57 protein-coding genes and 1 other RNA gene (1 of these 58 only partly in view) are annotated in these 55,440 nt (G+C 62.6%); 39 read left to right on the top strand and 19 right to left on the bottom strand.

Going from position 1 to position 55,440, the window contains the following annotated elements; all coding sequences use genetic code 11:
• Positions 1-143: 143 nt before the first annotated feature.
• From B6S08_RS14200 to B6S08_RS14190, 3 genes are all read left to right on the top strand, one after another.
• Positions 144-1,517: an MFS transporter gene (locus B6S08_RS14200; RefSeq protein WP_094201461.1), complete on the top strand. Its 1,374-nt coding sequence runs from the start codon at positions 144-146 to the stop codon at positions 1,515-1,517.
• A gap of 14 nt (positions 1,518-1,531) precedes the next feature.
• The gene (locus B6S08_RS14195; RefSeq protein WP_094201460.1) at positions 1,532-2,113 is read left to right on the top strand and encodes a single-stranded DNA-binding protein; all 582 of its coding nucleotides are present in this window, start codon (positions 1,532-1,534) and stop codon (positions 2,111-2,113) included.
• A gap of 162 nt (positions 2,114-2,275) precedes the next feature.
• Complete coding sequence (locus B6S08_RS14190; protein WP_094201459.1) at positions 2,276-4,186, top strand: EAL domain-containing protein; 1,911 nt, start codon at positions 2,276-2,278, stop codon at positions 4,184-4,186.
• Here the strand turns inward: B6S08_RS14190 and B6S08_RS14185 are convergent.
• Positions 4,150-5,085: a 1-aminocyclopropane-1-carboxylate deaminase/D-cysteine desulfhydrase gene (locus B6S08_RS14185; RefSeq protein ID WP_245849870.1), complete on the bottom strand. Its 936-nt coding sequence runs from the start codon at positions 5,083-5,085 to the stop codon at positions 4,150-4,152. The two genes, B6S08_RS14190 and B6S08_RS14185, sit on opposite strands and share 37 nt — an antisense overlap.
• Before the next feature lie 176 nt (positions 5,086-5,261).
• On the opposite strand from B6S08_RS14185, the gene B6S08_RS14180 reads away from it, so the two are divergent.
• The 8 genes from B6S08_RS14180 (at position 5,262) to tldD (ending at position 15,838) form a co-directional block, all read left to right on the top strand.
• Positions 5,262-6,305: a rod shape-determining protein gene (locus B6S08_RS14180; RefSeq protein WP_094201458.1), complete on the top strand. Its 1,044-nt coding sequence runs from the start codon at positions 5,262-5,264 to the stop codon at positions 6,303-6,305.
• A 34-nt stretch (positions 6,306-6,339) separates the two neighbouring features.
• The gene (gene mreC, locus B6S08_RS14175) at positions 6,340-7,212 is read left to right on the top strand and encodes a rod shape-determining protein MreC (RefSeq protein ID WP_094201485.1); all 873 of its coding nucleotides are present in this window, start codon (positions 6,340-6,342) and stop codon (positions 7,210-7,212) included.
• Positions 7,209-7,697, top strand: a complete 489-nt coding sequence (gene mreD / locus B6S08_RS14170; protein ID WP_094201457.1) for a rod shape-determining protein MreD — start codon at positions 7,209-7,211, stop codon at positions 7,695-7,697. The genes mreC and mreD overlap by 4 nt, the downstream gene beginning before the upstream one ends.
• Before the next feature lie 9 nt (positions 7,698-7,706).
• Positions 7,707-8,282: a Maf family protein gene (locus tag B6S08_RS14165; protein ID WP_094201456.1), complete on the top strand. Its 576-nt coding sequence runs from the start codon at positions 7,707-7,709 to the stop codon at positions 8,280-8,282.
• Between the two features lie 70 nt (positions 8,283-8,352).
• Positions 8,353-9,822, top strand: a complete 1,470-nt coding sequence (gene rng, locus B6S08_RS14160; protein ID WP_094201455.1) for a ribonuclease G — start codon at positions 8,353-8,355, stop codon at positions 9,820-9,822.
• On the top strand, positions 9,822-13,565 hold the full coding sequence (locus tag B6S08_RS14155; protein ID WP_094201454.1) for a YhdP family protein: 3,744 nt from the start codon (positions 9,822-9,824) through the stop codon (positions 13,563-13,565). The genes rng and B6S08_RS14155 overlap by 1 nt, the downstream gene beginning before the upstream one ends.
• Positions 13,566-13,568: 3 nt before the next feature.
• On the top strand, positions 13,569-14,396 hold the full coding sequence (locus B6S08_RS14150) for a carbon-nitrogen hydrolase family protein (protein ID WP_094201453.1): 828 nt from the start codon (positions 13,569-13,571) through the stop codon (positions 14,394-14,396).
• On the top strand, positions 14,393-15,838 hold the full coding sequence (gene tldD / locus B6S08_RS14145; protein WP_094201452.1) for a metalloprotease TldD: 1,446 nt from the start codon (positions 14,393-14,395) through the stop codon (positions 15,836-15,838). Before B6S08_RS14150 ends, tldD begins: the two co-directional genes overlap by 4 nt.
• 62 nt (positions 15,839-15,900) lie before the next feature.
• Here tldD and yjgA read toward each other — a convergent pair whose 3' ends face one another.
• Positions 15,901-16,422, bottom strand: a complete 522-nt coding sequence (gene yjgA / locus B6S08_RS14140; protein ID WP_094201451.1) for a ribosome biogenesis factor YjgA — start codon at positions 16,420-16,422, stop codon at positions 15,901-15,903.
• A gap of 103 nt (positions 16,423-16,525) precedes the next feature.
• Between yjgA and pmbA the strand changes: the two genes are divergently transcribed.
• A complete protein-coding gene (gene pmbA / locus B6S08_RS14135) occupies positions 16,526-17,866 on the top strand; it encodes a metalloprotease PmbA (protein ID WP_094201450.1) in 1,341 nt (446 codons plus the stop codon).
• Between the two features lie 128 nt (positions 17,867-17,994).
• On the opposite strand, the gene mgtE is transcribed toward pmbA, so the two are convergent.
• The 11 genes from mgtE to B6S08_RS14080 are packed head-to-tail and all read right to left on the bottom strand — an operon-like array spanning position 17,995 to position 26,042.
• The gene (gene mgtE / locus B6S08_RS14130; RefSeq protein ID WP_094201449.1) at positions 17,995-19,356 is read right to left on the bottom strand and encodes a magnesium transporter; all 1,362 of its coding nucleotides are present in this window, start codon (positions 19,354-19,356) and stop codon (positions 17,995-17,997) included.
• Positions 19,357-19,373: 17 nt separating this feature from the next.
• Complete coding sequence (locus B6S08_RS14125; RefSeq protein ID WP_094201448.1) at positions 19,374-19,649, bottom strand: HPr family phosphocarrier protein; 276 nt, start codon at positions 19,647-19,649, stop codon at positions 19,374-19,376.
• Positions 19,636-20,502 (bottom strand): RNase adapter RapZ, encoded by an 867-nt coding sequence (gene rapZ, locus B6S08_RS14120; RefSeq protein ID WP_094201447.1) that lies wholly within the window; start codon positions 20,500-20,502, stop codon positions 19,636-19,638. The genes B6S08_RS14125 and rapZ overlap by 14 nt, the downstream gene beginning before the upstream one ends.
• A gap of 10 nt (positions 20,503-20,512) precedes the next feature.
• On the bottom strand, positions 20,513-20,959 hold the full coding sequence (ptsN, locus tag B6S08_RS14115; protein WP_094201446.1) for a PTS IIA-like nitrogen regulatory protein PtsN: 447 nt from the start codon (positions 20,957-20,959) through the stop codon (positions 20,513-20,515).
• Positions 20,960-20,961: 2 nt separating this feature from the next.
• Positions 20,962-21,249 (bottom strand): ribosome hibernation promoting factor, encoded by a 288-nt coding sequence (gene hpf, locus B6S08_RS14110; protein ID WP_094201445.1) that lies wholly within the window; start codon positions 21,247-21,249, stop codon positions 20,962-20,964.
• Positions 21,250-21,273: 24 nt separating this feature from the next.
• Positions 21,274-22,710, bottom strand: a complete 1,437-nt coding sequence (locus B6S08_RS14105) for an RNA polymerase factor sigma-54 (RefSeq protein WP_094201444.1) — start codon at positions 22,708-22,710, stop codon at positions 21,274-21,276.
• Between the two features lie 43 nt (positions 22,711-22,753).
• The gene (gene lptB / locus B6S08_RS14100) at positions 22,754-23,479 is read right to left on the bottom strand and encodes an LPS export ABC transporter ATP-binding protein (RefSeq protein ID WP_094201443.1); all 726 of its coding nucleotides are present in this window, start codon (positions 23,477-23,479) and stop codon (positions 22,754-22,756) included.
• 2 nt (positions 23,480-23,481) lie between these two features.
• On the bottom strand, positions 23,482-24,003 hold the full coding sequence (gene lptA / locus B6S08_RS14095) for a lipopolysaccharide transport periplasmic protein LptA (protein ID WP_094201442.1): 522 nt from the start codon (positions 24,001-24,003) through the stop codon (positions 23,482-23,484).
• Entirely contained in the window at positions 23,972-24,520 is a 549-nt protein-coding gene (lptC, locus tag B6S08_RS14090) for an LPS export ABC transporter periplasmic protein LptC (RefSeq protein ID WP_094201441.1), read from the bottom strand. Before lptC ends, lptA begins: the two co-directional genes overlap by 32 nt.
• Positions 24,517-25,071 carry a 3-deoxy-manno-octulosonate-8-phosphatase KdsC gene (gene kdsC, locus B6S08_RS14085; RefSeq protein WP_211284239.1) on the bottom strand — a complete coding sequence of 185 codons (555 nt, stop codon included), beginning with the start codon at positions 25,069-25,071 and terminating at the stop codon, positions 24,517-24,519. The genes lptC and kdsC overlap by 4 nt, the downstream gene beginning before the upstream one ends.
• On the bottom strand, positions 25,068-26,042 hold the full coding sequence (locus B6S08_RS14080) for a KpsF/GutQ family sugar-phosphate isomerase (protein WP_094201439.1): 975 nt from the start codon (positions 26,040-26,042) through the stop codon (positions 25,068-25,070). Before B6S08_RS14080 ends, kdsC begins: the two co-directional genes overlap by 4 nt.
• Positions 26,043-26,220: 178 nt before the next feature.
• On the opposite strand from B6S08_RS14080, the gene mlaF reads away from it, so the two are divergent.
• Genes mlaF through murA form a run of 7 tightly spaced genes read left to right on the top strand, consistent with a single transcriptional unit; the run spans position 26,221 to position 30,727 of the window.
• Positions 26,221-27,021 (top strand): phospholipid ABC transporter ATP-binding protein MlaF, encoded by an 801-nt coding sequence (gene mlaF / locus B6S08_RS14075; protein WP_094201438.1) that lies wholly within the window; start codon positions 26,221-26,223, stop codon positions 27,019-27,021.
• Positions 27,011-27,790 (top strand): lipid asymmetry maintenance ABC transporter permease subunit MlaE, encoded by a 780-nt coding sequence (gene mlaE / locus B6S08_RS14070; RefSeq protein ID WP_094201437.1) that lies wholly within the window; start codon positions 27,011-27,013, stop codon positions 27,788-27,790. Before mlaF ends, mlaE begins: the two co-directional genes overlap by 11 nt.
• 6 nt (positions 27,791-27,796) lie before the next feature.
• Entirely contained in the window at positions 27,797-28,270 is a 474-nt protein-coding gene (gene mlaD, locus B6S08_RS14065) for an outer membrane lipid asymmetry maintenance protein MlaD (protein WP_094201436.1), read from the top strand.
• Positions 28,271-28,292: 22 nt separating this feature from the next.
• Complete coding sequence (gene mlaC / locus B6S08_RS14060; protein WP_370462319.1) at positions 28,293-28,928, top strand: phospholipid-binding protein MlaC; 636 nt, start codon at positions 28,293-28,295, stop codon at positions 28,926-28,928.
• Positions 28,925-29,209: an STAS domain-containing protein gene (locus B6S08_RS14055; RefSeq protein ID WP_094201435.1), complete on the top strand. Its 285-nt coding sequence runs from the start codon at positions 28,925-28,927 to the stop codon at positions 29,207-29,209. Before mlaC ends, B6S08_RS14055 begins: the two co-directional genes overlap by 4 nt.
• Complete coding sequence (locus tag B6S08_RS14050; RefSeq protein ID WP_094201434.1) at positions 29,196-29,456, top strand: BolA family protein; 261 nt, start codon at positions 29,196-29,198, stop codon at positions 29,454-29,456. Before B6S08_RS14055 ends, B6S08_RS14050 begins: the two co-directional genes overlap by 14 nt.
• An 11-nt stretch (positions 29,457-29,467) precedes the next feature.
• A complete protein-coding gene (murA, locus tag B6S08_RS14045) occupies positions 29,468-30,727 on the top strand; it encodes a UDP-N-acetylglucosamine 1-carboxyvinyltransferase (protein ID WP_094201433.1) in 1,260 nt (419 codons plus the stop codon).
• A 121-nt stretch (positions 30,728-30,848) separates the two neighbouring features.
• On the opposite strand, the gene degS is transcribed toward murA, so the two are convergent.
• Both degS and B6S08_RS14035 read right to left on the bottom strand, forming a co-directional pair.
• Positions 30,849-31,946, bottom strand: a complete 1,098-nt coding sequence (degS, locus tag B6S08_RS14040) for an outer membrane-stress sensor serine endopeptidase DegS (RefSeq protein ID WP_094201432.1) — start codon at positions 31,944-31,946, stop codon at positions 30,849-30,851.
• A 94-nt stretch (positions 31,947-32,040) separates the two neighbouring features.
• The gene (locus B6S08_RS14035; RefSeq protein WP_094201431.1) at positions 32,041-33,393 is read right to left on the bottom strand and encodes a Do family serine endopeptidase; all 1,353 of its coding nucleotides are present in this window, start codon (positions 33,391-33,393) and stop codon (positions 32,041-32,043) included.
• Between the two features lie 210 nt (positions 33,394-33,603).
• Here B6S08_RS14035 and zapE point away from each other — a divergent pair, with 210 nt between their 5' ends.
• The 8 genes from zapE (at position 33,604) to B6S08_RS13995 (ending at position 39,806) form a co-directional block, all read left to right on the top strand.
• A complete protein-coding gene (gene zapE / locus B6S08_RS14030) occupies positions 33,604-34,704 on the top strand; it encodes a cell division protein ZapE (RefSeq protein ID WP_094201430.1) in 1,101 nt (366 codons plus the stop codon).
• 254 nt (positions 34,705-34,958) lie between these two features.
• Entirely contained in the window at positions 34,959-35,387 is a 429-nt protein-coding gene (gene rplM / locus B6S08_RS14025; protein ID WP_094201429.1) for a 50S ribosomal protein L13, read from the top strand.
• A gap of 15 nt (positions 35,388-35,402) precedes the next feature.
• Positions 35,403-35,795: a 30S ribosomal protein S9 gene (gene rpsI, locus B6S08_RS14020; RefSeq protein ID WP_094201428.1), complete on the top strand. Its 393-nt coding sequence runs from the start codon at positions 35,403-35,405 to the stop codon at positions 35,793-35,795.
• A gap of 296 nt (positions 35,796-36,091) precedes the next feature.
• Positions 36,092-36,682, top strand: coding sequence for a ubiquinol-cytochrome c reductase iron-sulfur subunit (petA, locus tag B6S08_RS14015; protein WP_094201427.1), 591 nt, complete (start codon positions 36,092-36,094; stop codon positions 36,680-36,682).
• A 4-nt stretch (positions 36,683-36,686) separates the two neighbouring features.
• Positions 36,687-37,904, top strand: coding sequence for a cytochrome b (locus B6S08_RS14010; protein ID WP_094201426.1), 1,218 nt, complete (start codon positions 36,687-36,689; stop codon positions 37,902-37,904).
• The gene (locus tag B6S08_RS14005) at positions 37,901-38,635 is read left to right on the top strand and encodes a cytochrome c1 (protein ID WP_094201425.1); all 735 of its coding nucleotides are present in this window, start codon (positions 37,901-37,903) and stop codon (positions 38,633-38,635) included. Before B6S08_RS14010 ends, B6S08_RS14005 begins: the two co-directional genes overlap by 4 nt.
• Positions 38,636-38,730: 95 nt before the next feature.
• Entirely contained in the window at positions 38,731-39,360 is a 630-nt protein-coding gene (gene sspA, locus B6S08_RS14000; protein WP_094201424.1) for a stringent starvation protein SspA, read from the top strand.
• Between the two features lie 11 nt (positions 39,361-39,371).
• The gene (locus B6S08_RS13995; protein ID WP_206063684.1) at positions 39,372-39,806 is read left to right on the top strand and encodes a ClpXP protease specificity-enhancing factor; all 435 of its coding nucleotides are present in this window, start codon (positions 39,372-39,374) and stop codon (positions 39,804-39,806) included.
• A gap of 47 nt (positions 39,807-39,853) precedes the next feature.
• Here B6S08_RS13995 and dolP read toward each other — a convergent pair whose 3' ends face one another.
• From dolP to B6S08_RS13975, 4 genes are read right to left on the bottom strand one after another with little or no spacing between them, the layout of a single operon-like run.
• Positions 39,854-40,432 carry a division/outer membrane stress-associated lipid-binding lipoprotein gene (gene dolP / locus B6S08_RS13990; protein WP_094201422.1) on the bottom strand — a complete coding sequence of 193 codons (579 nt, stop codon included), beginning with the start codon at positions 40,430-40,432 and terminating at the stop codon, positions 39,854-39,856.
• Positions 40,433-40,434: 2 nt separating this feature from the next.
• Positions 40,435-41,025: a D-sedoheptulose-7-phosphate isomerase gene (locus tag B6S08_RS13985; RefSeq protein ID WP_014291349.1), complete on the bottom strand. Its 591-nt coding sequence runs from the start codon at positions 41,023-41,025 to the stop codon at positions 40,435-40,437.
• An 8-nt stretch (positions 41,026-41,033) separates the two neighbouring features.
• Entirely contained in the window at positions 41,034-41,402 is a 369-nt protein-coding gene (locus B6S08_RS13980) for a YraN family protein (RefSeq protein WP_094201421.1), read from the bottom strand.
• A complete protein-coding gene (locus B6S08_RS13975) occupies positions 41,371-43,176 on the bottom strand; it encodes a penicillin-binding protein activator (protein WP_240919716.1) in 1,806 nt (601 codons plus the stop codon). The genes B6S08_RS13980 and B6S08_RS13975 overlap by 32 nt, the downstream gene beginning before the upstream one ends.
• An 84-nt stretch (positions 43,177-43,260) precedes the next feature.
• On the opposite strand from B6S08_RS13975, the gene rsmI reads away from it, so the two are divergent.
• The 12 genes from rsmI to murG all read left to right on the top strand — a co-directional run.
• A complete protein-coding gene (gene rsmI / locus B6S08_RS13970) occupies positions 43,261-44,100 on the top strand; it encodes a 16S rRNA (cytidine(1402)-2'-O)-methyltransferase (protein ID WP_094201419.1) in 840 nt (279 codons plus the stop codon).
• Positions 44,101-44,152: 52 nt separating this feature from the next.
• Positions 44,153-44,536: RNase P RNA component class A (gene rnpB, locus B6S08_RS13965), an RNA gene on the top strand.
• Positions 44,537-44,795: 259 nt separating this feature from the next.
• Positions 44,796-45,254 (top strand): division/cell wall cluster transcriptional repressor MraZ, encoded by a 459-nt coding sequence (mraZ, locus tag B6S08_RS13960; RefSeq protein ID WP_094201418.1) that lies wholly within the window; start codon positions 44,796-44,798, stop codon positions 45,252-45,254.
• A 2-nt stretch (positions 45,255-45,256) separates the two neighbouring features.
• The gene (gene rsmH / locus B6S08_RS13955; protein ID WP_094201417.1) at positions 45,257-46,201 is read left to right on the top strand and encodes a 16S rRNA (cytosine(1402)-N(4))-methyltransferase RsmH; all 945 of its coding nucleotides are present in this window, start codon (positions 45,257-45,259) and stop codon (positions 46,199-46,201) included.
• The gene (ftsL, locus tag B6S08_RS13950; RefSeq protein WP_094201416.1) at positions 46,201-46,512 is read left to right on the top strand and encodes a cell division protein FtsL; all 312 of its coding nucleotides are present in this window, start codon (positions 46,201-46,203) and stop codon (positions 46,510-46,512) included. Before rsmH ends, ftsL begins: the two co-directional genes overlap by 1 nt.
• A complete protein-coding gene (locus B6S08_RS13945; protein WP_094201415.1) occupies positions 46,509-48,257 on the top strand; it encodes a penicillin-binding transpeptidase domain-containing protein in 1,749 nt (582 codons plus the stop codon). Before ftsL ends, B6S08_RS13945 begins: the two co-directional genes overlap by 4 nt.
• Positions 48,241-49,713, top strand: coding sequence for a UDP-N-acetylmuramoyl-L-alanyl-D-glutamate--2,6-diaminopimelate ligase (gene murE / locus B6S08_RS13940; protein WP_094201414.1), 1,473 nt, complete (start codon positions 48,241-48,243; stop codon positions 49,711-49,713). The genes B6S08_RS13945 and murE overlap by 17 nt, the downstream gene beginning before the upstream one ends.
• Positions 49,710-51,050: a UDP-N-acetylmuramoyl-tripeptide--D-alanyl-D-alanine ligase gene (locus B6S08_RS13935; protein WP_094201413.1), complete on the top strand. Its 1,341-nt coding sequence runs from the start codon at positions 49,710-49,712 to the stop codon at positions 51,048-51,050. Before murE ends, B6S08_RS13935 begins: the two co-directional genes overlap by 4 nt.
• Positions 51,044-52,126 (top strand): phospho-N-acetylmuramoyl-pentapeptide-transferase, encoded by a 1,083-nt coding sequence (gene mraY, locus B6S08_RS13930; RefSeq protein WP_094201412.1) that lies wholly within the window; start codon positions 51,044-51,046, stop codon positions 52,124-52,126. Before B6S08_RS13935 ends, mraY begins: the two co-directional genes overlap by 7 nt.
• A gap of 4 nt (positions 52,127-52,130) precedes the next feature.
• Entirely contained in the window at positions 52,131-53,429 is a 1,299-nt protein-coding gene (gene murD / locus B6S08_RS13925) for a UDP-N-acetylmuramoyl-L-alanine--D-glutamate ligase (protein ID WP_094201411.1), read from the top strand.
• A complete protein-coding gene (gene ftsW / locus B6S08_RS13920) occupies positions 53,426-54,601 on the top strand; it encodes a cell division protein FtsW (RefSeq protein ID WP_094201410.1) in 1,176 nt (391 codons plus the stop codon). Before murD ends, ftsW begins: the two co-directional genes overlap by 4 nt.
• A protein-coding gene (gene murG / locus B6S08_RS13915) for an undecaprenyldiphospho-muramoylpentapeptide beta-N-acetylglucosaminyltransferase (RefSeq protein WP_094201409.1) crosses the window boundary here: on the top strand, positions 54,598-55,440 show its 5' portion. It continues 225 nt past the right edge of the window; only the first 843 of its 1,068 coding nucleotides appear in the window; it begins with the start codon at positions 54,598-54,600; the stop codon falls past the right edge of the window. Before ftsW ends, murG begins: the two co-directional genes overlap by 4 nt.

Raw genomic sequence — 55,440 nt, 5'->3', positions numbered from 1 at the left:
CTTGACCAAGTTTTAAACCAGACCGGCTAGTATGGCACTGGATGAATAGCCAGCCAAGAGCGCATGCAGGGGGATTAATCTTGACCGTCGCTCCGTGCTAAACTGCCGCTCTTTTGTGAACAATGACGGCGGAACCATCTTTCATGAGCGATCAGCAAGGCTTCAGCCCGCGGGAGCGGCGGGCGTCCTTTACCCTGGCAGGCATCTTTGGCATGCGCATGCTGGGCCTGTTCATGATCATGCCGGTATTTGCCCTCTATGGTGAGAATCTTGTCGGTTTCTCACCGCTATGGGTGGGCATTGCCATCGGTGCCTATGGTTTGACCCAGGCGGTGCTGCAGATTCCCGCCGGCTGGCTGTCGGATCGTATCGGCCGCAAGCCGGTGATCTATGGTGGCCTGGCGCTGTTTGCCGCCGGCTCCGTGGTGGCGGCGTTGTCCGATTCCGTCTATGGCGTGGTTGCCGGACGGGTGCTGCAGGGCAGCGGCGCCATTGCCGGCGCCATACTGGCGCTGGCCGCCGACATCACCCGGGAAGAAAACCGCACCAAGGCCATGGCCATTATCGGGGTATGCATCGGCATGTCCTTTGCCGCCGCCATGGTGGCCGGCCCGTTGCTGGCGGCGCTGTTCGGACTGTCCGGGGTGTTCTGGACCACGGCAGTACTGGCGTTGGTGGGCATGATCATGGTGCGTTTCCTGCTGCCGGAGTCGGTCAGCAAGGGCCAGATTCGGGATGTGACCGCCGCCCCCGAGTTGTTCGGCCGGCTGCTGAAAGACAAGCAGCTGCTGCGCCTGGACGTTGGCATCATGCTGCTGCACATGACCCTGACCGCGGTGTTTGTGGCCTTTCCGCTGTCGCTGGCCAATGCCGGCCTGGTGCCCGAGCATCACTGGTGGCTGTATCTGCCGGCACTGATATTGTCGTTCGTGCTGATCATTCCCTTTCTGATCCTCGGCGCTCGGCGCAACATGAACAAGCTGCTGTTTCAGGCTTCCATTCTGGTGATGATGGTGGCGCTGGTGCTGATGGCCCTGGGCCAGGGCAAGCTGTGGCTGCTGGCGGTGGCCATGGTGCTGTATTTTACCGCGTTTAACTTTATGGAAGCTTCGCTGCCGGCGTTTTTGTCGATGCTGGCGCCGGCGGGTGGCAAGGGCACCGCCATGGGCATTTATTCCACCAGCCAGTTTTTCGGTGCCTTTCTCGGCGGTGTGCTGGGTGGTGCCCTGTTTCAGCAGCTGGGAGGGGCCGGGGTCTTTCTGTTGGTGGCGTTGACCATGGTGTTCTGGTTCTGGCTGTCGGCAGGCATGGCCAATGTCAGCCGAGTGCGGTCTCATATTCTGCCCATCGGTGTTAAGATAGAGTCAGAATCCGCCCGCAGTCAGCTGCTGCAGCGGTTGATGGCGCTACCGGGCGTGCACGAGGCGCTGATCATTCCCGACGAAGGCGCCGCCTACCTCAAGGTAGATGGCAATATTTTTGAACTGGATCAGGCCAAACGCCTGATCAACCTGTGAGTACGGAGCAAGTTATGGCCAATAGAGGCATCAACAAAGTCATCCTGGTCGGGCATCTGGGTCAGGATCCCGAAGTGCGCTATATGCCTAACGGCAACGCCGTCGCCAACATTACCCTGGCCACCAGCGAAACCTGGCGTGACAAGCAGAACGGTGAGCAGCGCGAGCGCACCGAGTGGCACCGAGTGGTGTTTTTCGGCAAGCTGGCCGAGATTGCCGGCGAGTACCTGCGCAAGGGCTCTCAGGTGTATGTGGAAGGCCGCCTGCAAACCCGCAAGTGGCAGGATCAGGGTGGCCAGGACCGTTACACCACCGAAGTGGTGGTGGACATGGGCGGCACCATGCAGATGCTGGGTGGTCGCCCTCAGGGCGGCGGTCAGGGCCAGGGCGGCTGGAGCCAGGGTCAGCAGGGTGGCGGCCAGCAACAGGGCAACTGGGGCCAGCAGCAAGGCGGCGGCCAGTATGGCCAGCAGGGTGGCCAGTCCCAGTACGGCGGCAACAAGCCGCAAGGCCAGCCGCAACCGGCAGCCAAGCCCCAGAGCCAGCCGGTATACAACGAGCCGCCGATGGACTTTGATGACGATATTCCGTTCTGAGGAATCATCGTTTCAGACAAGGCCCCGCTCGGCGGGGCCTTTTGCCGTTTGGGCGCTGGCCAAAAGTAAACAATACTGAACAATAGCGGGCAAGGGTTCGCCCGGCTCTAATATAAATATTAACAGGATGCGCCGGCACTGTGCCGGCGGCAGGGATAGCCCATGAAATTTACCAATCAGTTTATTACCACCATCACCCTCTGTGTGCTGGCGGCCGTACTGATGGTACTGGTTGGCGCCGGCATCAGTTTTTACCAGATGGGGCTGGCTTATCAGCAACGTCAGGTGGACGCCGTGGTGCGCATGGTCGACGAGGCCTGGCAACCTGACAGCGCGGCCCAGCCGGCCATTGAACGATGGCTGCCGGCCCTGATGGATGTGAGCGATCTGATCGAGTTTTCGGTGCATGACGGCGAACAGCTGCGCTGGCGCTACCAGAGTGTGCAGGTACCGCCTGAAACCGAGGTGACTCAGGAATACAGCCGCCCCCTGGGCGGTGACGGGCTACAGGTGAGGCTGGTGCTGCAGCCGCCCTTTTACGATATTGACCACTCCCTGGCCGCGGTCTCCGGGCTAACCGGCGCCATCATGCTGGTGTTCGCCGGTCTGCTGCTGAGCCTGCGCTGGTTTCGTCGCCAGCTGCGCGGTGCCGAGCTGCTCGATCAGCGTGGCCGGCTTATCCTCGACGGCCGGCTCAGCATGTTGCAGCACCATCCGGGAGAGGAATGGCCCCAGGCCGCCAGCCGGGCGCTGGACCGGCTGATGGCCGAGCTGAAGGAGGCGCGCAAGGAGCGTAGCCGTTTCGACACCTTTATTCGCGCCAATGTGTTTGTGGACCGCAAGATCGGCATCGGCAACCGGGTGTTTTTTGACAATCGGCTGGAAGCGGCGCTCAACGACGCCGCCAGCCATTCCGGCGCCCTGTTGTTGGTGGAATTGCAGGATCTGGAGCACATCAACCATCGCCTGGGGTTTGAGCGGGGCGACGAGTTGCTGAGCTCGGCCTCGGTCTATCTGGGCCACCTGATTCGGCGCTACCCCGGCGCCCTGCAGGCCCGCTACACCGGCAACACCTTCGCCCTGTTGTTTCCCAATCTGGTGGAAAGCGAGGCGCTGGACGCCGCCCGCCAGGTGATGAAGCTGCTGCACCGCCTGCACTGGCCCGATGAAATCAGGGAGCCGGCGGTATTTATCGGCGGCGTCTGCTTTGCCTTTGGCGAACAGCTGGATCAGGTGCAGGAAGAAGCCGAGCTGGCCCTGCGCAGCGCCGCCCTGCAGGGCGGCGACGGTTACTTCATGTATTACAAGGGCCTGACCGAAGAGAGCAGCGGCAAGGGCACGGTGCGCTGGCGCACCCTGCTGAGCCGGCTGCTGGAGCAGGACGCCATTTTGCTCGATCGTCAGGGTATCTACCAGGAACGGGGGGGCGAGCCGGAAAGCCAGGAGCTGCTGGCCCGGATTCACGACGAGCGGGGGCGGGAACTGGCGGCGGGACATTTTCTGCCCATGGCGGAAAAATGCGGCCTGCTGCAGGATCTGGATCGCAGCATCTTGTTGCGTGGCCTGACCTTGCTGCAGGAGGGCGATCGCCGGGCCACCCTGGCGATCAACGTGTCGGTGGCCAGCCTGTTGAACCGGGGCTTTCATCGCTGGCTGGTGTTTGAATTGATCCAGCTGCCTCGGGCCTTGCTGGGTGAACTGGTGATCGAACTGTCGGAAGCCGGGGTTAGCCGTCACTTTCTGGATCTGGCCAAGCCGCTACGGGCGCTCAAGGCGCTGGGCTGCCGGCTGGCGGTGGATCACGCCGGCCAGGACGTGGTCAGCACTCAGTACATCAAGGACTACGATCTGGACTACCTCAAGCTGCACCCCAGCCTGGTGCGGGATATACACCGAAAGCCCAATAACCAGATGGCGGTCCGTAGCCTGCTGGGCAACTGCATGGGCAACCGTACCCGTGTGATTGCCGTGGGAGTGGAGGCCGAAGCCGAATGGGAATGCCTGCGCCAGCTGGGGGTGCACGCCGGGCAGGGCTATTACTTCGCCTGCCCCGAGCGCTTTACGCTGGTATAGCTTCTTGCCCCCTGCAGGCCGCCGGTATGAAGAAAGACAAGGTGGCTGCCGGAGGTGTAATGGCCGGCTTCGATGTCCCGGAACAGGCCGAGCATGGCCTTGCCGCTGTATACCGGCTCCAGGGGCAGGTTAAGGGTATGGCTCAGCTCGACGATGGCTCGCCGGTCGGCATCACGGCATTTGGCATAGCCGCCGCCGTGATGATCCAGCCGCAGTTGCCAGCCCGCATCGCCGGCCGCGGGCGGGTGCAGCCCGCACACGGTGTCGGCCAGCCAGCCCTGTCCCTTGAGCACCGCATAACCGGTGATGACGGTGCGCTCCGGGCGCGCCGAAAGCAGCCCCGCCAGGGTGCCACCGCTGGCCACCGGCAGCACCAGCCGATCGCAGGCAGGCAGTTCCCGCCACAGCTCCGCGACCCCGGGCAGGGCCAGGGCGCAGCTGCCCCCTTCGGGGATCAGGTAAAAGCCGGGATAACGGGCGGCCAGCTCGGCCAGAAAGCCTGAGTCGTGACGGCGGCGATAGCCTTGCCGGTCGACGAACTCCAGGGCCATGCCCCAGGCCCGCGCATCGGTCAGGGTGGGATTGGCTGCATATTCTGGCTCGCCCCGCACCACCCCCACTGTGGGTAATCCCAAAGCGTGGCCGGCGGCGGCCAGGGCGTGCAGGTGATTGGACCAGGCGCCGCCAAAGCTGAGCAGGCCGGTCGCCCGTTCCGACAGCGCCTGGCGCAGCACATATTTAAGTTTTCGCCACTTATTGCCGGATATGGAAACATGCAGACGGTCGTCCCGCTGCACGTGCAGTATCAGGCCGTGGCGGGTAAGCAGGGGGTGCTCGACCCGCTGTAGACCGGCGTTTCCTCGAGCGTACAGTCGTTGCCAGTGATGCAGTGAAGGCAAGGCAAAACCAGTGAAAAATAAAGTCCGAAGCCCAAGTGTAAGGAACTTATTGATTTATTGAAACTCGTATCCATTCGTGTTCGGCTCTGCTCGCGGTTCCGCCTTGCCGGGGGCTGAATGCGTTGGTAAAGTTAGCCGAATTTTCCGGTTTCTCAATCCAGGATCCCCTTCAGCATATGTTCAAGAAGCTAAGAGGCATGTTTTCCAACGATCTTTCGATCGATCTGGGAACGGCCAATACCCTTATTTACGTCAAGGATCAGGGCATAGTTCTGAACGAGCCCTCGGTCGTGGCCATTCGCCAGGAAAGAACCGGCTCGGCCCAGAGCGTAGCCGCGGTCGGTCATGCCGCCAAACAGATGCTGGGGCGCACGCCCGGCAACATCGCCGCCATTCGCCCGATGAAGGACGGCGTGATCGCCGATTTCTACGTCACCGAAAAAATGCTGCAGCATTTCATCAAACAGGTGCACGACAACAACTTCTTTCGCCCCAGCCCCCGCGTGCTGGTGTGCGTGCCTTGCGGCTCTACCCAGGTGGAACGCCGGGCCATCAAGGAGTCGGCGCTGGGCGCCGGCGCCCGCGAGGTGTACCTGATCGATGAACCCATGGCCGCGGCCATCGGTGCCGGCCTGCCGGTGTCCGAAGCCACCGGCTCCATGGTGGTGGACATCGGTGGCGGTACCACCGAGGTGGCCATTATCTCCCTGAACGGCGTGGTCTATTCCCAGTCGGTACGGGTGGGGGGCGACCGGTTTGACGAGGCCATCATCAATTATGTGCGTCGCAACTACGGCTCGCTGATCGGCGAAGCCACCGCCGAGCGCATCAAGCACGTGGTCGGCTCCGCCTATCCGGGCGAAGAGGTACTGGAAATCGAAGTGCGCGGCCGCAACCTGGCCGAAGGGGTACCGCGCAGCTTTACCCTCAACTCCAACGAGATCCTGGAAGCCCTGCAAGAGCCGTTGTCGGGCATTGTCAGCGCCGTCATGGTGGCGCTGGAGCAGTCTCCCCCCGAGCTGGCCTCAGACATCTCCGAGCGGGGCATGGTGCTCACCGGCGGTGGCGCCCTGCTGCGCGATCTGGATCGCCTGCTGATGGAAGAAACCGGCATTCCCGTGGTGGTGGCCGATGATCCCATGACCTGTGTGGCCCGTGGCGGCGGCAAGGCTCTGGAGATGATCGACATGCACGGCGGCGACCTCTTCCACTACGACTGATGAACCGGGCCGGGTGACCGGCTCGCTCTTTTTCATGAAGCCCATATTTGGCCGTGGCCCCTCTTTGCCCATTCGCCTGACCCTGGCGGTACTGGCGTGCCTGATGCTGATTATCGCAGACAGCCGCTACCAGTCCTTTGCCGGCATCAAGGTCTATCTCAATTCCCTGGTGAGCCCCCTGCAGTACATGGCCAACAGCCCGCGGCTGTTGCTGGACTCCGCTTCTACCCAGCTGATGTCGCGCCAGGCCCTGCTGAACCAGGCCGAGCGCATGGAGCGGGAGCTGTTTCTGCTGCGTGACGATTTGTTGCGGCTGCGCCATCTGGAGCAGGAGAACCAACGCTTGCGCGAGCTGCTGGGATCACCGGTACAGCGCGACGCCCGCCGCATGGTGGCCGAGATCATGGCGGTGGACACGGATCCGTTTTCCCATCAGGTGGTGATCGACAAGGGCAGCCTGCAGGGGGTGTTTGAAGGCCAGCCGGTGCTCAACGAGCAGGGTGTGGTCGGCCAGATCATCTCGGTGGGCAAGACCACCAGCCGAGTGCTGCTGATCACCGATACCAGCCACGGCATTCCGGTGCGGGTGGCGCGTAACGACATTCGCGCCATCGCCAGCGGCAGTGGTCGGCTGGATCGGCTGGTGCTCGACAACATCACCCGAAATACCGACATTCAGCAGGGTGACGTGCTGCTCAGCTCGGGCCTGGCGGGGCGCTTTCCCGAGGGCTATCCGGTGGGGCGGGTGACCCATGTGGGCCATGAGGAAGGCCAGGCCTTTGCCGATATTCGCATAACCCCCTTTGCCGCCCTGGATAGAGTGCGGTACCTGCTGCTGCTGTGGCCCGAGCCGCGGGTCGCAGAGCCTGAGCCGGCGGTGGCCGAACCCGGAGAACCCACGCCATGAGTGCCTTTCCATTGCGCAGTCGCCTGGGCATCATGGCCAGCCTGGCGCTGGCGCTGATCCTGTCGATTCTGCCGCTGCCGGACATAATAGCGCCCTTTCGCCCCGACTGGCTGTTGGTCACCCTGCTGTACTGGACCATTGCCCTGCCGCACCGGGCCAACGTGGGCACCGCCTTTGTGGCCGGCCTGCTGCTGGATCTGCTGCTGGGCTCGGTGCTGGGGGTGCGCGCCCTGGCGCTGGTGATTCCGGTGTATCTGGCCGCTTCCCAGTTTCAGCGCATGCGCAACTACTCGGTGTGGCAGCAGGCCTTTGTGGTCGGCGGCCTGGCCATGCTCAACAAGCTGCTAATCTTCTGGACCGGCTACCTCAACAGCGCCATTCAGGTGGACTATCACTACTTTTGGTCCATCGTCAGCAGCATGGTGTTCTGGCCCTGGATCTTCCTGTTGCTGCGCAAGTGCCGGCGTCAGTTTGCCCTGACCTGAGGAGTCGTCATGACCATCGCCCTTTACCTGGCTTCCGCCTCGCCCCGTCGCCGCGAGCTGCTGGCGCAGCTGGGGGTACGCTTTGAACTGGTGCGTCCCGAGGTGGAAGAGCGCCAGCGGCCGGACGAAGACGCCGCCGGCTATGTGCAGCGGCTGGCCCGGGACAAGGCCCTGGCCGGTGCCGCGCTGGCGCCCGAGCCGCTGCCGGTGCTGGGCGGTGACACCATAGTGGTGGTGGACGGCGAGGTGCTGGAAAAGCCCCAGTGCGAGGCCCACGGCAAGGCCATGCTGCGCCGGCTGTCGGGCCGCAGCCATCGAGTGATGACCGCCATGGCGCTGGCGTGGGGCGAACACTGCCGGAGTGTGCTGGTGACCACGGAAGTGACCTTCCGCGCCCTGAGCGAGGCCGACATCGACCGCTACTGGCACACTGGCGAGCCCGTTGACAAGGCCGGCGGTTACGGCATTCAGGGACTGGGTGGACGTTTTGTGTCGCGTATTCACGGCAGCTATAGCGCCGTGGTGGGCCTGCCACTGGTGGAAACCGAAGCCTTGTTGCGGGACGCCGGCATCGTAACCGGTTGATTCCGGCTCTTGAAAGCCGCCATTCTGTGATAGTTTAAGGCCATATCACCCCCTCACTGGCGGAGCCCACATGTCTGCAGAACTGATTATCAATATGACCCCGGCTGAGACCCGGGTGGCACTGGTGGAAAACGGTATCCTGCAGGAAGTGCATATCGAACGTCAGGCCCGGCGCGGCATCGTCGGCAATATCTACAAGGGCAAGGTCAGCCGGGTGCTGCCCGGCATGCAGGCGGCCTTTGTGGACATCGGCGGAGAGCGCGCCGCCTTTCTGCATGCCTCCGACATCGTGCCCCATACCGAGTGCGTCGACACCCGTGAGCAGGCCCATTTTCAGGCCGGCAATATCGCCGAACTGGTGCGTCAGGGCCAGGATATCATGGTGCAGGTGGTCAAGGATCCCCTCGGTACCAAAGGAGCTCGCCTCACCACCGACATTACCCTGCCGTCCCGCTATCTGGTGTTCATGCCCGGCAGCGCCTACGTGGGCGTGTCCCAGCGCATCGACTCCGAACAGGAGCGGGAGCGGCTCAAGGCCCTGGCCGCCGAGCATGTGGACGAACAGGGTGGCTTTATCATTCGCACCGCCGCCGAGGGCATCGGCGAGCAGGAGCTGGCCCAGGATGCCGCCTTTCTCAAGCGGCTGTGGCGCAAGATTCAGGAGCGCCGGGGCAAGTACCCGTCCTGCTCCATGCTCTACGAGGATCTGCGGCTGGCGTTTCGCATCGTGCGCGACTTTGTCGGGGCCGAGCTGGATCGTATTCGGGTCGATTCTCGGGAAACCTGCGACGCCCTGCGCACCTTTGTGGATGAGTTCGTGCCCGAGCTGTCCGGGCGCATCGAGTACTACCACGGCGAGTCGCCGATCTTTGATCTGTATGACGTCGAAAACGAGATCCAGCGGGCCCTGGATCGCAAGGTGGAGCTCAAGTCGGGGGGCTATCTGATCATCGATCAGACCGAGGCCATGACCACCATCGATATCAATACCGGCGCCTTTGTCGGGCACCGTAACCTCGAAGAAACCATCTTCAACACCAATATCGAGGCTACCCAGGCCATTGCCCGTCAGCTGCGGCTGCGCAACCTGGGGGGCATTATCATCATCGACTTTATCGACATGTACGATGAGGACCACCGGCGCCGCGTGTTGCACAGTCTGGAGCTGGCCCTGTCCAAAGACAGGGCCAAGACCAACGTCAACGGCTTTTCCCAGCTGGGACTGGTGGAGATGACCCGCAAGCGCACTCGGGAGAGCCTGGAGCATGTGCTCTGCGATGCCTGTCCCGAGTGCAATGGTCGAGCCCGGGTGAAAACCGTGGAAACCGTCAGCTACGAAATCCTGCGAGAGATCCTGCGGGTCAACAAGGCCTACGACGCCGACAAGTTCGTGGTCTATGCCTCCACCGCCGTGGCCGCGGCCCTGCAGGAAGACGAGTCGCACATGCTGGCCGAACTGGAGGTGTTTATCGGCAAGCAGGTCAGGGTCAACAGCGAGCCCCTGTATAACCAGGAGCAGTTTGACGTGGTGATGATGTAGTGCTGAAACGCAGCCTGAGCTGGGCCTGGTTTGGCCTGGCCGGAGCCGCCGTGATGCTGGCCCTGTTGGTCAGCCTGCTGCGCTTCGGCTCGCCCTGGCTGGCGGCCCTGCAACAACAGTGGCTGGACCGGTTGCTGAGCGAACACCAGCTGACCCTGAACATCGGCGGCCTGGGGCTGGGCTGGCAGGACTTCGGTCCCGTACTGGTGCTGGAAGACGTGCGTCTGCAGCGGCCGCAACAGCCGGATCTGATCCTGCGTCGGGCCTCGGTGGACATGCAACTGTGGCAAAGTCTGCGCCAGTGGCGGCCGGTGCTCAACGAGCTCACCCTGGACGGCCTGCGGTTGACCCTGGGACTGAGCGGTGAAGGCGAGGCGCCGCGTACCGATATCACCGCCCTGCGCACTCTGGCACTGCAGGGCGTGGAGCGGCTGAGCCTGGTGGATGCCCAGCTGGTGCTGGCCGCTCCGGGCAAGCCTCTGCTGGAGCTGAATATTCCTGCCCTGCGCTGGCACAACGGCGCCGAGCTGCATCAGGGCGAGGGCCGATTGAGCTTTGGTCCCGGTGCCGGCCAGCAGTTTGTGTTTCAAGGGCGGCTGGAAGGGCCCATCGACCGCCTGAGCGGCGGTATTTATCTGCAGGCCGACCGGGTGGATGCCAGTCCGGTGTTGGCCCGGGTGCGCCCCGAGGACGATAGCGTCTCGGCCGAGCTTTCCTTTGAGGCCTGGCTGGAATGGCGGCAGGGCGAGCTGCAGGCGGCGCTGCTGACCCTGGGGCAGAACCGGGCCGGCTGGGGAGAGGGCCACGAGGTGGTGGTTAAGGGGGGTCGTCTGCAATGGCAACCGACCGCCGCCGGCTGGCAGCTGGCCAGCAGCGATATCGACATCAGCGTGGACGGCGAGGCCTGGGAGCGCTGGCAGGTTCAGCTCGACCGCGACGGGGAGCGGCTCAGCGGTTACCTGGATCGGCTCAGCTTTACCGATCTGGCGTTGCTGGCCCAGTGGGGCGAATACTACTGGCCCACCGCCGCGCGTCAGCTGGCGGGCATTGCCCCCAAGGGCCGGCTGTCGGGGCTGCGTTTTGCCGCCAATGCCGACGGCAGCGACTGGCAGCTGGACGGGGAACTCCACCAGGTCAGCACGCAGGCCTTTGGCTGGGTGCCGCAAACGCAGGGGCTGAATGGCCGCTTTACCCTGGCGGCGGAGCACGGCCGGCTGATCCTGAACCAGCCCGAGGCCGCCGACTGGCACTGGGACAAGGCTTTTCGCGGCCCCTGGCCGATGCGTGCGCTGACCGCCGAGCTGCAGTGGCAAAAACGCGGCCGCGACTGGTGGCTGTGGAGTGACCGGCTGCGGGTGGCCGGCGACGACCTGGATCTTGAAGCCTGGGTCAGCCTGCAGTTGCCGCCGGCAGGGTCGCCCCTGCTCAGCGCCTCGGCCCGAGTGGATCTGCACCGGGCCGGTCGGGCTGGGGTTTATCTGCCCGAGCCGGTAATGGGCACTCGGCTGGTGGACTACCTGCAGGGCGCCATTCGCGGCGGCCATGCCGAACACGCCGAAGTGCTCTGGTACGGTCGCCTCAATCGTTTTCCCTATCGCGACGGGTCGGGCATTTTTCAAGCCCGGGTGCCTCTGCGCGACGCCGAATTCCGTTTTGATCCCCACTGGCAGCCGCTGACTGCCCTGGATCTCGATCTGCTGTTTGAAAACGACGGCCTGTACATGACCGGCCCCAGCGGGCGCCTTGGTCAGGCCCGGGCCGAAAACATCGATGCCCGCATCGTGCCCCTGAACCGCAGCGCCCGCCTCGCGCTGAACGCCGGCATTGAGGGGGACGGCGAGGCGGTGTCCGGTTACCTGCAACAGTCTCCCCTGGCCGGCTCGGTGGGGGCCACCCTGCAGCAGGTGCGGGTGTCGGGCCCGCTGACGGGCCGGCTGGCCCTCGACATTCCCCTGAGCGGCGGCCCGGTGGGGGTAAAGGGCGAGGTGACTTTCAGTGACAATGAGGTCTTGATCACGCCCCTGGCCATGCCCCTGACCGGAGTGCACGGCACCCTCAATTTTGACGAGAAAGAAACCGGGCTGAAGCAGTTGCAAGGCCGCTGGCTGGGCCAGCCGCTGACGGTGGATTATCAGGGCCGGATCACCGAGGCCGGCTATCATGCCGATATCGGTCTGGCCGGCCGCTTGCAGGGCGATGCCCTGGGCCGGGCACACCCCTGGCTGGCGGGGTTGCAGGGCGAGGCCGGCTGGCAGGGCCGAGTGCAGCTGAACATGACCGAAGGGCGGGTGAATTACACCGCCGAGCTGGACTCGAGCCTGGCAGGGCTGGCAAGCCGGCTGCCGCCGCCCCTGGGCAAGGATGCCGGACCGGATCGGCCGTTGCGGCTGTTGCTGTCCGGCGACACGGCCCAGGCCCGTGCGCGGCTTGCCATGGCGCCGGATATCGATGCCGAGCTGCGACTCGGCTTTGCCGCCGACGGTGTGCACGTCAGCCGGCTCTGGCTCGATGCCGGCGGCGCAAAGGCCAGGCTTCCCCGAGCGCCGGTGGATGTGGCGGCACACCTGGCCGAGCTCGGGCTGGACGACTGGCTGGCGCGGCTCGGCGGGGCGTCGTCGAACGAGGCAGGAGCGATAGCGTTGCACTGGCCGGAGCGCTACCGGGCGGACTTGCGTGCCGACAGCGGTGAGCTGTGGCGCCAGCCACTCAGCGATCTGCGGCTGACCTTCAGCCCGGGAGAAGCCGGCCGCCACCGGCTGGCGGTGGCGGCGCAGCAGGCGCAGGGAGAGCTGGCCTGGGGCAATGATGAACCGATCACCGCCAGTTTTGACCGGCTGTGGCTGTCGCCAAGGCCCGGCGGTGAAGGCATCGGTATGGGCCGGTTGTCTCCGGCCCGAGTGCCGGCCCTGGTGTTTCGCTGTGACGACTGCCGCTGGCGCGAGCTGGCCTTGGGTAAGGCAGGGTTCCAGTTGTCACCGCTGCACGCGGAAAACGGCGTGCAGCTCGACGACCTCTGGCTCGACGGTCCCTTGCTGCAGGGCCGGGCGCAAGGGCGTTGGCTGCAGCACGACAGCGGCGACCTTACCCGGCTGCAGTGGCGAGGAGGGGCGCAATCCCTGCAGGCGCTCTGGCAGGCCCTGGATGAACCCTCGCCATTCCGTGACACCCAGGCGCTGCTGGAAGGCGAGCTGAGCTGGCCCGGGCTGCCCTGGCAGCCGGTGACCTCCCGCCTGGATGGCACCGTCAGCGTGGAAACCGGCGCCGGCGTGCTCACCGGGGTGAGCGACAAGGGCGCCGGCCTGCTGTCGGTGCTGAGCATGGACTCGATACTGCGGCGGCTGCGGCTGGATTTTCGCGACGTGTTTGAAGGCGGTTTTTACTTTGACAGTATTCGTGCCACCGGCACCTTTGAGCAGGGCCTGTTGCGCAACGACGACTTTCTGCTGAAAGGGGCCGCCGGCGACATGGCCGGGCAAGGACGGGTGGACCTGGCCGCCGAGCGGCTCGATTACCGTTTTGAATTCACGCCCAACCTGACCGGCAACCTGCCGGTGCTGGCGGCCTTTGCGGTGACGCCGGTGACCGGCCTTTATGTGCTGGCCCTGTCCAAGGTACTGGGGCCTGTGGTAGATGTATTCACGCGTATTCGTTATCGCGTGAGTGGCCCCCTGGCCAGCCCGACGGTCAGTGAACTGGGCCGGGAGCGGGAGCAAATCCGCCTGCCTCAAAACGACAAGGAGTAATAAATGGAACTGGTAGCCCTGCAACTGAACGCGGGTGCCGACTGGCATGGCAACCGGGAACGGATTGAGGCCCTGCTGGCGCGGCTGCCCGACGCCCGTCCGCTGCTGGTGCAACTGCCGGAAAACGCCGTGGTGTTTGGCGGGCGCGAGGCGGTGCTGAGTGTGGCCGAACCGCTTAGTCAGGGGCCGGTGCAGGACTGCCTGGCGCACTGGGCCAAGCGTTTTGGCATCTGGCTGGTGGTGGGCTCCATGCCGACCCGCATTGAGGGCAGCGACAGGCTGCACACCAGTTGCCTAGTTTATGATGAGCAGGGTCAGCAGGTGGCGCATTATCACAAGCTGCACCTGTTCGATGTGGATGTGGCCGACGGCCATGGCCGTTACCGGGAGTCGGACAGCTACCAGCCGGGGAGCGAGTTGGGCGTGGTCGACAGTCCCTTTGGTCGCCTGGGGCTGTCGATCTGTTATGATCTACGTTTTCCCGAGTTGTATCGTGCCCTGCGCGAGCGGGGTGCCGACATTCTGATGGTGCCGGCGGCCTTTACTCGAGTGACCGGCCAGGCGCACTGGCTGCCACTGTTGCAGGCCAGAGCCATTGAAAATCAGTGTTATGTGCTGGCCGCCGGTCAGTGGGGGGAGCATGCGGGAGGTCGCCAGACCTGGGGACATTCGGTGATTCTGGATCCCTGGGGTGAGGTGTGTGCCTGCCTGCCCGAAGGCGAAGGCCTGATTCGGGCCCCCCTTGATCGCCAGCGCCTTGAGAGCGTGCGCCGCCAGATGCCAGTGGCCCAACATGCCCGCCTGCGGGCGGTGTGGAGAGACAAAGAATGAGTATTGAACAGATCAACCAAAGCCTGCTGGTGCCCAACGAGCTGGACATGGCTCTGCTGGACGCCCAGCTGGCGCGGCTCAGCCGCCACCAGATCGACTTTGCCGATCTGTACTTTCAGAACAGCGTGCACGAGTCCTGGGTGCTGGAAGACGGCATCGTCAAGGACGGCAGCTACAACATTGAGCAGGGCGTGGGGGTGCGCGCCGTAAGCGGCGAAAAGACCGGCTTTGCCTATTCCGATGAGCTGACCGCCGCCGCCCTGGATCAGGCGGTAAGCGCCGCCCGGGGCATTGCCGCCCACGGCGGTGACGGTCGCTTCAAGGTGGGCAAGGAGCAGCCGGTGATCGCCCGCTACATGGGGGTTAATCCGCTCGACAGCCTGCCCCGGGAGCAAAAAATTGCCCTGCTGCAGCAGATGGATGCCTTTGCCCGAAGCCTGGATCCGGCGGTAACCCAGGTGATCGCTTCCATCTCCGGTGTTTATGAAGAAGTGCTGGTGCTGGCCACCGACGGTACCCTGGCCACGGACTTGCGCCCCCTGGTGCGCTTGAATTGCTCGGTGCTGGCGGAGCGTAATGGCCGGCGCGAGCGTGGCAGCAGCGGCGGCGGTGGCCGTTTTGGTTACGACTACTTCCTTGAAGAGGTCGACGGCCAACCCAGGGCCATGGGCTATGCTCGGGAAGCGGTGCGTCAGGCCCTGGTAAACTTGGAGGCGGTGGACGCCCCCGCCGGTACCATGCCGGTGGTGCTCGGGGCCGGCTGGCCTGGCGTGCTGTTGCATGAGGCGGTGGGTCATGGCCTGGAAGGGGACTTTAACCGCAAGGGCTCTTCTGCCTATGCCGGCCGCATTGGTGAAAAGGTGGCCTCATCCCTGTGCACCATAGTGGACGACGGCACCCTGGCCGATCGTCGTGGCTCCTTGACCATAGACGACGAGGGTACCCCCAGCGGCTACAACGTGCTGATCGAAAACGGCGTGCTCAAGGGGTATATGCAGGACAAGCTCAACGCCCGGCTGATGGGCATGGCGCCCACCGGCAACGGCCGGCGCGAGTCTTACGCTCACCTGCCGATGCCGCGCATGACCAATACCTATATGCTGGCTGGCGAGACGCCGCCGGAAGAGATCATTCGCAGCGTGAAGAAGGGCATTTACGCTCCCAACTTCGGCGGAGGTCAGGTGGACATTACCTCGGGCCGGTTTGTATTTTCGGCCTCCGAAGCCTACCTCATTGAGGACGGCAAGCTGACCGCGCCGATCAAGGGGGCGACCCTGATCGGCAACGGCCCCGAGGCCATGAGTCAGGTGTCCATGGTGGGCAATGATCTAAGCCTGGATGCTGGTGTCGGCGTGTGCGGCAAGGACGGTCAGAGCGTGCCCGTGGGCGTGGGCCAGCCGACCCTCAAGCTGGATCGCATGACGGTCGGCGGCACCCAGTAAGCAGCCTGTTCCTGAAAACTACAACGCCGGCATGATGCCGGCGTTTTTTATGGTGGGTCGTATTACTGATCCAGGTGTTGCTTCAGATACTGAAACAGCTCCCGGTAGGCCTTGGGCGGCAGGCCGGCGGCCTGCTCCTTGCGACCGGTGCGGGCCAGCTGACGCAGCTTCTGTCGATCCAGTCCGCGATATTCGGCCATCAGGGCATCCACGCCCTTGTCGCCCTCGCGGATCAGGCGGTCCCGCCATTGCTCCAGCTTGTGAAAATGGGCGTTGACCACGGCGTTCTTCTGATCAAAAGCGTTGAGCGCCTCGCGAATGGCGGTGACGTCCCGGCTGCGCATCAGCTTGCCGATAAACTGCAGGTGACGACGCAGGGCCTCGCGCTTGTTGGAAAGCTTGTGCGCCAGCTCGATGGCATCCTTCAGCTCTTCGTCCAGGGGCACCTTGGCCAGATCGCTGGCCTTAAGCCTGACCAGGTCCAGGCCCAGTTGCTGCAGGGCGTGGCTTTCCCGCTTCATTTCGCTTTTACTGACCCACTCGATATCGTCGTCGTGGTCTGAGTGGTCGTCGTGATGGCGCATGGTATGTCTCTTGCAAATCGGTGATGGTGAATATATTACCAGCTTCTCCCAAGGGGCGCAGGGGTCTGTTATGCTAACGGCAAACGGAACCAGCGAATTCACTATGACTCCCGAAGAGATTCAAATCGAACAGCGCCAGCTTGAGATGGCGGTAGAGCAGGCGCTGGAAAGCGCCAAACGCCTGGGTGCCGAGGCGGCGGAGGTGTCCATCAGCAAGCAGACCGGGCTGTCGGTGAACACCCGCAATGCCGAACTGGAGAACATCGAGTTCAACAAGGACGGTGCCCTCGGCATCGCCGTGTACAGAGACGGCCGCAAGGGCTCGGCATCCACCTCGGATCTGCGCCCCGACGCCATTGCCCGCACCGTGGCGGCGGCGCTGGATATTTCCCGCTATACCACCGCCGATCCTCATGCCGGCCTGGCCGATGCCGACCAGCTGGCCTGGAATGCGCCTACCCTTGAGCTGTGCTTTCCCCGTGCCATGGAGCCCGCCGACGGCATCGAGCTGGCACTGCGTTGTGAGCGCGCGGCGCTGGGCCGTGACAAACGCATCAAGCAGTCCGACGGCGCCAGTTTCTCCGCCAATGTCGGCATTCGCGTTTACGGCAACAGCCACGGTTTTGTCAAAGGCTTTGCCGGCTCCCGCTATGGCATGAGCTGTGTGCTCATCGGCGAGCAGGACGGCGACATGCAGCGGGAATACGGCTACACCTCGGCCCGCAGCTTTGACGATCTGTGGGACCCGGAGCGGGTCGCCGACGAGGCGGTCAGCCGCACGCTTGGGCGCCTTGGTGGTCGCAAGATCGGCACCACCCAGGCGCCGGTATTGTTTCATCCGGATGTGGCGGCGGGCCTGTTCGGCCACCTGGTGATGGGCATTAGCGGTGGTAACCTGTATCGCAAGTCCTCCTTTCTGCTCGATGCCTGCGGCGAGCAACTGTTTCCCGATTGGCTCACCATTCACGAGCAGCCCCACCTCAACAAGGGCCTGGCCAGCGCCCCCTTTGACAATGAAGGGGTACGCACCTGCGAGCGCAACATCATCGAAAACGGCGTACTGCAGACCTATCTGCTCACCAGCTACTCGGCGCGCAAGCTGGGCCTGCCGGTAACCGGCCATGCCGGCGGCATTCACAACTGGACGGTGTCAAACAGCGGCCAGAGCCATGATGAGCTGCTGAAGCAAATGGGCACCGGGCTGCTGGTGACCGAGATGATGGGGCAGGGGGTAAACATCGTCACCGGTGACTATTCCCGCGGCGCCGCCGGCTTCTGGGTGGAGAACGGCGAAATCGCCTACCCGGTGGAGGAAATCACCATCGCCGGCAATCTGAAGACCATGTTTGCCGGTATTCAGGCCATTGGTACCGACGTGGAAACCCGCTCCAGCCTGCACACCGGCTCTGTGCTGATCGACAAGATGAAAATCGCGGGGCAGTAAACCTAGCTATAAGCTGCAAGAAGGGCCGCGTATGCGGCCCTTGGTGTTTCTGGCTATTGATATTGATGGCAGGGCGTAGGTTGGGATTCGCTACGCTCATCGCCAACCTACGGTTAGCTGTTGCCTGATCAGTGCAGCAGGATCAGCGTGGCCAGCCCCAGGAAGGACAACAGGCCGACGGTGTCGGTGATGGTGGTCAGGGCCATGGAGCCGGCCAGGGCCGGATCGATATTGAAGCGTTTCATGATAAGCGGAATGCTGGCGCCGGCCAGGCCCGCCACCGACAGGTTGATAAACATGGCGGCGGCAATCACCAGGCCAATTTCCCAGCTGCCTTTCCATAGCGCCACTACCACGGATATCGCCACCGCCCACAGCATGCCGTTAAGCAGACCCACCAACGCCTCCTTGGTCAGTAGCCAGCGGGCGTTGCTGTCGCCGATATGGCCCACCGCCATGCCTCGAATCACCAGCGCCAGGGTCTGGTTGCCGGCAATGCCGCCCATGGACGGCACTATGGTCATCAGAATGGCCAGGGTAGCCAGCTGGGACAGGGTTTCCTCAAACATGTTGGATACGCTGGCGGCCACCAGCGCCGAGCCCAGGTTGATGGTCAGCCAGAAGGAGCGGCGGCGCGCGCTGGTGAGCACGGGGGCAAAGGTGTCCTCGTCGTCGTCCATCTTGGCCATACCCATCATGGAGTGCTCGCCTTCTTCTCGAATGATGTCGACCACGTCGTCGATGGTGATGCGCCCGAGTAGCAGGTTGTTTTCATCCACCACCGGTGCCGACAGCCAGTCATGGCGCTCAAACAGGTTGGCCACCTCGGTGTCGGTCATGGTCAGGGGAATGGCTTCCACCGAGGTGTCCATGGCCTCGGCCACCGTGGTGGTGGGAGACTGTACCACCAGGCTGGCGAGGGAAATGTCTCCCAGCAAACGGTTATGCGGATCCACCACATAGAGGGTGTCGGTGCCTTCCGGCAGCTCGCTGTGCAGGCGCAGGTAGCGCAGCACCACGTCTATGGTGACATCGGGGCGCAGGCTGATGAATTCGGTGTTCATCAGCGAGCCGGCGGTGTCTTCCGGATAGGACAGCGCCAGCTCGGCACGCTGGCGATCCTGCTCGTCCATTTCGGTGAGCACCTGGTTGAACAGCTGCTCGGGCAGATCCCGCAGTACATAGGCCAGATCGTCCGACTCCATGTCCTCCAGGGCGATGGCCAGCTTTTCCGGCTCCATCAGCCGAATGATGCCGTCGCGCACCTCTTCCGACAGCTCTTCCAGGATCTCGCCGTAATCGTCCGGATCGATCAGCTGCCAGAGTACCTTTCGGCTGGGAGCGGGTGAAGATTCCAGCAACCAGGCCACGTCCCCCGGGCGCATCTGCTGCAGCATGCGGCGCACGTGCACAAACATGCCGCTGTTGAGGGCCTGGGTGACCGCCTCGAGGTGGTCCGTGGTGCCGGTTTGATCGGTGGACTCTGTCATGGGGCGGATCCGTCGGGTTATTCCGACTCGTTAAAGCGATCCGCCACCAGCCGGGCCACGGCATTCATGGCGGCTTCCGCTTCCGGGCCCTCGGCCACCACGCGAATGGCGTGTCCCTGGGCCGTTTCCAGCATCAGCAGGCCCATGACGCTGTTGGCGGGGGCCTCTTTCTGCTGGTTGCACACGGTGACTTCGGCGTCGAATTGCTGGGTCAGCTGCACCAGCTGAATGGCGGCCCGGGCGTGCAGCCCTAGCTTGTTGACGATTTGCAGGTCGCGTTCAATTTTCGGCATTGCGCTTTTCCAGAGTACGGTGACGTAGCTGCACGCTTTTGCCCATCTGGCCAAAGACCCGGGCCAGCTGTTCGGCGATGAAGACCGAACGGTGCTGACCGCCGGTGCAGCCGATGGCCACGGTGACATAGCTGCGGTTATTGCGTTCCAGGTGGGGCATCCAGGTGATCAGCAGGTTTTCCAGCTGCCACAGGTATTTCATCACCTCGGGCTGGCTGCTCAGGTAATCGGCCACCGGCTGATCCTGGCCGGTAAAGGGGCGCAGTTCGGCAATCCAGTGGGGGTTGGGCAGAAAACGGGCGTCAAACACGAAGTCGGCGTCCTTGGAAACGCCGTATTTGTAGCCAAAGGACTCGAACACCCAGTTCAATTCCTTTTCTTTCTTGCCGAGGATGCGTTCGCGAATGATTTCGCTGAGATCGTGAATGCTTAAGGACGAGGTATCGATGCGCAGGTCCGCGTCCGACGACAGTGGCGCCAGCAGATGAGTTTCTTCGCGAATGGCCTCGTCCAGGGTCAGGCTGTGGCGGGACAGCGGATGCAGCCGGCGAGTGTCCCCAAAGCGGCGGATCAGCACCGAATTGTCGGCGTCGATAAAGATGCTGGAAGGCTGAACGTCATCCATGGCTCGCACCTCGGCCAGAAAGGCTTCCAGCTGCTCGGCACTGTCGGGCAGGTTGCGTACGTCTATGCTTACCGCCACCGCTCCGGGTTTGTCCCGGCGCAGCCGCACCAGCTCCGGCAGCAGCGCCACCGGCAGGTTGTCGACGCAGTAATGGCCGAGATCTTCAAGTACCCGCAAGGCCACGGTTTTGCCCGAACCGGAACGGCCACTGACGATCACCAGCTGCATCTTGCTATCCTCAGGCTGAAATCATGATTTGATAGAGTTCCTCATCGCTGCCGGCCTGACGTAATTGCCGGCACACCTGCTTGTTACTCAGTTTCTCGGCGATCAGCGACAGGGTCTTGAGGTGTTGCTTGCATTCCTGCTCCGGTACCAGCAGGGCAAACACCAAGCCCACCGGCTGGTTGTCGATGGCGTCGAACTCCACCGGCTCGGCAAAGGTAAGCAGTACGGCAGTCGCCTTGTTGTCATCGCTGATCCGGCCGTGAGGAATGGCGATGCCATTGCCGATGCCGGTACTGCCCATTTTCTCTCGGGCCAGCAGACAGTCAAAAAGCGGCTGGCTGCCGATATTGAGATGTTCGGCAGCCAGCTCGCTGATAATTTCCAGAGCACGTTTTTTGCTCGTGCAGGGGACTGCACTGCGGGTGCAGCCCCTGCTGAGTATGTCGGCGACTTCCATGGTTATTTTTGCTTGAGTTTTTCTTTGTGTTTGATGATTTGACGATCCAGCTTGTCGATGAGGCTGTCGATGGCCGCATACATGTTTTCATGCTGGGAGTTGGCAAACAGCTCGCCGCCGGTGACGTTCAGCTTGGCTTCGGCGATTTGCTGCATTTTTTCCACATTAAGGATGACGTGCGCATTGGTGATGTGATCGAAATGGCGTTCCAGCCGGGTAAACTTGCTGTTCACATAATCACGCAGGGCATCGGTGATCTCGACATGGTGTCCGGTCAGATTTATTTGCATAACGTCTTCCTTCTGTCGTTGCCTTTAAACCAGGCGTTTGCGCTGATTGGAAGGGGGAATGGCCAGTGACTCCCTGTACTTGGCGATGGTTCGCCTGGCCACCTTGATCCCCTGGTCGGCCAGCAGCTGGGCAATTTTGCTGTCGCTCAGCGGCTTGGCCGGGTTTTCGGCCCCGACCAGCTTCTTGATCAGGGCGCGAATTGCCGTGGACGAACACTCACCCCCGTCGTCGGTGCCCACATGACTGAAGAAGAAATACTTGAGTTCAAACACGCCACGGGGGCTGTGCATGAACTTCTGTGTGGTCACCCGGGAGATGGTGGATTCGTGCATCTCCACCGCTTCCGCCACATGGTTCAGCACCATGGGCTTCATGGCCTCTTCTCCATATTCAAAGAATGCCTGTTGTTGTTCAACAATACAATTGGCAACCTTGAGCAGCGTCTCATTTCGGCTTTCAAGGCTCTTGAGAAACCACTTGGCGTCCTGCAGGTGATTGCGAATAAACTGGCCGTCCTCGCTGTTGCGGGGCTTGCTGGCCAGGGCCGCGTAGGTCTGGTTGAGCCGTATCTTGGGCATGGCCTCTGGGTTGAGTTCCACCACCCAGACCCCGCTGCGCTTGGTGACCACCACATCGGGAATGACGTATTCGGAGTTACCCTGAATAATGCTGCTGCCGGGGCGGGGCTCCAGTTGCTGAATCAGCGCCAGCACTTCCCGGAGCTCGTCTTCCTTGAGCTTGGTCTTGCGCTGCAGGCTGCGGTAGTCACGGTTGCCGAGCAGGTCCATGTGCTGGGCCAGCAAGGCGCGGGCTTCACTCAGCCAGGGTGTGTCGGGCGGATACTGCTCCAGCTGAATGCACAGGCACTCCTGCACGCTGCGGGCGGCCACGCCGATGGGGTCGAAGTGCTGAATACGCTTGAGCACTGCTTCCACTTCGTCGGCCTCGATACCGAGCTCCCGGGCCGATACCGCTTCCAGCAGATCGTCGATACCGGCGGTGAGGTAGCCGGCGTCGTCGACGGCATCGATTATGGCCATGGCGATGGCCTGATCGGTGTCACTGAAAGGGGTCAGATTCATCTGCCAGATCAGGTAGTCCTGCAGGCTCTCGGTGGTTTCACCCTGGTAAACGCTGTCTTCCAGCCCTTCCGGCAGGCCGGCGCCGCCGCTGACCGGAGAGGCGGTGTAAACCTCCTCCCAGCTGGTGTCCATGGGCAAGTCTTCGGACAGCTGGTTGCGCTCCATGGCGGTGTCGGCGGCCATCTGCTCTTCGTTGCGGTTGTCGGCCACCTTGACGCTGTCGGCTTCCTCCTGCTCCAGCAGGGGGTTGCTGTCCAGCGCCTGCTGAATTTCCTGCTGCAGCTCCATGCTGGACAGCTGCAACAGGCGAATGGCCTGCTGCAGCTGGGGCGTCATGGTCAGCTGCTGGCCCAGACGTAACTGAAGAGTCGGCTTCATGTATGCAAACGTCCTTCCATATCAACCGCGGGTTGCGGTGCCTTCAGAGGCTGAATTGTTCGCCGAGATAAACCTTTTTGACCTGCTCGTTGGCGAGGATTTCCGTCGGTGTGCCGGCGGCGATGCGGTGCCCATGACTGACAATATAGGCCTTTTCGCACACGTCCAGGGTCTCGCGCACATTGTGATCGGTGATCAGTACGCCCAGTCCTCTGTCCCTGAGGTGCAGAATGATTTTCTTGATGTCTATCACCGAAATGGGATCCACACCGGCAAAGGGTTCGTCGAGCAGAATAAAGCGCGGATCCGCCGCCAGCGCCCGGGCGATCTCAACCCGCCGCCGTTCGCCGCCGGACAGACTCATTCCCAGGCTGTCGCGAATATGGGTAATGTTGAATTCTTCCAGCAGCTGTTCCATTTTCTCGCTGCGGCCGTCGGCATTCAGATCCTTGCGGGTCTGCAGCACCGCCATCAGGTTGTCGGCCACGCTCAGGCGGCGAAAAATCGAGGCCTCCTGGGGCAGGTAGCCAATGCCGGAGCGGGCGCGCACGTGCATGGGCTCGTGACTGATATCCTGGCCGTCGATGGTGATGCTGCCGGCGTCCCGCTGGACCAGGCCCACAATCATGTAAAAGGAGGTGGTCTTGCCGGCACCGTTGGGGCCGAGCAGACCCACGATCTGACCGGTGTTAACGGTCAGGCTGACGTCGGCCACCACTTTGCGGCCCTTGTAGCTTTTCTGCAGGCCGCGCGCTTTCAGTATCGCCATGCTCAGTTCTTGTCCTGCTCGTCGAAATTCTGCACCTGCTCGGGCAGGAAGATGGTGGTGACCCTGTCCTTGCCGCCCTGGCTTTCGGCCTCCATCTGCTCCTTGTCGATAAAGTAGCGAATACGGTAGCCGGTGACGATGTTGTCATCCTGCTTGAGCTTGGCGTCCCGAATCAGGGTGATGGTGCGGGCGCGCATGTCGTAGTGAATTTCCCGCGCCTCGGCATGCACCGGCTTGCCGTTGTTGAGGATCTGCTCGTAGGTGGCCGGACTGCCCTTGGCAGTCATCGACTGCAGGCCCTGTTCATTGCGGATCACCACCAGCTGGTCGGCGCGCACGTCTATGCTGCCCTGCTTGACCACTACCTTGTCGATAAAGGTGACCTTGTCATCGGCCAGCTCTACCAGTTGACGGCCCGCGTCTATGGTCACCGGCTGGCGAAAGTCGCTGTCCCTGGCCTGGGCCTGACCCAGGCCGAGCAGGCCGCCAAGACTAAGGATTGAAATAAGTTGCCCGGGTTTCATTCAGTAATTCCACCGTTTGTTGATCAAGCTCGCCCAGCACACCCAGCCCCTCGGCCTGGTATTGCGGACTTTGCAGCCGCACCTGCCGGTTGGAGCGCAGCTGGTTATTGATAAAGTCCAGTTCCAGATATTCGGTGGTCAGGGTTTCCACCAGGGCATCCGGTTGCAGCCCATTGCCCACGACATTGCCGGTCAGCACGGCATTGTCGCCGGTATTGATGGTGCCGTCATCACCGCGGAGCCGCCACTGGGGCTGGCCATCGGGGGAATAGAGCAAGATAACAGGTTTTTTCATCAGGGTCATGGACAGGGGCTCGTAGTACTCGGCGTACTCCGCCTGCATGCCCCGGTAGGGCAGCCCCAGCCGGTTGTACTGCACGCTGGCCAGGTTGGTGGCGACGAAATCGGGCTGGTAATCCTGCGGGTTTACCGGCGCTTCGGTATCGTTGCGAAACCACTGCCAGCTGGCCAGCGCAATGATGAACAGGGCGCCAAACAGCCAGGTCTGGCGGCTCATACGCTCATGCCCTCGGCCTGCTCCAGCCGGCCGCGGGCCGCCAGCAGCAGATCGCACAGTTCGCGCACCGCACCCCGGCCACCGGCGGTGCGGGTCGTGTAGTCGGCCCGCTGCAGCACCAGCGGGTGGGCATCGGCCACCGCTACCCCCAGGCCGCAGTCCTGCATCACCGGCAGATCCACCACGTCGTCGCCGATATAGGCCACCTGTTCGGGGGTGAGTTCCAGGCGCTCAAGCAGCTCGCCGTAACTGTGCATCTTGTCACTCTGGCCCTGATAGACATGGCGCACGCTCAGTGAAGCCATGCGTTCACTGACGATGCGCGAGCTGCGCCCGGTGATCACCGCCACTTCGATGCCGGCATTGAGCAATGCCTTGATGCCAAAGCCGTCCCGCGTGGAAAAGCCCTTGTATTCCTCGCCGTCGTTACCGAGGTAGATCATGCCATCGGACAAGACGCCGTCCACGTCACAAATCAGCAGGCGAATGTCTTTCAGCCGGCGCCAGACGTCCTTGGTCACGGCGCCATAGAGGGTTTGTACCGTCATCAGATCACTCCCGCGCGTAGTAAATCGTGCATGTTAAAGGCCCCGATCGGGCGCTGGTCATCATCCAGCACCAGCAGGCCGCTGATTTTTTTCTCTTCCATCAGTTTGACCGCTTCCGCCGCCAGCATGCCGGCGGGCACAGTGGTGCAGCTGCGGGTCATGACCTGCGCGATGCGAGTGTTGTGCACGTCAACCTTGTGGTCCAGGGTGCGGCGCAGGTCTCCGTCAGTATAGATGCCGGCCAGCCGGCCTTCGCCATCGACCACGGCGGTAAAGCCCATGCCGCTGCGGCCGATCTCCAGCAGCGCCTCGATGATCAGGGTGTCGAGACCCACTCGGGGCACCCGCTCGTCCTTGTGCATGATATCGGCCACCCGCAGCAGCAGCCGCTTGCCCAGGGCGCCGCCCGGGTGGCTGAGGGCGAAGTCGTCGGCGGTAAAGCCGCGGGCCTCCAGCAGCGCCACCGCCAGGGCGTCACCCATGGCCAGGGTGGCGGTGGTGCTGGCGGTGGGGGCCAGTCCCAGCGGGCAGGCTTCCTGCTCGACCCGAGTGCACAGGTGCACATCCGCTTCCCGGGCCATGGTGGACTCGGGCTTGCCGGTCATGCACACCAGCTTCATGCCCCGGCGCTTGAGCACCGGCAGCAGGGCGATGATTTCCTCGCTTTCACCGGAGTTGGACAGGGCCAGCACCAGGTCCCGGCTGTCGATCATGCCCAGGTCGCCGTGACTGGCTTCGCCCGGGTGCACAAAAAACGCCGGGGTGCCGGTGCTGGCCAGGGTGGCGGCAATCTTGTGGGCGATATGGCCGGACTTGCCCATGCCGGTCACGATGACCTTGCCCTGGCAGTGAAACATCAGCCGGCAGGCATGGTTGAAGGATTCATCCAGATATTGATAAAGGCCGTCGATGGCCGCCTTTTCAATATCGAGAACGCGTTGGGCGGTGCTACGATAATCAAATTCTGCTGACATGGGGTTCTCCGCTTCAGGGGCGGCGCCATTATAGAAAAGCCCGCGCCGAGAAGCGACCGGCATGATGCCTGCAGGGGCAGGATTTGGGTGGACAGGGGGTGGCGCAAATTCACCGTCATGCGGTTGCCGATATTCGGCCGAACCCATACAATCCTTTCTTTTTTACGGGGAAGCGAGTGTGAGCCAGAGCCTTGTCGAGATACGGGATCTTTGCTTCAGCCACGGTGATCGTCCTCTCTATGAGGGCATCAACCTGGAAATTCCGCGTGGAAAGATCACCGCCATCATGGGCCCCAGCGGTATCGGCAAGACCACCTTGCTGCGGCTGATCGGCGGTCAGATCAAGCCCGACAGCGGCGAAGTGCTGTTCGACGGCGAGTCGATTCCGTCCCTGGGGCGCAACCGGCTGTATCAGCTGCGCCGGCGCATGGGCATGCTGTTTCAGAGCGGCGCCCTGTTTACCGGCCTGTCGGTGTTTGACAATGTCGCCTTTCCATTGCGAGAGCACAGCGGCCTGCCGGAAGCCATGATCCATACCCTGGTGATGATGAAGCTGGAAGCGGTGGGGCTGCGTGGCGCCGCTCATCTGCTGCCGTCCGAGCTGTCTGGCGGCATGGCCCGGCGCGCGGCGCTGGCACGCAGCATCGCCCTGGATCCGGAGCTCATCATGTATGACGAGCCCTTTGCCGGCCAGGACCCCATCAGCATGGGGGTGCTGGTCAAGCTGATTTCCGAACTCAACCGGGCCCAGCAACTCACCTCTATTGTGGTGACCCACGACGTCGACGAGGTGATGACCATCGCCGATTACGCCTACATCATCGCCAACAAGAAGGTGATAGCGGCGGGCACGCCCGAGGAGCTGAAACGGCACGAGGATCCCCAGGTGGTGCAGTTTCTGCGCGGCAATGCCGACGGCCCGGTGCCGTTTCATTATCCCGCCCCCGATTACAGGGAGTCACTGACCTATGTTGATTGAGGTGATTGGCCGGCTGGGCCGGCAGGGTGTTTCCGGCCTGACCGCCCTGGGCCGGGCCGGGCTGATGCTGACCCACGCTTTGCTGGGGCGGCCCGAGCCGAAAAAGCATTTTCCGCTGCTGGTGCAGCAGTTGCATGTGGTCGGTGTGCAGTCGGTGCTGATCATTCTGGTGTCGGGGCTGTTTATCGGCATGGTGCTGGCGCTGCAGGGCTACAACGTGCTGGTGGACTTCGGTGCCGAAGGCAGCCTGGGTCCCCTGGTATCGCTGTCGCTGCTGCGGGAGCTGGGCCCGGTGGTGACCGCGCTGTTGTTTGCCGGCAGAGCCGGTTCGGCGCTGACCGCCGAGCTGGGCCTGATGAAGGCCACCGAGCAGCTCTCCAGCCTGGAAATGATGGGGGTGGATCCGCTGCGCCGGGTGGTGGCCCCTCGGTTCTGGGCCGGCTTTATCAGCATGCCGCTGCTGGCGTTTCTGTTCAGCATGGTCGGCATCTGGGGCGCCAAGCTGGTAGGGGTAGACTGGTTGGGCGTGGACGAGGGCGGCTTCTGGTCCGCCATGCAGGCGGCGGTCGACTGGCAACAGGACATCATGCAGGGCTTTGTAAAGAGTCTGGTGTTCGCCCTGGTGGTGACCTGGATTGCCCTGTTTAACGGAGTGGATGCCAGGCCCACGGCGGCCGGCATCAGTCAGGCGACCACCCGTACCGTGGTTCATTCATCTCTGGCGGTGCTGGGGCTCGATTTCGTGCTCACCGCCATCATGTTCGGGTAAGCGATAATGAAATACAGCAAACTGGAATTCAGCGTCGGCTGCTTTATGCTGGCCGGCATCGGCGCCCTGCTGCTGCTGGCGTTCAAGGTGGCCGGGGTGAGTGTCAACGGTCAGGGGGAGACCTATACCCTGTATGCCCGCTTTGACAACATCGGCGGCCTCAAGGTGCGCTCTCCCATCAAGGTGGGCGGCGTGGTGGTAGGGCGGGTGGCCGACATCAGCCTGGATGCCAAGTCCCAGGTGCCCGTGGTGACCCTGGCGGTGAACCGGGAGGCGGGGGAGTTTGCCGAGAGCAGCACCGCCGCCATTCTCACCTCCGGCCTGCTCGGCGAACAATACCTGGGCATTACTCCGGGCTTTGCCGACGAGGACATGGGCATCGGCATGCTGGCGGACGGCGACACCATCGCCGATACGCAATCTGCCCTGGTGTTGGAAGAGTTAATCGGCAAGTTTATTTATTCCATCGGTAAAGACTGAACCGGCATATTCCCGAGGAGGAATCATGAAAAAACAACTGATGTCCTGGCTGCTGGTGCTGGCCGGCCTGTTTGCGCTGCCGGCCATGGCCGCCACCGACCCCTATGTGCTGGTGGATCAGGTGGCCCAGCGCACCTTTGACCGGCTTGAGCAGGAACAGGGCGAAATTTCGTCCAATCCCGAGCACCTGCGCACCATAGTGCGGGAAGAAATGCTGCCGGCGGTGGATGTGCGCTATTCCGCCTACCGGGTGATCGGCAGCCAGCTCAAGCAGACCACCGCCGAGCAGCGTGAGCGGTTTGTTTCCGCCTTTAGCGACTACCTGGTGGTGACCTATGCCGATGCCCTGGCCGCCTACAAGGAGCAGACCGTGAACATCGGCAAGGGCCAGGCCGGCGCCGATGACAAGCAGGCCACGGTGCCGGTGACGGTGCTGGAACCGAACAAGCCCGAAATTCGCCTGGAGTTCAAGCTGCGCAAAAACAGCAATACCGGCGAGTGGAAGGTATTTGACATGATTGCCGAAGGCATCAGTCTGCTCTCTGCCAAGCAGTCGGAGCTGAGCGGCCTGATCCGTCAGAAGGGCATCGATGCGGTAAGCAGCCAGCTGCATGAGCTGACCAGCAAGCCGGTGACCCCGCTGGAAACCGGGCAATGAAACTGACTCGAGCCCTGACCCGCGAGCAGCTGCCCGCCTGGTGGGCCGAACGAAACACGCTGTTTGCCGAGTGTTCGGCCGATCTGAGCGCCGTTGAGCGCATCGACTCGGTGGGGCTGGCGCTGCTGGTGCAGTGGAGCCAGCACCTGGCCGGCCGCGATAAGCGGCTGGCGCTGATCGCGCCGCCCGACAGTTTTTATCCCCTTGCCGATTTATACGGGGTTGCCTCGCTGTTCGAGCTGCCCAAAAACGATTCCCGGAGCCAACATGGATCTGAATAACGAAGTAGAACGCCGCCTGCGCGATGCGCTGGAGCTGGACGAGCTGTATGTGAAAAGCGAAGGTGACCACTTTCAGGTGATCGCCGTGTCCGGCATCTTTGCCGACATGAGCCGGGTCAAGCGTCAGCAGGCGATCAATGGCCCGCTGATGGATCTGATCGCCCAGAACGCCATTCACGCCCTGAGCGTCAAGACCTTTACTCCCGAGCAGTGGGCCCGGGAACGCAAATTTATCATGCCGTCCTGACAGGAGCACGAATGGACAAGTTCAAAATTCAGGGCCCTTGCCGGCTTGCCGGTGAGGTGACCATCTCCGGTGCCAAAAACGCCGCCCTGCCCATATTGTTCGGCACCCTGTTGTGTGACGAGGCGATACACCTTTCCAATGTGCCCCGGTTGAAGGACGTGGATACCACCCTGCAACTGCTAGCGACCATGGGCGTGGACGTCAAGGTCAATGGTGACGTCACCGTGCTCGCCGGCGCCGTTAACAGCCACATTGCCCCCTATGAGCTGGTACGCACCATGCGTGCCTCCATTCTGGCCCTGGGGCCACTGGTGGCCCGTTTCGGCAAGGCCGACGTGTCCCTGCCCGGCGGCTGCGCCATCGGCGCCCGCCCGGTCAACCTGCATATTCACGGCCTGGAGCAAATGGGCGCGAAGATTCGCGTTGAAGACGGCTACATCAAGGCCCGGGTCGACGGCCGCCTGAAGGGCGCCCACATTTTGATGGACATGGTCAGTGTGACCGGTACCGAGAACTTGCTGATGGCGGCGGTGCTGGCGGAAGGGCGCACCATTATCGAAAACGCCGCCCGGGAGCCGGAAGTGGTGGATCTGGCCAACTTCCTCAACGGCCTGGGTGCCAACATTCAGGGCATTGGTCAGGACACCCTGATCATCGACGGCGTCGACGCCCTGCACGGTGGCAGTTACAGCGTGCAGCCGGATCGCATCGAAACTGGTACCTTCCTGGTGGGAGCGGCGGTCACCGGCGGTGACATCACCTGCCGCAACACCGATCCGCATCTGCTGGAAGCGGTACTGGTCAAGCTGCGGGAAGCGGGCGCCCTGGTGGAAACCGGTGCAGACTGGATTCGCCTCGACATGACCGGTCGTACCCTGAAGCCGGTGGACATCAAGACCGCACCCTATCCGGCCTTTCCCACCGACATGCAGGCCCAGTTCACCGTGCTCAATGCGGTGGCCAAGGGCGTGGGCCAGGTGACCGAGACCATCTTTGAAAACCGCTTTATGCACGTGCCCGAGCTCAACCGCATGGGCGCCCATATCGAGCTCAATGGCAACATGGCCATTTGCGGCGACACCGAGCAGCTCACCGGCGCCACCGTGATGGCCACGGATCTGCGCGCTTCTGCCAGCCTGGTGCTGGCCGGTTTCGTGGCGGAAGGCACCACCATAGTGGATCGCATCTACCACATCGACCGCGGCTACGAGGTCATCGAAGCCAAGCTTTCCGCCTTGGGCGGCAATATCGAGCGGATTAAGGGCAACTGAGGCTTCAGGCCATAAGCTGAAAGCTATCGGCCGTTCCAGTGAGACGGCGGGCAAAATGAAAAGGGAAGACATGGATGTGTCTTCCCTTTTTTTATTCGCAAGGCTAGGTTTCTTGTCGCCTTCAGCGCAGGCGCTGAAAGCGGCGATCCTCTTCGATCAGCACCGGCAGGGTAAGGGTTTTTCCATCCCGCAGCAGGGTCACGCGAATCTCGGTGCCGGGCCGGGTTTCCGCCACCATGTCCATGGCGTGGCGCGTATTGCCGATGGGTTTGCCGTCGATGGCCAGCAGCACATCGCCGCTTTCTATGCCGGCCTTGGCGGCCGGGGCGCTCGGGCTGACGTTGTCGACATAAATGCCGGTTCTATCGTTGAGGTTGAGCAGCCGGGCCATGACCGGGGGAATGTCGGCGCCGCCGATGCCCAGATAGCCGCGAATGACCCGGCCGTTGGCGATCAGGGCCTCCATAATGCGTCGGGCCAGTCCGTAGGGAATGGCAAAGCTGATGCCGTAGCTTTCCTGGTGGGCCACGCTCTGAAACGACGCGGTGTTGATGCCCACCATTTCGCCATAGACGTTGACCAGGGCGCCACCGGAGTTGCCGGCGTTAACGGCGGCGTCGGTCTGCAGCAGATCCTGGCGGCCGTTGCTGTCCGGGCCCATGCTCGACAGGCCGGTGCGGCCGGTGGCGCTGATAATGCCCTGAGTGATGGTCTGGCCGACGTTATAGGGATTGCCGATGGCCAGGACGATATCGCCCACCTGCGTATTGAGTTGTTCACTTTGGGGAATCACCGGCAGTCGCTCGGCGGCAATTTTCAGCACCGCCAGATCCGTGGGCACATCAAAGCCGATGACCTCTCCGGCCAGAATGCGGCCGTCCTGCAATGCCACTATGACCTGATCGGCCTCGGCGATGACATGGTAATTGGTGAGCACGTGGCCCGCCGCCGACATAATGACCCCGGAGCCCAGGCCGGTGGCACTCAGCTCCGGGCTGGCGCTGCCCTGCTGAAAGCTGCGCGTGTAAATATTGACCACGGCGGGACCGGCGCGGCTGGCGGCATAGGCAAAGCTGGCCACACCCACCTGGGGCGTGCGCCACCAGTGTTCCAGCGACTGGGTGCGCAGCTGAGGGAACAGCAACAGCAGCAGGGCGGCCATCAGTACCCCGTAGAGGGTGGCCTGAAACAGGTATTTGAGCAGGGTGGCTGGCCGCATGTCGTCAAGTGATGGCTGCAAGGTGCGCCAAGCATAACATAAGCGGCCGGGGATGGGAGTCTGCCGGCGGCAGACTCCCTTTGGTGTCAGGGGGTTATCTCAGCACTAGGTAGATGGAGGAGTTGCCGCGCTGAATGTTGAGCGCCAGCACTTCCGGTTTGGCTTCAATAATCTGGCGCAGTTCACCCAGCTCCTTCACCCGCTTGCGGTTGACGCCGATAATGACGTCACCTTCCTCCAGCCCGGACAGGGCGGCGGGGGAGCGGGGCGCCACCTCGGTCACCCGGACACCGCGCACGCCGCCATCGTTGTTGGCCAGAGACGCGCCCTCCAGGGCCTGATGCAGGGTGTTGGCCGCCACCTGCTGCTCGCTGGCGTGGTCCAGGGTGACCTTGACGGTTTTTTCCCGGCCATCCCGAAACAGTCCCAGCTCCACGGTACGGTCGGCGCCCATGGTGGCGACCTTGGCACGTAATTCGCCAAAGGAGCGAATGGGCTTGCCGTCCAGGCTGATGATGATGTCCCCGGCCTTGAGTCCGGCCTCGGCGGCGGCGGAGTCTTCCAGCACCTGGCTGACAAAGGCGCCATGCTGGCTGCGGTAGCCAAAGGTGCGCGCCAGTTCGGAGGTGAGCTCGCCGCCCATGACGCCCAGCACGCCCCGGCGTACTTCGCCGTATTCCAGGATCTGATCCGCCAGGTTTTTCACCATGTTGGCGGGAATGGCAAAGCCAATGCCGATGTTGCCGCCGCCCGGGCCGAGAATGGCGGTGTTGATGCCCACCAGGTTGCCTTCCAGATCGAGCAGGGCGCCACCGGAGTTGCCGGAGTTGATGGCGGCGTCGGTCTGAATGAAGTTTTCCAGGTTTTCCACGTTCAGGCCGGTGCGCCCCAGTGCACTGATTACGCCTGTGGTCACGGTCTGGCCCAGGCCAAAGGGGTTGCCGATGGCAATGGCGAAATCCCCCACGCGCAGCTTGTCGGAGTCGGCAAAACCGATTTCCACCAGGTTGTCGGCGTCCACCTTGAGCAGGGCGATGTCGGATTCCTTGTCGGAGCCGATCAATTCGGCCTCGTATTCCTGGCCGTCGATCAGGGTGATCAGGATCTTGTCGGCGTCCTCGATGACGTGGTTGTTGGTGATCACATGGCCCTTGTCGGCGTCGATGATGACTCCGGAGCCCAGGGCCTGAAAGGGCCGTTCACGCACCTGCTCGCCGGGCATGTTGGGACCAAAGAAAAAGCGGAACGGCTCGGGCAGCACCTGGCGGCTGACCTTGCTGCCGGATACCGAGATATTGACCACGCCCGGGCTGACCTTTTCCACCACGGGGGCCAGGCTGTTGATCTCGCTGCCGGCGCCAAAGGGCAGGGCGGCCTGGGCGGCGGGCAGGGTGGCCAGGCCAAGGCTCAGGGCCAGGGCGGAAAGCAGGGGGAGTCGACCTTTCATGCATATGCTCCTCAGTGTAAAACGACAAATGCCGCAAATTGCTTGTTCAGACTGATCGCCGTGAGCGGAGTTCCGTACCGGCGTGTCAAACGGCGCTGTTTTCATTAATTGTGCTTTTTGTGTGGAAGATCAAGCCGCTGCCGCCCACACCTTGCCCGGATCCGGCCCCGGCCATACACTGGTGGCCTTCGCGTTCACTCAGAAACTGTCATGACCCCCAGCAGCAAATACCAGGCGGATCTGACCCGCCCCGACTTTGTGCACGACCCGGCCCAGGCCGAGGCGGTGTCCCATTTGCAGCGTCTTTACGATGAACTTACGGCCCCGCCGGCGGCCACGCCCCGTCCCAGCCTGTGGCAGCGGCTCACCGGCCGCGTCGAGGCGCCGGCGGCAACCATTCGCGGCCTTTATTTCTGGGGCGGCGTGGGTCGGGGCAAAACCTACCTGGTGGATACGTTTTACGACTGCCTGCCCTTTGAACGCAAGCTCAGGGTGCATTTTCATCGTTTTATGGTGCGGGTGCACGACGAGCTGCAAAGCCTGAAGGGCCAGGCCGACCCGCTCAAAATAGTGGCCGAGCGACTGGCACGGGATGCCCGCGTAATCTGTTTTGACGAGTTTTTCGTGTCCGATATTACCGATGCCATGATCCTCGGCACCCTGTTTGAATACCTGTTCGGTCATGGCGTGATCCTGGTGGCCACCTCCAATATTCCTCCCGACCAGCTGTACCGCAACGGCCTGCAGCGGGCCCGTTTTCTGCCCGCCATTGCCCTGATCAAGGCCAACTGTGACATCGTGAATGTGGACTCGGGCACCGATTACCGGTTGCGCACCCTGCAGCAGGCGGAGATTTACCATCATCCCCTCGATGCCCAGGCCAGTGCCAACCTGGAACAGTATTTTGCCCGCTTGTGCAACGAGCCCGGTCGCTGGGGTGCCGACATCGAAGTCAACCACCGTCGATTGAGTACCATCGCCGAGGGTGACGGCGTGCTGTATATCGGTTTTGATGCATTGTGCCGAACGGCCCGCTCCCAGCTTGACTACATTGAGCTGGCCCGCTGCTACCACACGGTATTGCTGGCGGAGGTGCAGCCCATGGACGGCAATACCGATGATGCCGCCCGCCGTTTTATCGCCATGGTGGACGAGTTCTACGAGCGCCACGTTAAACTGATCATCTCGGCGGCGGTGCCCATGACCGACCTGTATGGGGAAGGACGGCTCAATTTCGAGTTTCGGCGCTGCCTCTCGCGGCTGACCGAAATGCAGTCCCATGAATATCTTGCCAGAGAGCACCTTCCTTAGTCACAATATGCGCCCTCCGATCCGAGGCATGGTCGTGAGGAAAGGGCGGGCGAGCCGGCCGGTTTCAACGGGCATTGAAATTAGCAGGTGATTTTTAAGGCAACTTTACCTATAATCGCCCGGCCCACGTTACACAGCCGCCGATAAGGTGGCATCACAGTAAGCAGACAGCTACTCGAAGGGGTAGGGGGTCTGGTCGTGTTTTGCGCATGTGCGCAAGTGTAGGATTCATTTTCAGTAATTTGGGTTCATCCATGAAAACTTTTGTTGCTAAGCCAGAAACCGTCAAGCGTGACTGGTATGTTGTTGATGCAGAGGGCAAAACTCTGGGTCGTCTGGCCACCGAGATCGCCCGCCGCCTGCGCGGTAAGCACAAGCCGGAATTCACTCCTCACGTTGACTGCGGTGACTACATCATCGTTATCAATGCCGAGAAGGTACAGGTTACCGGTAAGAAAGCGTCTGACAAGATTTACTACTCTCACTCCGGCTTCCCGGGTGGCATCAAGTCCATCAGCTTCGAAAAGCTGATCGACCGCAAGCCCGAGATGGTAATCGAGTCTGCCGTACGCGGCATGCTGCCCCGCGGCCCCCTGGGTCGTGCCATGTACCGCAAGATGAAAGTCTATGCGGGCAGCCAGCACAACCATGCTGCGCAACAACCTCAAGTACTTGACATCTAAGGCGGGATTAGGCAAATGGCAGAAACTCAATACTACGGTACCGGCCGTCGCAAAAGCTCCACTGCGCGCGTATTCGTAAAGGCGGGCAGCGGTAACATCGTTATCAACCAGCGTTCACTGGATCAGTACTTCGGTCGTGAAACCGCCCGCATGGTGGTACGTCAGCCGCTGGAACTGACCGAGCTGAGCGAAAAGCTGGACCTGTACATCACCGTATCCGGTGGTGGCATCTCCGGTCAGGCCGGCGCCATCCGTCACGGTATCACCCGTGCACTGATGCAGTATGACGAGACCCTGCGCGGTTCCCTGCGCAAGGCCGGCTTCGTGACTCGTGACGCCCGTCGCGTTGAGCGTAAGAAAGTTGGTCTGCACAAGGCGCGTAAGCGTCCCCAGTTCTCCAAGCGTTAATTGGGACAGCAGTCTTGTATTTCAAAGCCCGGGTTTCCCGGGCTTTTTTATTATGAAAAGCCGCCGTTCACGGATTAATGACTTGTTGGTTATTTGTTGATTTGGAACAAATTCTGCCGCCATATATGCGAGCTGCGGCACTTCGGGTGTCCTTGTAAAAGACACCGCTTTTCATTAGAATTTCCGGGTTTTTTTGTGGCAATTGAAACCATGATATCCGCCGCGATTGTCACACCGCAGTATCAATGCATGGAACGAAAAATAAATGCGCGGAGACCAAATGGGAGAGTTTTTGGATGAGCAATGCGCCAGTTGATACCGGTCGCCGCAGGTTTCTGACCTGGTCAACCGCTGTTGTGGGCGGGGCCGGAGCCGCTTTCGCCGCTGTGCCCTTTATCGCATCGTGGAACCCGAGCGCCAAGGCCAAGGCCGCCGGTGCTCCGGTAGAAGTCGACATCAGTAAAATGGAACCCGGTCAGTTGATTCGGGTGGAATGGCGTGGCAAACCGGTATGGGTTGTGCGCCGCAGTCAGGAAATTCTGGATGGCCTGCCCAAGCATGACAACCAGTTGCGGGATCCTGCATCTGAGCAACCGCAACAGCCCGGTTATGCCCAGAACAGCTACCGCTCCATCAAGCCCGAGGTGTTTGTGGCCGTGGGCCTGTGTACCCACCTGGGTTGCTCGCCCACCTACCTGCCCGATAGCTTCGGTGAGCAGGTACAGGGTGTGAGCTCCGGCTTTTTCTGCCCCTGTCACGGCTCCAAGTTCGATATGGCCGGCCGCGTGTTCCAGGGGGTTCCCGCTCCGCTGAACTTGGTCATTCCCCCTTATTACTATGTCAACGACGCCACCATACTGGTGGGTGAAGACAAGGAAGGAGCCTAACACCATGCTGGGTAAACTCGTAAGCTGGATCGACGAGCGCATTCCGATGACGGCGACCTACAACAAGCATGTAGGTCAGTATCCCGCGCCCAAGAACTTTAACTTCTGGTACTTCTTTGGCTCCCTGGCCATGCTGGTACTGGTGAACCAGATCCTGACCGGTATCTGGCTGACCATGAACTACAATCCGTCCGGTGAAGGCGCCTTTGCCTCCATCGAATACATCATGCGGGACGTGGAATACGGCTGGCTGCTGCGCTACATGCACAGTACCGGTGCCTCCGCCTTCTTCGTGGTGGTCTACCTGCACATGTTCCGTGGCCTGATCTACGGCTCCTACCAGAAGCCCCGTGAACTGCTGTGGCTGTTCGGCATGCTGATCTTCCTGGTGCTGATGGCGGAAGCCTTTATGGGCTACCTGCTGCCCTGGGGCCAGATGTCGTTCTGGGGTGCCCAGGTGATTATCTCGCTGTTCGGGGCCATTCCGGTGATCGGCGATGATCTGACCCTGTGGATTCGGGGTGACTATGTTATCTCCGGGGCCACCCTGACCCGCTTCTTCGCGCTGCACGTGATCGCCCTGCCGCTGGTGCTGGTGATCCTGGTGTTCCTGCACATCGTGGCCCTGCACGAAGTGGGTTCCAACAACCCCGACGGTATCGACATCAAGAAAAACAAGGACGAGAACGGCTGGCCGAAAGACGCCATTCCCTTCCACCCCTACTACACCGTGAAAGACATCGTGGGTGTGGCCGGATTCCTGTTCTTCTTTGCCTTTGTGATCTTCTTTATGCCCGAAGGCGGCGGCTACTTCCTGGAAGCGCCGAACTTTGAAGCGGCCAACGGCCTGAAGACGCCCGAGCACATTGCGCCGGTATGGTACTTCACTCCGTTCTACGCGATTCTGCGGGCGGTACCCGACAAGCTGATGGGCGTTATTCTGATGGGCCTGTCCATTGCCGTGCTGTTCGTGTTGCCCTGGCTGGATCGCTGCAAGGTGCGTTCCTTCCGCTACCGCAGCAAGCTGCACCTGCTGAACATCATTCAGTTTGTGATCTGCTTTATCATTCTGGGTATTCTGGGCGCGCTGCCGTCCACGCCGGTACTGACGCTGCTGGCCCAGGTGACTTCCTTCGGCTATTTCGCCTTCTTCGTGCTGTTGTTCTTCTACAGCAAAAACGAAAAAACCAAGCCGCTGCCAGAGAGGGTAACGTTCAAATGAAAAGGATAGTTGTTGCATTGTTTGCGCTGTTGCCGGCCCTGACCTTTGCCGCTGGCAGCAACGTTCACCTCGACGAGGCGGACTACGACCTGGCCGACAAGGCCTCGCTGCAAAACGGCGCCAAGTTGTTCATGAACTACTGTTCCGGTTGTCACAGCACTCAGTATCAGCGGTACAACCGTGTGGCCGAGGATCTGGGCATTCCGGAAGACGTGATGCAGGCCAACCTGAACTTCACCGGTGTGGCCATCGGTGATCTGATGGAAAATGCCATTCCTGAAGCCGACGCCGCCAACTGGTTTGGCGCCGCGCCGCCGGATCTGACCCTGGTGGCCCGGGTACGTGGCGCCGACTGGCTGTACACCTACCTGCGTTCCTTTTACAAGGACGACAGCCGTCCGTTTGGCGTGAACAACCTGGTGTTCCCGTCCGTGGGCATGCCCCACGTACTGGAGCCGCTGCAGGGCACCGCTACCCTGAAGACCGAAACCCGTACCGTGGACGGTCAGCAGGTAGTGACCCCGGTGGGCATCGAGACCGAGGGCAACGGCGAGCTGACCACCGCCGAGTATGATCAGGCCGTGCTCGACATCGTCAACTTCCTGGTGTACTCCGGTGAGCCGGTTAAGCTGGAGCGTCAGCGCCTCGGCTACTGGGTGCTGGGCTTCCTGGCCATCTTCTTCGTCATCGCCTATATGCTGAAGAAGGAATACTGGCGTGACGTGCACTGATTGAGACATTAGACATCGTCTAAGCTGAACAGGGAGCGGCAATGGAGCTGACAGGCTACCGTTGCCGTTCCCATTTATGATTTGCGGAGGATTCAATGGCAGTTGCGGCCAACAAACGTTCCATCATGACGCTGTTTTCGGGCGCCGATGACATCTACAGCCACCAGGTGCGCATTGTGCTGGCAGAAAAGGGCGTCAGTGTGGAGATCAGTCAGGTTGAACCTGACAACCTCCCCGAGGACATGCTGGAGCTGAACCCCTACGGCACCGTGCCGACCCTGGTCGATCGGGAGCTGGCGCTTTACGAGTCGCGCATCATCATGGAATACCTGGACGAGCGTTTTCCCCATCCGCCGCTGATGCCGGTCTATCCGGTGGCCCGGGGCAACAGCCGACTGATGATGCACCGCATCGATCGGGACTGGTATTCACTGGTGGAGCGCATTCAGCGCGGCGACAAGGCCGACGACGCCCGTAAGGAGCTGCGTGAGGCGCTGCTGTCCATTGCCCCGGTGTTTGCCGAGTATCCTTTCTTCATGAGCGAAGAGTTCAGCCTGGTCGACTGCTATATGGCACCCCTGCTGTGGCGGCTGCCGTCCCTGGGCATTGAGCTGTCCGGCCGTGGTGCCAAGGATCTCAAGACCTACATGATGCGGCTGTTTGAGCGCGACTCCTTTCAGGCCTCACTGACCGAAGCCGAACGCGATATCGGTGGCAAGGTGTGAATATGGAGCAGATGACCCCCAGCCGTCCTTATGTGCTGCGGGCCTTTTACGACTGGCTGCTGGACAACGAGCTGACACCGCATTTGCTGGTGAATGCCGAAGTGCCTCATACCGAGGTGCCGCGGCAATATGTGAATGACGGCCAGATCGTATTGAATATTTCGCCCAGCGCCGTGGTGGGCCTGCACATGGACAACGAAGCGGTCAGCTTCAATGCCCGCTTTGGCGGTCAGCCGCTGCAGGTTTACATTCCCATGGCGGCAGTGGTGGCCATTCAGGCCCGTGAAAACGGTGCCGGTACCTTCTTTCCGCCGGAGCCCGCCTACGAGGCCTGGCTGGAAGCCGCCAGCGACGAGGTGCCCGAGCCGGAGGCGGCCACGCCGCCGGAAATGGACGGCACTCAGCCGCCGCGCAAGGGCAGGCCCAACCTCAAGGTCATCAAGTAATAAAAAACGCAGCCAAATGGCTGCGTTTTTTATTACCGTGCCCTGGCTCAGGGAGCGGCTTGCACGAATTCAAACATGGTCATCACCTGGCGCACGCCGGCAATACTGCGGGTCATCTGCACGGCGATGTCCCCTTCCTTCTGGGTGACCAGGCCGATCAGGAACACCTCGCCGTTTTCGCTCACCACCTTGAGCTTGGAGCCGTCGATGTTTTTCTCCGCCAGCAGGGTGCTTTTGACCTTGGAGGTCAGCCAGGTGTCCTTGCTCTGCTGGGTCAGGGTGAGGGGCTGGCCGATACGTACCTCGTTGAACACCTCGGTGACCCCGGGCACGCCCCGGACTATCTCCTCGGCCCGGGCCCGGTAGGCCTCGGTGGGAGCCTGGCCGATCAACAGCGTCTTGCCATTGGTGGTGATCACGGCAAAGCGGCTTTCGTTCCACATCGGCTTTTCCTCGCCTAGCCGGTGCAGGGCGCGCATTTCAATGGTCTGATCGCTGAGCTGGGTGCCCAGGGTGCGCCTATCGGTGATCACGTTGGCGCCGGTGGCGCCGCCGGCGGCCACCAGGCCGGCACAGCCCTGCAGCAGGGCGAGAGAGGTCAGCAGCACGGCCGCTGTCTTGTTCATGGTCAGTCCTCCTGGCTGGGAAACAGGGTGCGGTCAATCAGATCGCACAGGCAATGCAGGGTGAGCAGGTTCACCTCGTGAATACGTGGCGCACGCAGTGCCGGCACGCGAATTTCCACGTCGTTGGGGCCGAGCAGGCCGGCCAGCTCGCCGCCGTCGCCGCCACTCAGGGCCACTATGGTCATGTCCCGGCTCAGCGCCGCTTCGGCGGCCTTGATCAGATTTCGGCTGTGGCCGCTGGTGGAGATCACCACCAGCACATCGCCGGCCTGGCCCAGGGCCCGTATCTGACGGGCGTAGGCGTCGTCAAAATGGTGATCCACGGCAATGGCGCTGATGCTGCTGGTGTCCAGGGTCAGGCACATGGCCGGCAGTGCCGGGCGCTCGGTTTCGTAACGGTTGATCAGTTCGCTGACGAACAACTGGGCCAGGGCATTGGAGCCGCCGTTACCGCATACCAGCAGCTTGTTGCCGTTGAGCAGGCACATCACCATCATCTGGGCGGCGGCCAGAATGTCGTCGGGCAAGGCCTCGGCGGCGGCGATCTTGGTCTGAATGCTTTCGGTAAAGCTGGCTTTGATTTCTTCCTGCATGAGGCTCCTCAAAAGGCGTTGGGTATCCAGTTGATCTGGTCGCCGTCGCAGGCGACCAGATCGAAACGACAGGGCTGGTGTGCTTCGTTCAGCCCCTTCATGTGCAGATAGCTGAGCGCGGCGCGGCGCAGCCGTTGTTGCTTGGCGCCGGTCACCGACACCGCGGCGCCGCCAAATTGCCGGCTTTGGCGGTAGCGGACCTCCACAAACACCAGGGTGTCCCCCTGGCGCATGATGAGATCGATTTCGCCCAGTTTGCACTGGTAGTTACGGGCCACCGGCTGCAGCCCCTGAGTGCGCAGGTAGTCTTCGGCCCGGCGCTCATGGAAGGCGCCATGGGCACGCTTATTGTTGCCCGGGGGGAATCCAGTCGCCATTGCTGTATTCCATCCATTGCAGCCGGCGCTGCACCACGCCCTCGGGAGAGATCGTCAGGGCACCGGTCAGTGCCGGCACCGCCGGGCTTCCCTGGCGCAGGGCCGGCAGTTGCGGCACTAGGGTAAGGGCGTCATAGCCGAGGGCGAACAGCCGCAGCCAGGCGGTGCTGGCGTTGGGCCACAGGCTCAGCACTTCCTCCTTCAGCTGGGGGGCGCCGTCAAACAGCCAGGGCATGTCAGCCAGCCGCAGCCCGGCCAGTTCGCCCATGGGGGCCTCGCCCGGGGGCAGGTAGCTGCGGGATATCACATAGGTGGGCAGGCGGGCGGCCCGACTGTCCCGCACAAAGTCGAAGTAGGGCAGAATAAACCGGGTTTCGGCGGCGTTGGTCACCATGAACACCGCGTCTATCGGCCTGGCTTCGGGCACCAGGCCGGGCTCACCGTTGACCGGCAACACCTGGCCGGCCGTCGCCGGGCGGCGGCTCAGGGCCCGGCGAACGTCACCCTCTATGCCGGCCTGATTGCTGAAGTAACCGAGAATGGCGGCGCGACCGCTCAGGGCCTGCCACTGGCGATCGAACTCCGCCGCCACTCGGCGACCCAGTTCGTTGGCCGGGGCGAACACCAGGGGCTGCCGGTGGCCGTTGTCCCACATCTGCCGGGCGGCATCGGCGGCCTCGGCGTCGGGAGATAGGGAGAAATAGTAAAGGTGGGCCAGGCCGGGCTGGTAGGCGGGCTGGTTCAGTGCCAGTACCGGCATGGCCGGATCCTGACGCAGCAATGCGTCCACATTGTCTTTCAGCAGCGGACCGATGATGAAGTCGGCGCCCGATGCCAGCACCTGCCGGTGCAGGGCGGCCATGTCATTGCCGGCGCTGTCAAAGAAGCTGAGCCGGGAAGACTGGCCCTGATGGGCTGCCAGCACGCCGTTGCGCACCGCCTCGCCCTGCTCCGCCAGCCGCCCGGACAGGGGCAGCAGCACGGCGATGTGGCTTGGGCGGTAGTCCGCCGCCGGGGCCGTGGTCAGGGTGCCGGGCAGGTAATGACGGGCGGGGTGCTCGGGATAGCTGCTGCTCCATGAGGCCAGCTGCCAGTCGCGCTGGGCCGCGGGCAGATCGGCGGCGTTCAGAATGCTCATCAGCCGGAACCAGCCATTGGCGTCGGCGGACTGATCGTCCCCTTGGGCACGGCGCAGCTCGGGCGGCGACAGGGTGGCCAGCAATCGGTGAATACGTTCCCGGTTGCCATCCTGCTCGGTGGCGGCCAGGCCGGCATGACGGGCGATCAGTGCCGAGGCCGCCGCCACCGTCTGCTGCAGATCCTCGTGGGCATTGGCCTTGAGCAGCCAATAGTAGTTTTGCCCGCTGGTGGTCAGCCGAGTCCGGTCGAGCCCCTGCAGCAGTTGCAGGGTACGTCCGGGATCCTGGCCCACCAGGGCGTCGGCGGCCTGCAGCATGGACACCACGGGCCGTTGCGACAAGGTGGCGACCTGGTCCAGCTCGGCCATCAGGGCATTAGCCTGATCACGCTGGCCCTGCTGCAACCAGGCGCGTACTGCCAGCACACGCCAGGCGAAGGCGTCGGCTCCGGTGGCTACACCGGCCTGGGCCGAGTACTGTTCGGCAGGGCGGTCCAGCGGGCTGAACAGATCCGGTGCCGGCTCCGGGGTTACCCCGGTTTGCAGCAGGCCGGAGCCGCAGGCGGCCAGAACGGATGAAAGCACCAGGGTGCACAGCAGTCGTGTTACACTGGCCCATTGTGTTTGAGTTGCCAATCCCTTATTTCCCATGCTGAGTCATTCTGGTCCTAAGTGTAATCGGGCCGGGACGGTGAAACAATTGCTTGCACAGGAGTCGCCATGAGCCAGACCGCCGCCCTTTATATCGTGCCCACCCCCATTGGTAATCTGAGTGATATCAGCCAGCGCGCCCTGGACACCCTGCGCCAGGTGGATGTGATCGCCTGCGAAGACACCCGGCACACCGGCAAGCTGCTGTCCCACTATCAGATAGGCACGCCCACCTGGGCGCTGCACGATCACAATGAACAGCACAAGGCCGAGCAGCTGGTGGGCCGGTTGCAGGAGGGCAAAAGCATCGCCCTGGTGTCGGATGCGGGCACGCCGCTGATCAGTGACCCGGGCTATCACCTGGTCAATCGCTGCCGTGAGGCGGGGGTGGCGGTGGTGGCGCTGCCCGGACCCTGTGCCGCGGTCACCGCCCTGTCGGCGGCCGGCCTACCCACGGATCGCTTTGTGTTCGAAGGCTTTTTACCGGCCAAGGACAAGGCGCGCCACGACAAGCTGGAAAGCCTCAAGGATGAACCCAGAACCATGGTGTTTTACGAGTCTCCCCGCCGGCTGCTCGATACCGCTGCGGCGCTGGTGGCGGTGATGGGCCCGGAACGCCGAGTGGTGGTGGCTCGGGAGCTGACCAAGACCTTTGAAACTATTCAGGGCCTGCCGGCGGGCGAAATGCTGGACTGGCTGAAGGAAGACGCCAACCGCTGCCGGGGCGAGATCGTGCTGATGGTGGCCGGGCACAAGGCCGAGGCCGATGCCCTGCCGGTGCCGGCGTTGAAGACCCTGGCCCTGCTCAGTGCCGATCTGGGCCTGAAAAAGGCGGCGGCGCTGACCGCCGAGATTCACGGCTTGAAAAAGAATGCCCTGTACAAATACGGCCTGGAAGCCGGGCTCTGAGCCGGCAGAATAGCGCTGGCGCCGCTGGCCGGGCTGAGGTACACTGCGCAGCCGAGCTGGCCGGACAATCGCTGCCTCGTCGTTGTGTCTTCGGGCAGACGGGCGAGGGGGAGGAAAGTCCGGGCTCCACAGGGCAGGGTGCCAGGTAACGCCTGGGGGGCGTGAGCCCACGACCAGTGCAGCAGAGAGCAAACCGCCGATGGCCTTCGGGCACAGGTAAGGGTGAAAGGGTGCGGTAAGAGCGCACCGCGCGGCTGGCAACAGTCCGTGGCACGGTAAACTCCACCCGGAGCAAGACCAAATAGGCCTCCTACAGGCGCGGCCCGCGCTGGAGGCGGGTAGGTTGCTGGAGCCGGCGAGCGATCGCCGGCCTAGAGGAATGATTGTCAATCGGGCTTGCCCGATACAGAACCCGGCTTACAGGCCAGCTCAACCTAATTTCATGAACGCAGCCATTCGGCTGCGTTTCTCTTTTTTTGGCGCTGTTTTTTGTGTCGGTCATCTTATTTTCATCCCTGTTTATTTAAAAAAATCTCCATATAAAACAGCCACCTGTTTTTTTATTTCCGACTCATCGGAATCCTTTGTCGTGAGCGACTATTTCCTTGCTTGAAATGCCGGTATTGCCTCCTTACACTTGGTGTGGTGGGAAAAAGTGGATTTTTGTGGAACAAAGGAATCAACAGGGACTCTGAATGCTGCGTGGTGCGCACGCCATCAGCCTGGACAGTAAAGGGCGGCTGGCAATACCAACCCGATATCGAGGGCCGTTGCATGATGAATGCGACGGCCTGCTGGTATGTACCATCGATATCAGCCACCCCTGCCTGCTGCTGTATCCCCTCACAGAATGGGAGCTGGTAGAGAAAAAGCTGCGCAGCCTGTCGAGCACCCAGCCCCAGGAACGGCGCCTGCAGCGCCTGCTGCTGGGACATGCGGCCGAATGCGAGCTGGATGGCAATGGCCGCATGCTGGTGCCGGGGCCGCTCAGGCAGCACGCGGCACTGGAAAAAAAAATCATGCTGGTGGGGCAGCTCAACCGTTTTGAAATCTGGAGTGAGCACCGCTGGCAACAACAAATAAATGACGATTTGCTGGCCCTTCCCGAGGAAGGCTGGGAATCCTCAGAACGATTGCGGGACTTTTCGCTATAACAATGAGTGAACAACAGGCACACATCACCGTTCTGCTTGAAGAAGCAGTGGCCGGTCTTAATATTCGCCCCGACGGCATCTATGTGGACGGCACCTTTGGCCGCGGCGGCCACTCGCGCCATATTTTGTCAAAGCTGGGGCCAAATGGTCGTTTGCTGGCCATTGACCGGGATCCGGCGGCCATTGCCGAGGCCGCGCAAATTACCGACCCGCGTTTTCAGATTCTGCACGGCCCCTTTTCGCGTCTGGCAGAGATGATGGAAACCGAGGGCCTCACCGGCACGGTTGACGGTGTGCTGCTCGATCTCGGGGTGTCGTCGCCCCAGCTGGATGACGCCGAGCGCGGCTTCAGCTTTCAGAAGGACGGTCCCCTCGACATGCGCATGGATCCCACCAGCGGACAGAGTGCCGCCGACTGGCTTAACCATGCCGACATGGACGACATCGCCTGGGTGCTGAAGACCTTTGGCGAGGAGCGTCATGCCCGCAAGATTGCCCGGGCCATAGTGCACGACCGCCAAACCACGCCCTGGACCCGCACCCGTCAGCTGGCGGAAATGATCGCCCGGGTCAACCCGAGCAAGGAAAAGAACAAACACGCCGCGACCCGCAGTTTTCAGGCCATTCGCATCTACATCAACAGCGAGCTGGACGAAATCGAGCAGGCGCTGAACGGTGCCCTTCGTGTGCTGACCCCGGGCGGCAGGCTGTCGGTAATCAGCTTCCACTCCCTGGAAGATCGCCTGGTCAAACACTTCATTCGCAAGCATGAAAAAGGACCCGAGGTGCCGCCTGGACTGCCCCTGACCGAGGCGCAGCTGGCCGGTGGCCGTTCGCTCAAGAGCGTAGGCAAGGCGCAAAAGCCGTCGGCCGAGGAAGTGAATGCCAACCCCAGGGCCCGCAGCTCGGTATTGCGGGTAGCCGAACGGCTGGAGACCGCTGAGTAATGGAAAGCCGCATCAACCTGGCCCGGGAAGTCGGGCGGGATCTGTGGCGATACAAATGGCTGCTGCTGTTGGCGGTGGCCACCGTGGTGTCGGCCATGACGGTGATCGTGGTGACCCATGGCACTCGGCAGCTGACCAGTGAATACAACGAGCTGATGGCCGAGCAGGATAAGCTCGACATCGAGTGGCGCAACCTGCTGCTGGAGCAGAATACCCTGATGGAGCACAGCCGTGTCGAGGCCCTGGCCCGGGACAAGCTGGGCATGTACCGTCCGAATCCGGGCAAGGAAAAACTGGTGATGGAACCATGAGCAGGCGTAACCGGCAAAAAAAAGAGCCACTGCTGGCACTGGGGCGCTTTCACTTTACCTGCGCCGTTATTCTGCTGGCTTTTTTCGCCCTCTTTGCCCGGGCCGCCTGGATCCAGGTGATCTCTCCGGATCGGCTACGGCTGGAGGGGGATCTGCGATCCCTGCGATCCGCCGCGGTCAGCAACACCTCCCGAGGCATGGTCATGGATCGCAACGGCGAAGAGCTGGCGGTGTCGGTGCCGGTGCAGGCGGTGTGGGCCGATCCCAAACAGATCCACGCCGAGCGCAGCCTGGATCGGGAGCAGGCCTGGCAGGCCCTGGCCGAGGTGCTGGGAGTGCCCCATGACCGGCTGTTGGCCAGGGTGGAAAACCCCAAACGCCGTTTTGTTTACCTGCAACGCCAGGTAACCCCGGCGGTGGCCGAATACATTCGCAAGCTGCGCCTGCCGGGCGTTCACCTGCGTCCGGAAGAGCGCCGTTTTTACCCCACCGGCGAGATCAACGCCCACCTGGTGGGCATGACCAATATCGACGGCAACGGCATCGAGGGCATAGAGCGGGCCTTTAATGACTGGCTCACCGCCCAGCCCGGCGAGCGCAAGGTGCGCAAGGATCGCATGGGCCGAGTGATCGAGGATCTGGGGGTGGTGTCGGAAGCGCGCCAGGCCAACAACATCGAACTGACCATAGATCAGCGCATTCAGGCCCTGGCCTACCGTTCGCTCAAGCGCGCCTTTGAATTTCACCGGGCCACCTCGGCCTCGCTGGTGATGCTGGACGTCAAGACCGGCGAGGTGCTGGCCATGGTCAACGCGCCGTCGTTCAACCCCAATAACCGCAGTCAGTATCAGGGCTTTCGTGCCCGCAACCGGGCGGTGACCGATACCTACGAGCCCGGCTCCACCCTTAAGCCGATGATAGTGGTCAGTGCCCTGGAAAACGGTGTGGTCAAGGCCAACAGCATGATCGACACCAGCCCGGGCTGGATGCGGCTGGGCGGCAAGCGGGTGGCCGATACTCGCAACCTGGGCAACATCAGTGTGGAAACCGTGCTGCAGCGCTCATCCAACATGGGCATGGTGCGGATGGCCATGGAGGAAACCCCGGAGCAATTGCTCGATACCCTGTACCGCTTTGGCCTGGGCATTGACTCGGGCATGGGCCTGGTGGGCGAAAGCACCGGCATGGTGCCCCAGCGCCGGCGCTGGTCCGACATTGAGCAGGCCACGCTGTCGTTTGGCTATGGGGTAACGGTTACTCCGCTGCAACTGGCCCAGGCCTATGCGATTCTGGCCAACGGCGGCGTGCGCCATCCGCTGACAATTATCAAGCGCAGCCAGCCGCCGGCAGGCGAGCAGGCGGTGCCCCGGCAGCATGCCGAGGCCGTGATGCACATGCTGGAAAGCGTGGTGGGTCCGGGCGGCACCGCCCGCAATGCCGCCATCGCCGGTTACCGGGTGGGCGGCAAGACCGGCACCTCGCGCAAGGCCATTGCCGGAGGTTACGGCAGCGATTACGTGGGTCTGTTTGCCGGCGTGGCGCCGCTCAGCGATCCGCGCCTGGCCCTGGTGGTGGTGATCAACGAACCCCAGGGCGATCAGTATTACGGTGGTCAGGTGGCGGCCCCGGTGTTTGCCGAGGTGATGAGTGGCGCCCTGCAGCTGCTCAACATTCGCCCCGATGCCGCCACCGAAGAACAATTCCAGCTGGCAGGACAGGAGGCAGCACTTGTCCCTCACACTTAGAGAGCTGGCGGTGTCCCTGGGTCATTCGGCCCCGGCCATCGCCATTGAAAAGATCACCCTCGACAGCCGCCGGGTCAGTCCCGGCAGCCTGTTTATTGCCGTTAAAGGTCATCACATCGATGGTCGTCAGTTTATCGACAGCGCCCTGCAGCAGGGCGCGGCGGCGGTGATTCACCAGGTCGACAGCGCCGAGCAGGCCGGCCTGAACCCGCAGGATCATCGCCTGCTGGGAGTGCACCGGCTGCCGGAGCTGCTGTCCCGGCTGGCCGGCGCCTTTTACGGCGAGCCTTCACAGCAACTGCAACTGGTCGGGGTCACCGGCACCAATGGCAAGAGCACCGTCTCCCAGCTGATTGCCCACTGGAGCCAGCTGCTGGGCACTACCACCGGGGTGATGGGCACCCTTGGAAACGGCCTGTGCGGCCAGCTGCAGGCGGCGGTCAATACCACCGGCTCTGCGCTGGAAGTGCAGCACACCCTGGCCGGGCTGCTTGACGCCGGTGCTGCGCGCGTGGCGATGGAAGTGTCGTCCCACGGCCTGCATCAGCACCGGGTGGCCGCGCTCGATTTTGACGTGGCGGTGTTTACCAACCTGAGCCGGGATCACCTGGATTATCACGGCACCATGGCGGAATACGGCGAAGCCAAACGAGGCCTTTTTGAGCTGTGCCGGCGCAGCCGGGTGATCAACGCCGATGACGTGCTGGGCCGGCGCTGGCTGGGCCGCTATTCCGACGCCGTGGCCTACAGCCTGCACGGCCGCCTGGCGGATTTCCCCGGGCGTCAGCTGGTGGCGGAAACGGTACATTTTTATGGCGACGGGGTGAAAGTGACCATTAACTCCGACTGGGGGAATGGTGTATTATCCGCCCCCCTGATCGGCCGTTTCAACGTGGCCAACCTGCTGGCGGCCATGGGGGCACTATTGGAGCTGGGTGAGTCTTTCGAGCGCCTGCTGGAAACGGCGCCAAGACTGACCGGTGTGGCCGGGCGCATGGAGCCCTTTACCGCCCCGGGCAAACCGCTGGTGGTGGTGGATTATGCCCACACACCGGATGCCCTGGAGCAGGTACTGCAGGCGCTGCGTCAGCATTGCCGGGGTCGGCTGTGGTGCCTGACCGGATGCGGCGGTGATCGGGACAAGGGCAAACGGCCGCTGATGGCGGCGGCGGCCGAAAGCGCCGCCGACGTGGTGATCCTGACCGATGACAATCCGCGCACCGAGTCGCCCGAGGCCATCATCGCCGATATGCGGGCCGGTCTGAGCGCGCCGGATGAGGCCATCGTCATTCATGCCCGCGCCGACGCCATCGCCCATGCCCTGGAGGCGGCGGACGAGCGGGACATCATATTGGTAGCAGGCAAGGGCCATGAGGATTATCAGATAGTGGGCACCCAAACCATACATTACAGCGACCGGGAAACCGTGGCCGCGCTGCTGGGAGAGGTTCAGTGATAGCCGTTTCCCTGAGCCGGCTGGCCGATGCTTCTGGCGGCGAGCTGCGCGGCACCGACCGCGACATTCTGGCGGTGTCTACCGACAGCCGCCAGCCCATGCATGAGGGCTGCCTGTTTGTGGCGCTGTCCGGCGATCGCTTTGATGCCCACGACTTTGCCGAACAGGCGGTGAAGCAGGGCGCCGCTGCCCTGCTGGTTGAGCGCTGGCTGGAGCTGGATTTACCCCAGATCCGCGTGGCCGATACGCGGCTGGCGCTGGGCGTGCTGGGCGGCCTGGTGCGTGAACAAAGCCATGCTCGCGTGCTGGCCATCACCGGCAGCTGTGGCAAGACCACGGTGAAGGAAATGGCCGCCAGCATACTGCGCCAGAAAGGCGAGGTGCTGGCCACCAGGGGCAACCTCAACAATGAAATCGGCGTGCCCCTGACCCTGTGCGAGCTGACCGATGCCATCGACTATGCGGTGATCGAGCTCGGCGCCAATCACATCGGCGAAATTGCCTGGACCAGCTCGCTGGCAAAGCCCCATGTGGCATTGATCAACAACGTGGAAGCCTCGCACCTGGAAGGGTTCGGCTCGCTGGAAGGCATTGCCCAGGCCAAGGGAGAAATCTACGGCGGCCTGGAGCCCGGTGGGGTGGCCATCGCCAACGGCGACAGCCCCTTCTGCAGCCTGTGGAAACAACAGGTGGAGCTGACGTATTTCGGCGAGCGCCGTGAATACCAGGCCCGCCAGGTGACCCTGGATGCCGCCGGCTGTGCCCGTTTTCGGCTGCTGACGCCTCAGGGCGAGGTGGACGTGCAGTTGCCGGTGCCCGGCAGGCACAACGTGGCCAATGCGCTGGCCGCCGCCGCCGGTACCGAACAGCTGGGCGCTAGCCTGGAGGATATTGCGACCGGACTTGCCGCCTTTGATCAGGCCAAGGGCCGGTTGCAGGTATGGACGCGACCTGGTCTGACGGTACTGGATGATACCTATAACGCCAGCGTCGCGTCGGTACTGGCCGGGCTCGATACCCTGGCCAGCCTGCCGGGTTACCGCATTTTCGTGTTTGGTGACATGGCCGAGCTCGGGGATTACAGCCGCGACATGCATGTCAGGGTGGGCGAGCATGCCCGCAAGCTTGGCATTGACGCCGTGCTGACCGCGGGTGAAGACAGCCGGCACACGGCCACGGCGGCCCAGGGCCGTCATTTCGACAACAAGCAACAACTGTGGCCAGCGCTGAAGGCAGAACTGGCGGCACACAACAAGGTGGTAGTTTTGGTCAAGGGTGCACGCAGTGCCCGGATGGAAGACATGGTCCGGGCCATTTGGGAGGGCGAGCTATGCTAGTCTGGCTGGCGGAATGGCTGACCCCCCATTTCGGGTTTTTCAACGTATTTTCCTATCTCACCTTCAGGGCCATCGTCTCCATCCTGACCGGCCTGCTGGTATCGCTGTGGATAGGCCCCCGGCTCATTCGCCGGCTGCAGAAACTGCAGATTGGCCAGGTGGTGCGCAACGACGGCCCCGAGTCCCACTTCAGCAAGGCCGGCACCCCCACCATGGGCGGCCTGATGATCCTTATCGCCATCTTCGTGTCGGTGCTGCTGTGGGCCCGGCTGTCGAATCCCTATGTGTGGGTGGTGCTGTTTGTGTTGGGCGCCTTTGGTGCCATCGGCTTTGTCGATGACTACCGCAAGGTGGTGCGCAAGAACACCGATGGTCTGATTGCGCGCTGGAAATATTTCTGGCAGTCGGCGGCGGCGCTGGCGGCGGCGGGCTTTGTCTACTGGATTGCCCAGGAGCCGGCCCAGACCCAGCTGGTGGTGCCCTTTTTCAAGGACGTCATGCCCCAGCTCGGGCTGTTCTTCGTGGTGCTCAGCTACTTTGTGATCGTGGGCTCCAGCAATGCGGTCAACCTCACAGACGGCCTCGACGGCCTGGCCATCATGCCCACCGTCATGGTGGCGGCGGGCTTTGCCCTGGTGGCCTGGGCCACCGGCAACGTCAACTTCGCCGAGTACCTGCACATTCCCTATGTAGCCAATGCCGGCGAGCTGACCGTGGTATGTACCGCCATCGTCGGTGCCGGCCTCGGCTTTTTGTGGTTCAACACCTTTCCCGCCCAGGTGTTTATGGGCGATGTGGGCTCCCTGGCGCTGGGCGCTACCCTGGGGGTGATTGCCGTGCTGGTGCGCCAGGAATTTCTGCTGGTGATCATGGGCGGCATCTTCGTGATCGAGACCCTGTCGGTGATCCTGCAAGTGGGATCCTACAAGCTGCGGGGCCAGCGTATTTTCCGCATGGCGCCCATTCATCATCATTACGAGCTGAAAGGCTGGCCCGAGCCCAGAGTGATCGTTCGCTTCTGGATCATCACCCTGATGCTGGTGCTGACCGGCCTGGCCACCCTGAAGCTGAGATAACGCCATGATCCCTGCGCGCACTGTGATTATCGGACTGGGACAGACGGGACTTTCCTGTGTGCGTTACTGCGCGCGCCTCGGGGTGAGCCCCGTGGTGATGGACACTCGTGCCCAGCCGCCGGGTGCCGAGCAACTGCCCGCCGGGCTGGAGTGCCACTTCGGCGGCTTCGACGCCGAGGTGCTGCTCAGTGCCGAACTGATCATTGTCAGCCCCGGTGTTCCCCTGGCCACCCCCGAGTTGCGTCGCGCCGCCGAGGCCGGGGTGGAAATCATCGGTGATGTCGAGTTGTTCCTGCGAGCATGCCGTGCCCCGGTGATCGCCATTACCGGCTCCAACGGCAAGAGCACGGTCACCACCCTGGTGGGCGAGATGGCTGCCGAGGCCGGCCTGGCGGTGGGCGTGGGGGGCAATATCGGTACGCCGGCGCTGGAACTGCTGAACCGGCCGCTGGAGCTGGCGGTGCTGGAGCTGTCCAGTTTCCAGCTGGAAACCACCCCCGGCCTGGCGGCGCGGGCCGCCACCGTGCTCAATATCAGCGAGGATCACCTGGATCGCTACGACTCCCTGGCCCATTACCGGGACACCAAGCTCGGCATCTACCGAGGGGCCGGGCTTTGTGTGTATAACCGGGAAGACGGTGAGACCACGCCTCCGGCGGGTCGCCGGGCGGTGAGTTTTGGCCTCGACGCACGGGATTATGGCCGCATCGACCATCAGGGCGAACGCTGGCTCAGCGTGCACGGCGAGCCTGTGCTGGCGGTGCCGGAGCTGCGCATCGTGGGCGCCCATAACCAGCTTAATGCGCTCGCCGCCATGGCCCTGGCGGACGAAGCCGGCATTGCCCAAGCCGCCCAGCTGGCGGTGCTGCGCCGCTTTGGCGGCCTGGCCCACCGCAGTCAGTTTATCGCCGAGAAAGGCGGAGTGCGCTGGATCAACGACTCCAAGGCCACCAATGTGGGCGCCACCCTGGCCGCCATTGATGGCATCGCCGATGGCATGAGCGGTCGGCTGTGGCTGATCGCCGGCGGTCAGGGCAAGGGCCAGGACTTTGGCCCGCTGGTGCCGCTGCTGCACTCGTGCATCGCCGGCATGGCCTGCCTGGGTCAGGATCGAGCGCAATTGCTGCGTCTTGCCGACAATACGCACGCCGTGGCCGACATGGCCGAGGCGGTGGCCTGGTGTGCGGAGCAGGCGCAGGCCGGAGACTGGGTGTTGCTGGCGCCGGCCTGTGCCAGCCTGGACATGTATTCCAGCTACACGGCCCGGGGTGATCACTTTGCGGCCCTGGTGGAGGCGTTATGACGCTATTGCCTTCACCCCGTCTGGACTGGCTGCTGCGACCGTCCCAGGGCCATATTTATGACCGTCAGCTGGTCATCCTGTCCCTGGCGCTGATGGCGATCGGCCTGGTCATGGTGTCGTCCGCCTCCATCGCCGAGGGCATCGCGGTGGGCAGCGATCCCTTTTATTTCGTCAAGCGTCACGGCAGCTTTCTGCTGATCTGCCTGTTTCTGAGCACCCTGGTGCTGCAGGTGCCCATGGCCCGCTGGCAGCAATTCAACGCCGGTTTTCTGGTGCTGGCGCTGATCATGTTGATGCTGGTACTGGTGGCTGGACGCGAAATCAACGGCAGTAAGCGCTGGCTGGCGCTGGGACTGTTCAACGTGCAGCCGGCGGAAATCGCCAAGCTGGCGCTGTTCACCTTTCTTGCCGGCTTTTTGGTGCGCAAGCAGGACGAGGTACGCGGCCACTGGAAGGGATTTCTCAAGCCACTGGCGGTGATGGGCATCATGTCGTTGTTGTTGCTCAAGCAGCCGGATCTGGGATCCGTGGTGGTGCTCTTTGTCACCACCCTCGGCATGCTGTTTATCGCCGGCGCCCGCATGGGTCAGTTTATCAGCCTGGTGACCCTGGGCGTGGCACTGGTGGCGGGGCTGATCGCCATGGCGCCCTACCGCATGAAGCGGGTGACTTCCTTTCTCAATCCCTGGGACGATCCCTTTGGCAGCGGTTACCAGCTGACCCAGTCGCTGATGGCCTTTGGCCGGGGCGGCTGGTTTGGTGAAGGCCTGGGTAACTCCATTCAGAAACTGGAATACCTGCCCGAGGCCCATACCGATTTCGTATTCGCCATTCTCGGCGAAGAGTTGGGCTTTACCGGGGTGCTGCTGGTATTGCTGCTGCAGTGCTGGCTGGCGTTCAAGGCCCTGCGCATCGGCCAGAAGGTGCTGCTGGGAGGCCGCCAGTACGAAGGCTATCTGGCCATGGGCATCGGCATCTGGTTCAGCTTTCAGACCGTGGTGAATGTGGGCGCGGCCTCGGGCCTGTTGCCCACCAAAGGCCTGACCCTGCCGCTGGTCAGCTACGGCGGCTCCAGCCTGCTGGTGATGAGCACGGCGGTGGCCATTCTGGTGCGTATTGATTTTGAATGGCGGCGGGATCACATGCAGGCCAGACAGCGGGAGGTGTTATGAGCAACAACAAGACCCTGCTGGTCATGGCCGGCGGTACCGGCGGCCACGTCTTTCCCGGGCTGGCGGTGGCCGACCTGCTGCGGGACGAAGGCTGGACCATTCACTGGCTGGGCACCGCCGAGCGCATGGAGGCCCGGCTGGTGCCGGAGCACGGCTATCCGCTGCACACCATCGACATCGCCGGGGTGCGCGGCAACGGCGTGAAACGGCTGCTGGCGGCGCCCTTTAAAATAGCCAACGCCGTGCGCCAGGCGCGCAGCGTGCTGAAACAAACCCGGCCGGACGTGGTGCTGGGCATGGGCGGTTTTGCCGCCGGCCCGGGGGGCGTGGCGGCCAGGTTGGCGGGCATTCCGCTGGTGCTGCACGAGCAAAATGCCGCCGCCGGCATGACCAACAAGTTGCTGGCGCGCATCGCCAGCCGTGTGCTGATGGCCTTTCCCGGCGCCTTTGAGCAGGGCGAGGTGGTGGGCAACCCGGTGCGTCCGGACGTGGTGGCGCTGCCGGCACCGGCCGAACGCATCGGCACCGGGGTTCAGCCGCTGCGGCTGCTGGTGGTGGGCGGCAGCCTGGGCGCGAAGATACTCAACGACACCCTGCCCGAGGCCCTGGCGCAAGTGAGTGCCCCGGTGCAAGTGCGCCACCAGTGTGGCAAGGGCAACGGCGAGGCAGTGCGCGCCGCCTATGCGGCGCACGGAATCAAGGCCGAGGTGAGTGATTTTATTTCCGACATGGCCGCCGCCTATGGCGAGGCCGATCTGGTGGTGTGCCGGGCGGGGGCGCTGACGGTGTCGGAAGTGGCCGCGGCGGGACTGGGCGCCATTTTCGTGCCGCTGCCCCAC

The sequence above is a fragment of the Oceanimonas doudoroffii genome (assembly GCF_002242685.1).
In the GTDB taxonomy this organism is placed as follows: Bacteria; Pseudomonadota; Gammaproteobacteria; order Enterobacterales; family Aeromonadaceae; genus Oceanimonas; species Oceanimonas doudoroffii.
This window is presented reverse-complemented; position numbering and strand designations above follow the sequence as displayed.

What these genes read in the sequence shown, in the direction of transcription:
- B6S08_RS14200 (WP_094201461.1), top strand. Translation starts at nt 144, where the DNA reads ATGAGCGATCAGCAAGGCTTCAGCCCGCGGGAGCGGCGGGCGTCCTTT.
- B6S08_RS14195 (WP_094201460.1), top strand. Translation starts at nt 1,532, where the DNA reads ATGGCCAATAGAGGCATCAACAAAGTCATCCTGGTCGGGCATCTGGGT.
- B6S08_RS14190 (WP_094201459.1), top strand. Translation starts at nt 2,276, where the DNA reads ATGAAATTTACCAATCAGTTTATTACCACCATCACCCTCTGTGTGCTG.
- B6S08_RS14180 (WP_094201458.1), top strand. Translation starts at nt 5,262, where the DNA reads ATGTTCAAGAAGCTAAGAGGCATGTTTTCCAACGATCTTTCGATCGAT.
- mreC (WP_094201485.1), top strand. Translation starts at nt 6,340, where the DNA reads ATGAAGCCCATATTTGGCCGTGGCCCCTCTTTGCCCATTCGCCTGACC.
- mreD (WP_094201457.1), top strand. Translation starts at nt 7,209, where the DNA reads ATGAGTGCCTTTCCATTGCGCAGTCGCCTGGGCATCATGGCCAGCCTG.
- B6S08_RS14165 (WP_094201456.1), top strand. Translation starts at nt 7,707, where the DNA reads ATGACCATCGCCCTTTACCTGGCTTCCGCCTCGCCCCGTCGCCGCGAG.
- rng (WP_094201455.1), top strand. Translation starts at nt 8,353, where the DNA reads ATGTCTGCAGAACTGATTATCAATATGACCCCGGCTGAGACCCGGGTG.
- B6S08_RS14150 (WP_094201453.1), top strand. Translation starts at nt 13,569, where the DNA reads ATGGAACTGGTAGCCCTGCAACTGAACGCGGGTGCCGACTGGCATGGC.
- tldD (WP_094201452.1), top strand. Translation starts at nt 14,393, where the DNA reads ATGAGTATTGAACAGATCAACCAAAGCCTGCTGGTGCCCAACGAGCTG.
- yjgA (WP_094201451.1), bottom strand. Translation starts at nt 16,422, where the DNA reads ATGCGCCATCACGACGACCACTCAGACCACGACGACGATATCGAGTGG.
- pmbA (WP_094201450.1), top strand. Translation starts at nt 16,526, where the DNA reads ATGACTCCCGAAGAGATTCAAATCGAACAGCGCCAGCTTGAGATGGCG.
- mgtE (WP_094201449.1), bottom strand. Translation starts at nt 19,356, where the DNA reads ATGACAGAGTCCACCGATCAAACCGGCACCACGGACCACCTCGAGGCG.
- B6S08_RS14125 (WP_094201448.1), bottom strand. Translation starts at nt 19,649, where the DNA reads ATGCCGAAAATTGAACGCGACCTGCAAATCGTCAACAAGCTAGGGCTG.
- rapZ (WP_094201447.1), bottom strand. Translation starts at nt 20,502, where the DNA reads ATGCAGCTGGTGATCGTCAGTGGCCGTTCCGGTTCGGGCAAAACCGTG.
- ptsN (WP_094201446.1), bottom strand. Translation starts at nt 20,959, where the DNA reads ATGGAAGTCGCCGACATACTCAGCAGGGGCTGCACCCGCAGTGCAGTC.
- hpf (WP_094201445.1), bottom strand. Translation starts at nt 21,249, where the DNA reads ATGCAAATAAATCTGACCGGACACCATGTCGAGATCACCGATGCCCTG.
- B6S08_RS14105 (WP_094201444.1), bottom strand. Translation starts at nt 22,710, where the DNA reads ATGAAGCCGACTCTTCAGTTACGTCTGGGCCAGCAGCTGACCATGACG.
- lptB (WP_094201443.1), bottom strand. Translation starts at nt 23,479, where the DNA reads ATGGCGATACTGAAAGCGCGCGGCCTGCAGAAAAGCTACAAGGGCCGC.
- lptA (WP_094201442.1), bottom strand. Translation starts at nt 24,003, where the DNA reads ATGAAACCCGGGCAACTTATTTCAATCCTTAGTCTTGGCGGCCTGCTC.
- lptC (WP_094201441.1), bottom strand. Translation starts at nt 24,520, where the DNA reads ATGAGCCGCCAGACCTGGCTGTTTGGCGCCCTGTTCATCATTGCGCTG.
- B6S08_RS14080 (WP_094201439.1), bottom strand. Translation starts at nt 26,042, where the DNA reads ATGTCAGCAGAATTTGATTATCGTAGCACCGCCCAACGCGTTCTCGAT.
- mlaE (WP_094201437.1), top strand. Translation starts at nt 27,011, where the DNA reads ATGTTGATTGAGGTGATTGGCCGGCTGGGCCGGCAGGGTGTTTCCGGC.
- mlaD (WP_094201436.1), top strand. Translation starts at nt 27,797, where the DNA reads ATGAAATACAGCAAACTGGAATTCAGCGTCGGCTGCTTTATGCTGGCC.
- B6S08_RS14055 (WP_094201435.1), top strand. Translation starts at nt 28,925, where the DNA reads ATGAAACTGACTCGAGCCCTGACCCGCGAGCAGCTGCCCGCCTGGTGG.
- B6S08_RS14050 (WP_094201434.1), top strand. Translation starts at nt 29,196, where the DNA reads ATGGATCTGAATAACGAAGTAGAACGCCGCCTGCGCGATGCGCTGGAG.
- murA (WP_094201433.1), top strand. Translation starts at nt 29,468, where the DNA reads ATGGACAAGTTCAAAATTCAGGGCCCTTGCCGGCTTGCCGGTGAGGTG.
- degS (WP_094201432.1), bottom strand. Translation starts at nt 31,946, where the DNA reads ATGCGGCCAGCCACCCTGCTCAAATACCTGTTTCAGGCCACCCTCTAC.
- B6S08_RS14035 (WP_094201431.1), bottom strand. Translation starts at nt 33,393, where the DNA reads ATGAAAGGTCGACTCCCCCTGCTTTCCGCCCTGGCCCTGAGCCTTGGC.
- zapE (WP_094201430.1), top strand. Translation starts at nt 33,604, where the DNA reads ATGACCCCCAGCAGCAAATACCAGGCGGATCTGACCCGCCCCGACTTT.
- rplM (WP_094201429.1), top strand. Translation starts at nt 34,959, where the DNA reads ATGAAAACTTTTGTTGCTAAGCCAGAAACCGTCAAGCGTGACTGGTAT.
- rpsI (WP_094201428.1), top strand. Translation starts at nt 35,403, where the DNA reads ATGGCAGAAACTCAATACTACGGTACCGGCCGTCGCAAAAGCTCCACT.
- petA (WP_094201427.1), top strand. Translation starts at nt 36,092, where the DNA reads ATGAGCAATGCGCCAGTTGATACCGGTCGCCGCAGGTTTCTGACCTGG.
- B6S08_RS14010 (WP_094201426.1), top strand. Translation starts at nt 36,687, where the DNA reads ATGCTGGGTAAACTCGTAAGCTGGATCGACGAGCGCATTCCGATGACG.
- B6S08_RS14005 (WP_094201425.1), top strand. Translation starts at nt 37,901, where the DNA reads ATGAAAAGGATAGTTGTTGCATTGTTTGCGCTGTTGCCGGCCCTGACC.
- sspA (WP_094201424.1), top strand. Translation starts at nt 38,731, where the DNA reads ATGGCAGTTGCGGCCAACAAACGTTCCATCATGACGCTGTTTTCGGGC.
- B6S08_RS13995 (WP_206063684.1), top strand. Translation starts at nt 39,372, where the DNA reads ATGACCCCCAGCCGTCCTTATGTGCTGCGGGCCTTTTACGACTGGCTG.
- dolP (WP_094201422.1), bottom strand. Translation starts at nt 40,432, where the DNA reads ATGAACAAGACAGCGGCCGTGCTGCTGACCTCTCTCGCCCTGCTGCAG.
- B6S08_RS13985 (WP_014291349.1), bottom strand. Translation starts at nt 41,025, where the DNA reads ATGCAGGAAGAAATCAAAGCCAGCTTTACCGAAAGCATTCAGACCAAG.
- B6S08_RS13980 (WP_094201421.1), bottom strand. Translation starts at nt 41,402, where the DNA reads ATGGCGACTGGATTCCCCCCGGGCAACAATAAGCGTGCCCATGGCGCC.
- rsmI (WP_094201419.1), top strand. Translation starts at nt 43,261, where the DNA reads ATGAGCCAGACCGCCGCCCTTTATATCGTGCCCACCCCCATTGGTAAT.
- mraZ (WP_094201418.1), top strand. Translation starts at nt 44,796, where the DNA reads ATGCTGCGTGGTGCGCACGCCATCAGCCTGGACAGTAAAGGGCGGCTG.
- rsmH (WP_094201417.1), top strand. Translation starts at nt 45,257, where the DNA reads ATGAGTGAACAACAGGCACACATCACCGTTCTGCTTGAAGAAGCAGTG.
- ftsL (WP_094201416.1), top strand. Translation starts at nt 46,201, where the DNA reads ATGGAAAGCCGCATCAACCTGGCCCGGGAAGTCGGGCGGGATCTGTGG.
- B6S08_RS13945 (WP_094201415.1), top strand. Translation starts at nt 46,509, where the DNA reads ATGAGCAGGCGTAACCGGCAAAAAAAAGAGCCACTGCTGGCACTGGGG.
- mraY (WP_094201412.1), top strand. Translation starts at nt 51,044, where the DNA reads ATGCTAGTCTGGCTGGCGGAATGGCTGACCCCCCATTTCGGGTTTTTC.
- murD (WP_094201411.1), top strand. Translation starts at nt 52,131, where the DNA reads ATGATCCCTGCGCGCACTGTGATTATCGGACTGGGACAGACGGGACTT.
- ftsW (WP_094201410.1), top strand. Translation starts at nt 53,426, where the DNA reads ATGACGCTATTGCCTTCACCCCGTCTGGACTGGCTGCTGCGACCGTCC.